This is a genomic window from Streptomyces sp. NPDC020422 (genome assembly GCF_044386705.1).
GTDB lineage: Bacteria > Actinomycetota > Actinomycetes > Streptomycetales > Streptomycetaceae > Streptomyces.
In genome coordinates this window covers 1-57671 of the sequence record NZ_JBIRVJ010000003.1, presented here as the reverse complement: position 1 = coordinate 57671, position 57671 = coordinate 1, and the positions used below count along the sequence as shown (strand labels likewise).

The window sequence follows — 57671 nt, the reverse complement described above, 5'->3', positions numbered from 1 at the left end:
CTCGGCGAAGTGGCACGCGGACTCGTGCGCGGCCGGGGTGTCCTGCCCCTGGAAGCGCTCGGGGATCGCGAGCACCGGGATCTCGGTGCTGCACTTGTCCTGCGCCTTCCAGCAACGGGTGCGGAAGCGGCAGCCCGACGGCGGGTTGGCCGGCGAGGGCACGTCACCGGTGAGGATGATCCGCTCGCGGTGCGCGCGGGCCTCCGGGTCCGGCACCGGCACCGCGGAGAGCAGCGCCTGGGTGTACGGGTGGGTCGGGTGCTCGTAGATCTGCTCGTCCGTACCGATCTCGGCCAGCTTGCCGAGGTACATCACGCCGACGCGGTCGGAGATGTGCCGGACGATCGACAGGTCGTGCGCGATGAAGATGTAGGAGAGGTTGAACTCGTCCTGCAGCTTCTCCATCAGGTTGATGACCTGCGCCTGGACGGAGACGTCCAGGGCCGAGACCGGCTCGTCGCAGATGATGATCTCCGGGTTGAGCGCGAGGCCGCGGGCGATGCCGATGCGCTGGCGCTGACCGCCGGAGAACTGGTGCGGGTACCGGTTGATGTACTCCGGGTTCAGACCGACGACGTCGAGCAGCTCCTGCACCTTGCGGCGCCGGTCGCCCTTCGGGGCCACCTCGGGGTGGATGTCGAAGGGCTCGCCGATGATGTCGCCGACCGTCATGCGCGGGTTCAGCGAGGTGTACGGGTCCTGGAACACCATCTGGATGTTGCGGCGCACGGCCTTGAGGGCGCGGCCCGACAGCCGGGTGATGTCCTGGCCCTTGTAGAAGACCTCGCCGGCGGTGGCCCGCTCCAGGTTCATCAGGAGCTTGGCGACCGTGGACTTGCCACAGCCGGACTCGCCCACGATGCCCAGCGTCTCGCCCTGGTAGAGGTCGAAGGAGACCCCGTCCACGGCCTTGACCGCGCCGACCTGCTTCTTGAACAGGATGCCCTGGGTCAGCGGGAAGTGCTTCTGCAGGTTGCGCACCTGGAGGATGGGCTCACCGCGCTCGACGGGAGCCTCGAGGGCGGCGGCCACGGCCTCCTCGTTCTTGCTGAGCTCAGCCATGGATCGTCTCCTTCCAGAAGTGGCAGGCGCTCTTGCGGCCCGGCAGATCGGCGCCGTCCTGCTCGGTGACCGGCGCCAGGGCCGGGATCTCCGTACGGCAGATGTCGTCGGCCTTGGGACAGCGCGGGTTGAAGGCGCAGCCGGTCGGCACGGCGAGCAGGTTGGGCGGCAGGCCCTTGATCGCGTAGAGCTCCTGGCCCTTCTGGTCCAGGCGCGGGATCGAGTCCAGCAGACCGCGGGTGTACGGGTGCGCCGGGCGCTTGTACAGCTCGTGCACGGGCGCCTGCTCGACGATCCGGCCGGCGTACATGACCGCGATCTTGTCCGCGACGTCGGCGACCACGCCGAGGTCGTGGGTGATCAGGATCAGACCCATGTTGTACTCGCGCTGGAGCTCCGCGAGCAGGTCCATGACCTGGGCCTGGACGGTCACGTCGAGCGCCGTGGTGGGCTCGTCCGCGATGATCAGGTCCGGCTCGAGGGCGAGCGCCATGGCGATCATGATGCGCTGGCGCATACCGCCGGAGAACTGGTGGGGGTAGTCGGAGACCCGCGCCTTGGCGGCGGGGATCTTGACCTTGTCCATCAGCTCGACGGCCTTGGCCTTGGCGTCCTTCTTGGACAGGCCCTGGTGCACGCGGAACATCTCGCCGAGCTGGTAGCCGACGGAGAGGACCGGGTTGAGGGAGGACAGCGCGTCCTGGAAGATCATCGCGATCTTCCGGCCGCGGATCTGCCGGCGCTCCTCGTTGGACATCTTCAGCATGTCCTGGCCGCGGAAGAAGATCTCGCCCTGCGGGATCTTGCCGGGCGGCATGTCGAGGATGCCCATGATGGCCTGGGCGGTGACGGACTTGCCGGAGCCGGACTCGCCGAGCACGGCCAGCGTCTCACCGGCGTTCACCGAGTAGTTGACGCCGTTGACCGCCTTGGCCACACCGTCACGGGTGTGGAACTCGACGTGCAGGTCACGGACTTCGAGCAGCGGACCGGTGTGGCCGTCGCCGTCGCGCGGCGCGGGGACCGTCGCGGTGTTGTCGATGATGGTCATCTGTACGCCCTCCTCAGCGCAGCTTCGGGTCGAGGGCGTTGCGGACGGCTTCGCCGAGCATGATGAACGCCAGCACGGTGATGCTCAGCATGATCGAGGGCCACAGCAGGATGTGCGGGGACACTCGGATCTGGTCGACGGCGGTGGAGATGTCGACGCCCCAGGAGACGGTCGGGGACGCGAGGCCCAGACCCAGGTAGGACAGGGTCGCCTCGGCGGAGATGTAGCCGCCGAGCGAGATGGTGGCGACGACGATCAGCGGGGCCATGGCGTTCGGCAGGATGTGCCGGAACAGGATCCGCGAGGTGCCGGCGCCGAGGGCGGTGGCGGCGTGGACGTAGTCGGCCTGCTTGACCGTGATCACGGCACCGCGCATGACGCGGGCCATCTGGGTCCAGCCGAGGAAGGCCAGCGCTCCGACGACGACCCAGACGGTGCGCTCGGTGAAGGACTGGAGCACGACCATGGCGCCGAGCAGGAACGGGATGCCGAAGAAGATGTCGGTGACCCGGGACAGGAGCGCGTCGATCCAGCCGCCGAAGTAGCCGGCGAGCATGCCGATCAGACCGCCGAAGATGGTCACGACGAGGGTGACGCAGACGCCGACGATGATCGAGGCGCGGGTGCCGTGGATCAGTCGGGCGTACACGGAACGGCCCTGGCCGTCGTAACCGAGCCACTCGGGCGAACCGATGTGGCTGAGCTCCGGCTTGCCCAGGAAGTGCTTCACGAGGTCGCCGCTGGTCGGCGAGGCGCTGGTGAAGAGGCTGGGGAAGGCGGCGATCAGCAGCAGGAAGAAGATCATCACCGCCGAGACGATGAAGTACGGGTTGCGGCGCAGGTCCGACCACGCGTCGCCCCAGAGGCTGCGGGTCTTCTCCGGCTTCGCGGCGGCGGGGACCGGCGCGTCGACCGAGGGGGTGGCGACGGCGTCCTCGACGGCGGCCGCGGTCTTGGTCACGTCAGGCATAACGGATCCTCGGGTCCAGGACCGCGTACAGCAGGTCGATGAGAAGGCTGGTGATGAGGTAGACGATCACCAGGATGGTGACGAGGCCGACCAGGGTGCCGCCCTCGCGCCGGGAGATCGACTCGGCGATCAGGCCACCGACGCCCTTGATGTTGAAGATCTTCTCGGTGACGACCGCACCGCCCATGAGGGCGCCGATGTCGGTGCCGAGGAAGGTGACGACCGGGATCATCGAGTTGCGCATCAGGTGGACACCGATGATGCGGCGCTTCGGCAGGCCCTTGGCGATGGCCGTGCGCATGTAGTCGGCGCGCAGGTTCTCCGCCATGGTGGTCCGGGTCAGTCGCGCCACGTAGGCGAGCGAGAGTCCGCCGAGCACGATCGCCGGGGCGATGAGCTCGTCCCAGTTGACCTCGGTGGAGACGTTCGGCGCGATCCAGCCCAGGTTGAACGCGAACTGCATCTTGATGAGGAAGCCGAGCACGAAGACCGGGATCGAGATGATCAGCAGCGTGAAGATCAGGATGGCGTTGTCGGCCAGGCGACCGGCGCGCAGACCGGCGATGATGCCGAGGCCGATGCCGAAGAGGAGCTCGAACGTGAAGGCCAGGAAGGCCAGCTGGAGCGTGACGGGGAACGCGTCGCCCAGCACCTCGGTGACCGGCCGGCCGTTGCGGATCTGCGTACCGAAGTCGAAGTGCAGGAGCATGTCCCGCATGTAGACGTAGTACTGCTCCGGGAGCGAGCGGTCGAGACCCAGTTCATGGCGCTTCGCGGCCAGGGTCGCAGGATCTGCCCCCTTGTCACCGAACATCGCCAGCACGGGGTCACCGGGCAGGCTGTGCACCATGAGGAAGATCAGCAGGGTTGTCCCGAGGAAAACCGGGATCATCTGGAGCAGTCGTCGTGCGACATAGCGCCCCATCATGCCTCCGTTGAGATGTGACGGCCGCAGCCGACGGGCCCTCCCCCGACAGCGTGCCCGCGTTCGGGCATGCTGATGTCGTGGAAGGGCCCCCCAGCCACTGCGTAAGGCACCGAGGCGGGGCTGACGATCCGTCAGCCCCGCGGACGGCGAGCGGACTACGCTTGGGTGATTACTTCTTGACCTGGACGGTGTTCAGGATCGGGTCGCCGTCCTGGCCGTACTGCACGCCGGAAACCTTCTCCGAGTAGCCCGCGTTGACCTTGTAGTACCAGAGCGGGATCGACGGCATGTAGTTGACCAGGTCCTTCTCGATGGCCTGGTATGCCTTGACCGACTCGTCGAGCGTCTTGGCCGAGTCGGCCTTCGCGATCTTGGCGTCCAGCTCCTTGTTGGAGAAGTCGCCCTGGTTGCCGCCCGCACCCGTACGGAACAGGTCGGAGATGAAGTTGGCGTTCACCGGGTAGTCGAGCACCCAGCCGGAGCGGTACAGGGACTTGACCTGCTTGCCCTTACGAGCGGTCAGGTCGGCCTGGAAGTCCGGCTTGCCGTCGCCGACGCACTGGACGCCGGTGGACTGGGTGATGCTGTTGCAGACAGCCTCCACCCACTCCTTGTGACCGCCATCAGCGTTGTACTGGATGGAGATCTTGTTGCCGGGGACGCCGCCGCCGGCCTTGATGAGCTCCTTGGCCTTGGCCGGGTCGAACTTCGTGACCTCGACCGCGTTCGGCTGGTAGCCGAGCACGCCCTTGGCGACCCAGCCGGTCGCCGGCTCACGGGTGCCGTTCAGCACCGTCTTGGTGATGGTGGCGCGGTCGATACCCATGGACAGGCCCTGGATGACGCGCGGGTCGATCTGCTTGGGCTTCTTCCACTGGTCGGCGTAGAAGGCGACGGCGATCGTCTGGATCGCGGAGTACGCCTGGTCGACCGCGCGGTCGCCGAGGTCCTGGCGGTAGACCGGCAGGTCCTTCGGGGCGAGCTGACGCAGGACGTCGACGTTGCCCGACTTCAGGTCCTCGTAGGCGGCCTCGAGGGTGGTGTAGTTCTTGAAGATCACACCACCGTTCTGCGCCTTGTTCGGGCCCTTGTAGCCGTCGAAGCGAGTGATCTCGATCGACTTCTTGTGGTCCCAGCTCTTGAACTTGTAGGGACCGTTGCCGACCGGCTTCTCGCCGCCGGCCTTCGGGTCCTTGTAGAAGGACTCCGGCAGCGGGGCGAACGCGATGTACGCCAGCTTGTGGGCGAAGTACGGAACGGAGCTGTTGAGCTCGATCGTGAACGTGTTGTCGTCGACGATCTTCAGACCCTCGAGCTTGTCCGCGGTCGGCTTGGCGCCCTCGGCCTCGGGGTGGACCTTGTCGAAGCCCTTGATGTCCGCGAACCAGGACGCGAGGCCCTGGGCGTTCTTGACGTTGGCGTTCCAGTTCCACGCGTCCACGAAGGACTTCGAGGTGACCGGGGTGCCGTCGTGGAAGGTCCAGCCCGGCTTGAGCTTGACCGTCCAGGTCTTCGAGTCCGTCGTGGTGACCGACTCGGCGTTGATGTACTCCAGCGAACCGTCCGCCTTGTAGTCGACCAGGGTCGAGAACAGGCCGGACATCACCAGGGAGCCGTTGGACTCCATCGTGTCGCCGGTGAGCAGGGGCTTCTCGGGCTCGCCCAGCTCGATGGAGTAGATACCGTTCGGGTCAACAGCGCCCTTGGCGTCGCTGCCGCCGTCGCTCTTGCCCCCGCCGCAGGCGGTCGCTGCCAGGGCGACGACGATCGCGCCCGCTACCCACTTGGCGCTCTTGGCACCGCGCATGGGTTCCTCCTCATGAGTCCACTTGTCACTACAAGAGGGGCACTCCGAGTTCTGCCGACACCCCTGACGGCGTTGCACTCAAGTGCCCCGAGTGTGCTCGTGAGTCGGCACTCCCCACAGTGCGTGACCCATTGACCCGAGCTCAATGGAGCCAACTATTAAGTACGTCCGGGCTGTAAACCACACTTAAGTGGTCTCGTTTTGACAACATCGCCAAGCCACGGAAGACCGAAATCCGGACAAAGCGAGCACAGACAGACACCGACGAAACGGACCGTTAACACACGTTCCGGAGAGCGACGACCGATATCCGGACAGCGGGGTTCCGTAATGAACTTGACTAAACGTTGAAGAAGGGCCCGGTCCCCCCGCCGTGTCGGCGGGGGGACCGGGCCCTTCAGTGCGCTCGGTCGCGCGGTGCTACGGAGCCGCGTCAGGCGTTCTTGGCGCGCGAGGCGGAGCGGCTGCGCTCCTTCTGGTCCAGGACGACCTTGCGGATGCGCACGGCCTCCGGGGTCACCTCGACGCACTCGTCGTCGCGGCAGAACTCCAGGGACTGCTCCAGGGAGAGCTTGCGCGGCGGCACGATCGCCTCGAAGGAGTCGGCGGAGGAGGAGCGCATGTTGGTGAGCTTCTTCTCCTTGGTGATGTTCACGTCCATGTCGTCGGAGCGGGAGTTCTCGCCGACGATCATGCCCTCGTACACCTCGGTGCCGGGGTCGGTGAACAGCACGCCGCGCTCCTGCAGGTTCGTCATCGCGAAGGCGGTGACGGCACCGGCGCGGTCGGCGACCAGGGAGCCGTTGTTACGGGTCTGCAGCGGGCCGAACCAGGGCTCGTGGCCCTCGTGGATGGAGTGGGCGATGCCCGTGCCGCGGGTCTGGGTCAGGAACTCCGTACGGAAGCCGATGAGGCCACGGGACGGGACGACGAACTCCATGCGGACCCAGCCGGAGCCGTGGTTCGACATGTTGTCCATGCGGCCCTTGCGGACGCCCATGAGCTGGGTGACGGCGCCCATGTGCTCCTCGGGCACGTCGATCGTCATGCGCTCGACCGGCTCGTGGACCTTGCCGTCGACCTCGCGGGTGACGACCTGCGGCTTGCCGATGGTGAGCTCGAAGCCCTCGCGGCGCATCTGCTCGACCAGGATGGCCAGCGCCAGCTCGCCGCGGCCCTGGACCTCCCAGGCGTCCGGGCGCTCGGTGTCGAGGACGCGGAGCGAGACGTTGCCGATCAGCTCGCGGTCCAGCCGGTCCTTGACCTGGCGGGCGGTGACCTTGCGGTCCTTGACCGCGGTCTTGGCGTCCGCGCCCTTGCCGGTGCCGCCACGGCCGACCAGCGGGGAGGTGTTGGTGCCGATGACCATGGAGATGGCCGGCTCGTCCACCGTGATGAGCGGCAGCGCGATCGGGTTCTCCGGGTCGGCCAGGGTCTCGCCGATCATGATCTCGGGGATACCGGCGACGGCGCAGATGTCACCGGGGCCCGCCACCTCGGCCGGCTTGCGGGTGAGCGCCTCGGTCATCATCAGCTCGGTGATGCGGACGTTCTGGATCGAGCCGTCGCGCTTGATCCACGCGACCGTCTGGCCCTTGCGCAGCTCGCCCTGCTCGACGCGGAGCAGCGCGATGCGGCCGAGGAAGTTGTCGGCGTCGAGGTTGGTGACGTGCGCCTGGAGCGGCGCCTCCTCGTCGTACGACGGGGCCGGGACGTGCTCCAGGATGGTGGAGAAGAACGGCTCCAGGTTGTCGGAGTCCTGCGGGACCGTGCCGTCGGCCGGCTTGGTCAGCGAGGCGATGCCGTCGCGGCCGCAGGCGTAGACGATCGGGAACTCGATCTGGTCCTCGTCGGCGTCCAGGTCGAGGAAGAGGTCGTAGGTCTCGTTGACGACCTCGTCGATCCGGGAGTCCGGGCGGTCCGTCTTGTTGATGCAGAGGATGACGGGCTTGCGCTGCTGGAGGGCCTTGCGCAGCACGAAGCGGGTCTGCGGGAGCGGACCCTCGGAGGCGTCCACGAGGAGGACGACCGCGTCCACCATCGACAGACCGCGCTCGACCTCGCCACCGAAGTCGGCGTGACCGGGGGTGTCGATGATGTTGATCGTGATCGGGGCCCCGCCGTCCTTGGGGTGATACTTCACCGCCGTGTTCTTGGCGAGGATCGTGATGCCCTTCTCACGCTCCAGGTCGTTCGAGTCCATCATGCGGTCGTCGAGCTGCTGGTGGGCGGCGAAGGCACCGGCCTGCTTGAGCATGGCGTCGACGATGGTCGTCTTGCCATGGTCGACGTGGGCGACGATGGCGACGTTACGGATGTCGTGGCGCGTGGGCATGGGTGCTTGCGCTTCTCTCGGATCGTGGGATGCGGCGTCAGTTCCTCTTACGCCCGCCGGGCGGACGCGCCACGGCTATGTCCTATGGTACGGGGCTGCCGTGCAAGGGGCTTCCCCACCCGGGATCCGAGGGGTTCTACTGGGGGGTTCGCTGCTGTGGGAGGCGTGACAGTGGTGCTGAGGAGGTCGTGCGGCCGGGTCAAGCGGCCGACGCGATCCTGCCCGCCGGGATCACCGGCGGGCAAGGAAATTGAGCTGCTTCTGAGCTTGCGGTTTTGAGTTTCGGCGGCTTTAGGGTATTGCGCTCACTTGCGGGTGTTGCGCTCCGCGCCCTGGGCCGACGCCGGCTTCTTGAAGCCGATGTCCTGGTAGCGGGGGGAGGCGAGCCCCCAGGCCCCGGCGTTCACCACGTCGTTCTTGGCGGCGACCAGCTGGGGGCGCTGGTAGAGGGGGATGGAGCCCGCCGCGGCCCAGATCCGGGCGTCGGCCTGGCGGACCAGGTCGCGGGCCTCGTCCTCGTCGAGGGTGGCCACCGCCTGGTCGAAGAGCTGGTCGATGCGGTCCGTGCCGACCCGGGCGTAGTTCTGCTCGACCATCAGCGAGCCGTCGGACGCGGGCTCCGGCTTGGCGAAGATGGGCCGGGCGTCGGTCGCCGGGAAGGCGCTGGCGGGCCAGGAGTAGAGGGCCAGGTCGTAGTCGCCGGAGGCGATGTGGTCCTTGAAGAAGCTCTCGTCGGAGACCTTCGTCACCTCGGTGCGGATGCCGACGGCGTCGAGCATCCGGACGATCCGGTCCCCGACCGCCCGCAGCGACTCCGAGCCGGGGCCAGAGGGCAGGACGAAGCGGAGGCTGAGCGGCTTGCCGTCCTTGCCCAGCGCCTGCGAGGCCGCGTCCACGACGGCCGGGGCGGCGCTGCCGCGCGGGGCGTAGGCCCCGGCCACCCCCTTGGCCCCCGACTTCCCCTGCGCCTGCGCGGCGGCCTGGGCGCCGGCGCCGGTGCCGGTGCCGGTGTCCAGTGCCTCGGCCTGGCGGAGCACGGCCGCGCCCTGGAAGGCGGCGGCGGGCGCCGGGGCGAGGATGTTCGTGCCGTTCTCGGGTCCGCCGGCGCCGATCTGCGGGGCGGCCGGGCGGTCGCCGGGCTTGTCGTCGCCGACGATGTACAGGCCGTCGTCGGAGGCGGCGTCGCCCTCCTTCTTCTTCGCGGTCTGCTCGGCGGCCTTATCGCCGGTCTTCTCGGCGGCCTTCTCCTGGGCCTGCTCCCCCGCCTTCTTGGCGGCGGTGCTGCCCGCCTTCGCCCCGGCCGGTTTGCGCTGGGCGCCGCCCGGCACCCAGCCCGCGTCGGCGAGGAGCGCCCGAGCCTCCTTGGTGTCCTGGTCGCCGAGGGCGTCGCTGCTGTCGGCGTAGGCGGCCTGTCCGGCGAGCGCCAGGTGGCTGCCCGGGGGCCTGGCCGGCAGGCCGAGCGGCTTCAGCACCGTCTCGGCGAGCTCCTGGCGGTTGATCGCGCGGGCCACCGCCCGGCGGACCCGCTCGTCGGACAGCGCGCCGGACTCGCCGTTGAGGGAGAGCTGGGTGTACGCGGGCTCCAGGGACTTCCGTACGACGAAGCGGGCCAGGGCGTTCTGCTCGGTCGCGTAGCGGGCGATGGCCTGCTGGTTCTTCTCCCGGGCGGCCTGGACCTCGGCGGCCTTCTCCTCGTCGGAGCCGTGCGCGAGGGCCCAGGAGCGCAGGGCGGCGGCGGGGGTGATCCCGGCGCCGGGCCCGTGGGTGAGGGCCTGCCCGCCGTTCCGGCCGGCCCGGGCGTCCCGTACCGCCAGCGCGATCCGCTCGGCGACGGACCGGTCGATCTCGGCCAGGTCCAGCTTGCCGGCGGCGAGCGCGGCGGCCCGGTCGGCGCGGGGGACGGCCTTGAGGACGATGCTGTCGAGCTTCGGCGTCTGCCCCCACCAGCGGGGGTTGCGGGTGAGCGCGATGTCGCCGCTCTTGCGGTCGATCCCCTTCAGCAGGAACGGTCCTGCGGTGGCCTTCAGGGAGGTGCGCGCCCCGTCGTTGAAGGTGCCGGGGGAGCCCATGACCTGCTTGGGGTAGAGGGGGCTGAAGAGCGAGCGCCAGTCGGCGTACGGCTTGCCGAAGGTGACCCGCACCTCCAGGTCGTTCTTGCCGCGCTCGATCTTCTCGATCCGCTCGTAGCCGGCGTTGCGCGCGGTCCAGTACGCGGTGTCCCGGCCGCTCAGCGCCCGCCACTGGGCGACGAAGTCCGGGGCGCCGATCTCGCGCCCGTCGCTCCAGACCGCCTGCTGGTTGAGCTTGTAGAGGACGACCTGCTTGGGCTCGGTCTCGACGACCTCGGCGGATTCCAGGTAGTCCGGGTTGAGCTTCGGCCTGCCGTGGTCGTCCAGGGTGTAGAGGGAGGGGAGCACGGCGCCGGCGATGCGGCCGGTGGTGCCGTCGGCGTCCGCCTGGAAGGCGTTGAGCGTGGTGGGCAGCGCGTCGACGGCCCAGCGCAGCGTCCCTCCGTCGGCGACCTGGTCGCGGGCGGCCGGCGCGTTGTCCTGGGCGGCGGCGGGGGCCTCGTCGGCGTCGCCGGAGCTGCACCCGGCGAGTACGGCGAGGGCGAGCACGGCACTGCTGAGGGTGGTCACGGAGCGGAGCGTGCGGGAGCGGGGGCTCCTGGAGCATGTCCTCCCGCGAGGGGCGCCGACCTGGGACATGACTTGTACCCCTTCGTCCAGTTTTATGCCATTTGGAGATGATCACACCTATTGCTCATACACTGAAAAGGACGGAGCGGATCCGGCCACGGCGACACGGCGGCACGGACGGCAAACCCCACTCGTGCGGCCCAACCACCGGCAGACCGGGGCGCTCCGGACGGGTGGAAACAGGTACGCACGGCTTCACAAGCGGGATGTGACGCGCGACACTCGCGTGGGACCCGCGCTCGCGGAAGTGAGGGCAGCCATGTCCGTTCAGGACGACCTGGCGGCGGTCAAGCGTCGCCTGCAGGACCTGGAGCACACGGTCGAAGAGCTGGAACGCCGCGTCGGAGCGAAGGGCAACGCGCCCACCCCGACCGGCGGCCGGGCGGACAGCATGGTGACGATCCCCGACACGCCGTACGACTCCCAGAAGTGGACCGACATCGACGACGAGGGACTGGGAGCCCGCGACCGCCACGCGCCGTAACGCCGAGGAGGCCCCGTTGGCCACAGGCACCGAACCCCCGCCGAGCCCCGCGGCGGCGACGGGGGTGCGCTCCCCGGGGCGCGCCTCCCTCGCCGCCCGCCATCTGCGTACCGACCGCTGGTGGCTGGCGCCCGCCGCCACCGCGGCCGGACTGCTCGCCTTCGTCGCCTACTCGACCTGGCGGGCCTTCGCGAACGCGGACTACTACGCCGCCCCCTACGTCTCCCCGTTCTACTCGCCCTGCCTCGCGGACAACTGCGCCCCCATGCGCGGCGGCCCCAACTGGGCGCTCTTCGGCAGCTGGTGGAGCCTGTCCCCCGCGCTGCTCATCCTGGTCTTCCCGCTCGGCTTCCGGCTGACCTGCTACTACTACCGCAAGGCGTACTACCGGAGCTTCTGGGCCTCTCCCCCGGCCTGCGCGGTCGCCGAACCGCACCGCGCGTACACCGGCGAGTCCCGCCTCCCGCTGATCCTGCAGAACGTCCACCGCTACTTCTTCTACCTGGCCCTGCCGGTCGCCGGGATCCTCACCTACGACACCGTGCTCGCCTTCCGGGACTCCTCCTACGCATGGGGCCACGCGGGGCTCGGCACGCTGGTCTTCCTCGTCAACATCGTCCTCATCTGGTCGTACACGCTCTCCTGCCACTCCTGCCGCCACGTCGTCGGCGGGCGGCTGCGGCACTTCTCGAAGCATCCGGTCCGCTACCGGCTGTGGACCTGGGTGGGCCGGCTGAACCGGCGTCACATGCTGCTCGCCTGGGCCTCGCTGATCAGCGTCGCCGTCTGCGACCTGTACGTGTACCTGCTCGCCACCGGCGCCTTCGACGACCCGAGGTTCTTCTGAGATGACTGCTGTGGAACGACAGTCGTGGGACGTGATCGTGGTCGGCGCGGGCGGCGCCGGGCTGCGGGCGGCGATCGAGGCGCGGCGCCGGGGCGCCCGTACCGCCGTGATCTGCAAGTCCCTCTTCGGCAAGGCCCACACGGTGATGGCGGAGGGCGGCATCGCCGCCTCCATGGCCAACGCCAACCCGCACGACACCTGGCAGGTCCACTTCCGCGACACCATGCGCGGCGGGAAGTTCCTCAACCAGTGGCGGATGGCCGAGCTGCACGCCCAGGAGGCCCCGGAGCGGGTGTGGGAGCTGGAGACCTGGGGCGCGCTCTTCGACCGCACCCCCGACGGGCGCATCTCCCAGCGCAACTTCGGCGGCCACGAGTACCCCCGGCTCGCGCACGTCGGCGACCGGACCGGGCTCGAACTCATCCGCACCCTCCAGCAGAAGATCGTCTCCCTCCAGCAGGAGGACTTCAGGGAGACCGGCGACCACGAGAGCCGGCTCAGGGTCTTCCAGGAGTGCACGGTCACCCGTGTCCTGAAGACCGCGTCCGGGGAGCGCGTGGGCGGTGTCTTCTGCTACGAGCGGGAGACCGGACGCTTCTTCGTCCTCCAGGCGCCGTCGGTGGTCCTGGCGACCGGCGGGATCGGCAAGTCCTTCAAGGTGACGTCCAACTCCTGGGAGTACACCGGGGACGGGCACGCGCTCGCCCTGCTCGCGGGGGCGCCACTGGTCAACATGGAGTTCGTGCAGTTCCACCCGACCGGGATGGTCTGGCCGCCCTCGGTGAAGGGCATCCTCGTCACCGAGTCGGTGCGCGGCGACGGCGGTGTGCTGCGCAACTCCGAGGGCCGGCGCTTCATGTTCGACTACGTCCCCGACGTCTTCAAGGAGAAGTACGCGCAGTCGGAGGAGGAGGGCGACCGCTGGTACGAGGACCCCGACCACAACCGCCGCCCGCCCGAGCTGCTGCCGCGCGACGAGGTGGCGCGGGCGATCAACGCCGAGGTCAAGGCCGGGCGCGGCTCCCCGCACGGCGGGGTCTTCCTCGACGTGTCGACCCGGATGCCGGCGGAGGTGATCCGGCGCCGGCTGCCGTCGATGTACCACCAGTTCAAGGAGCTGGCGGACGTGGACATCACGGCCGAGGCGATGGAGGTCGGCCCGACCTGCCACTACGTGATGGGCGGGGTGGCCGTCGACTCGGAGACGGCGGCGACGCTCGGCGTCCCGGGACTCTTCGCGGCCGGCGAGGTCGCGGGCGGGATGCACGGCTCCAACCGGCTCGGCGGCAACTCCCTGTCGGACCTGCTGGTGTTCGGGCGCCGGGCCGGGCTGCACGCGGCGGAGTACGCGGTGGGGCGGGGTGAGGGGTCCGGGTACGGGTCCCGGGGCGGGGCGGGCGACGGCGACGGCGACCGGCTCGACGAGGAAGCCGTGGCCGCCGCCCGCGCCGAGGCCCTCGCCCCCTTCGACGGCGGCGTCGGCGGCACCGCCCCCGAGAACCCGTACACGCTCCACCAGGAGCTCCAGCAGACGATGAACGACCTCGTCGGGATCATCCGGCGCGCGGGCGAGATGGCCGAGGCCCTGGAGCGGATCGCGGAGCTCCGCGCACGGGCGGAACGGGTCGTCGTGGAGGGGCACCGGCAGTTCAACCCCGGCTGGCACCTCGCGCTCGACCTGCGCAACATGCTGCTCGTCAGCGAGTGCGTGGCCCGGGCGGCCCTGGAGCGCACCGAGAGCAGGGGCGGGCACACCCGCGAGGACTACCCGGCGATGGACCGCGCCTGGCGGCCGGTGAACCTGCTGTGCCGGGCGGAGGAACAGCGGATCGCCCTGGAACGGGTCGGCACCGAACCGATCAGGGCCGATCTGCTCGCGCTCTTCGAGCAGGAGGAGCTGGCCAAGTACCTGTCCGCGGAGGAGCTGGACGCATGAGTACGTACGATGCCCGCTTCCGGATCTGGCGGGGCGACGCCGACGGCGGCGCCCTGACCGACTACACGGTGGAGGTGCACGACGGCGAGGTGGTCCTCGACGTCGTGCACCGGCTCCAGGCCACCCAGGCGCCCGACCTGGCGGTGCGCTGGAACTGCAAGGCCGGCAAGTGCGGATCCTGTTCGGCGGAGGTCAACGGCCGGCCGCGGCTGCTGTGCATGACCCGCATGTCGGTCTTCGGGCGCGAGGAGACCGTCACCGTGACCCCGATGCGGGCCTTCCCCGTGGTGCGGGACCTGGTGACGGACGTGTCCTTCAACTACGCGAAGGCCCGGGAGATCCCGGCCTTCGTGCCGCCGGCCGGCCTCGCGCCGGGCGAGTACCGGATGCGGCAGGAGGACGTCGACCGCTCGCAGGAGTTCCGCAAGTGCATCGAGTGCTTCCTGTGCCAGAACACCTGCCATGTGGTCCGCGACCACGAGGAGAACAAGGCCGTCTTCGCCGGGCCGCGCTTCCTGATGCGGATCGCCGAGCTCGACATGCACCCGCTCGACGCGGCGCGGGAGGCGGGCCTCGACCGCCGGCGCACCGCCCAGGACGAGCACGGACTGGGCTACTGCAACATCACCAAGTGCTGCACGGAGGTGTGCCCGGAGGACATCGGGATCACGGACAACGCGCTGATCCCGATGAAGGAGCGGGTCGTGGACCGCTCGTACGACCCCCTGGTGTGGCTGGGGAACAGGATCCGGCGGCGGGACTCCCGGGACGCCCCCTAGGCACCGGCTTCACCGGGGCGCCGCCCAGCCCGCGCGGTAGGCCGCCCAGTCCTCCTCCCGGGCCGCGAAGTCGACGTACAGCGCGAGGCCGAAGCGCGCGCGTCCCGGGTCGGTGCGGCCCAGGCCCAGGCGGGCGCCGCGGACCGCGGCCGTGACCGTCTCGGCGGACTCGTGGTGGCCCAGGTCGTCCTCGTGGAAGAAGGGCAGCCCCATCAGCAGGTCCGTCCCCTCGGGGGTGACCTCCAGGGCGAGGCTGGTCTGCTGGGCGACGTAACCGCCGTACGTCCCCTCCCACGGCATCCAGGTGTCGTACGACATGACGGCGATCTGGTCGACGCGCCGGGCGACCTGGCCGAAGAACTCCTGCGACCACCACTTCTCGCTGCCGCTGAGCGCGCCGAGGAGCACGTGGGCGGCCGGCAGCGGGTCGATCTGGTGCGCCGCGACCGAGAGCGTCGCCCCTCGGGAGCGGGTCAGCGCGCCGAGGTCGTCGAGGAGGGAGAGGTAGTTCCCGTCGTCGGAGTGCAGGGGCTCCAGGTCGAAGTGGACGCCGTCGAAGCCGGCGTCCAGGACCTGCCGGGCCGAGGCGACCACGGCGGCGCGGGACCCGGGCCGCTCCAGGCGCAGCCCCTCGGGTCCCTCCGTGGCCAGGACGTCGCCCAGCCAGGCGTGCACCCGTATGCCGGGCATCGCCCGGTGGACCGCCGCGACGAGCCAGGCCGCCCCGGGGTGGCGGTCGGCGGGCAGGGTGCCGTCGTGCTCCAGGGGCCCGGCGTGCACGTACAGGTCGCGGATGCCCGTGCCTCTGATCCGGCCGGCGAAGGCGGCGAGATCGGCGTCCTTCTTCCGGCCGTCGACCCAGGCGTGGCCGAGCCAGACGGCGTCCTTGCCCCGGCTCCGCGTGCCCTCGGCCGGATCGCCCGCGTAGTTCAGGCGCAGGGCGGCGGCGCCGGCGAGCGGCGGGAGCACGAGCAGGACCACGAGCGCGAGCACGATCCGTCGGCCGCGCCGCCACACGCCCTTCCAGCCTCCGTTCACCTGAGCCCCCCGGGAGTCGTCCGACCGCATGAGCCACCGTAGCGGTGGCCACCGACAGTGACGCCGGAAGATCCACAGCGGTTTCCACCCGCCCGGTCGCGGACCGGCAGACCCGGACATAGCCTCCCTTCTGTGACGCGAACAGCCACCCGAGCCCTGCTCGCGGTGCTGGTGGCGGCGTGGTGGCTGGTCGTGCCCGCCGTCCCCGGCGCCCGCGCCGACGACCCGGTCACGCTGTCCCGCGAGGGGCAGATCACCGACCGGGTCGGAGCGCTGGGCGACCGGCGGCCCGAGGTGGTCTCGGCCCTCGACGCGCTCTACGACGCCCGCCGGGTGCAGCTGTTCGTCGTGTACGTACGCGACTTCTCCGGCCGTCCCGCCCAGGGCTGGGCCGACGCGACCGCCGAACGCAACGGCCTCGGCCGCGACGACGTGCTGCTCGCCGTCGCCACCCACGACCGGCAGTACGGCTACTCCGCCGACCCCGACTCGCGCTTCACCCAGGCCCAGCTCGACGACGTGGCACGGACCGCGATCGAACCGGCGCTGCGGCAGAACGACTGGGCGGGTGCGGCGATCGGCGCCGCCGACGGCTACGCCGCCGTGCTCGCGGGTCAGCCCGTCCCCACCCCGGCGATCACCCCGGGCGCCGCCGATCCCGGCACCGGGTCCGACGCCTCCCCCTCGGCGACCGACCTCGTCCTTCCCGTCGTGCTGCTCGGCGGCGCCGGTGCCGTGGCGGCGTACGCGTACACCAGGCGCCGCCGCGGAACCGCCGCCCGCACCGCTCCCCGCGGTGCCCCGGACGGCGGGCGGCGCTGGGGCGCCTCCACGGCGCCCGCGCAGCCGTCCCTGGCGGAGCTCGACGGCAAGGCCCGGCAGGCGCTGGTCGCCACCGACGACGCCGTCCGCACGAGCAAGGAGGAGCTGGGCTTCGCGAGCGCCCAGTTCGGCGACGAGGCGGCCGAGCCGTTCACCGAGGCGGTCCGGTACGCGGAGGCCGAGCTCACGGCCGCGTTCCGGCTGCGCCAGCGGCTCGACGACGCGGTGCCCGAGGACGACGCGACCCGCCGCTCGATGCTGGAGGAGATCCTCGGGCGCTGCGCGGACGTCAACGCCCGGCTGGACGCCGAGTCCGCCGGCTTCGACCGGCTGCGCGCCCTGGAGCACAACGCCCCGCAGGCGCTGGCCACCGTCGAGGCGGCGTTCCGGGAGCAGGCCGGGCGGATGACCTCGGCGGAGGGCGCGCTCGTCGCCATGCGCGAGCGGTACACCGAGTCCGCGGCGGCCCCGGTCTCCGGCGACCTGGAACAGGCCAAGGACCGGCTCGTGTTCGCCACCTCCACCGTCAACCGGGCCCGGCAGCTGATCGACGACGGGGACAACGGCGGCGCGGCCGTGCAGATCAGGGCCGCCGAGGGCGCCGTGGACCAGGCGGCCCGGCTGATCGAGGCCGTGGACCGGCGGGCGAAGGAGCTGGCGGAGGCGGTGGGCGGCCTGCCGGGCGCGCTCGCCGAGACCGAGGCCGACCTGGCGGACGCCCGCGGGCTGCTCGAAGGCACGGCGGAGCACGTGTCGACGGCGGATCTGCGGGGCCGGATCGGCCGGGCCGAGGCGGTGCTCGCCGCGGTGCGCGGGGCGGTGGACTCCGGGCGGTACGACCCGATCGACGCGCTGCGCCGGGTCGAGGAGGCGGACGCCGCCCTGGACGAGGCGCTGGAGGGGGCGCGGGAGCGCGAGTCGGGCACCCGGCGCGCGCGGGCGCTCCTGGACCAGGCCCTGCTGACGGCCCGTTCCGCGGTCGGCGCGGCCGGCGACTACATCACGACGCACCGCGGCGCGGTCGGCTCCGAGGCCCGCACCCGCCTCGCCGAGGCCCAGCGGCGGCTCGACCGGGCGACGGGTCTGGCCGAGGGCGACCCGCAGTCGGCGCTGTCCGAGGCGCAGCAGGCGGACGTGCTGGCCCGCCGGGCCCAGGAGCTGGCCGAGCAGGACGTACGGACGTACGGGAACCCGAACGGGCTCGGCGGGACGACCGGGACGGTGGGCGCCGGCGGGGGCGGGCTCGGCGGGGCGGTGCTCGGCGGCATCATCCTCGGCGGCCTGTTCGGCGGCGGCCAGGGTGGCGGCGGGCGCGGGGGCGGCTTCGGGGGCGGTGGCTTCGGCGGTGGGCCCGGCAGCTTCGGCGGCGGGGGCACACGCGGCCGGCTGGGCGGCGGCGGGCGCTTCTGACCGTGCGCTCCCCTCGTGACAACCCGCAAGGAGACCGAGCATGAGCAAGCAGACCATCCTGGGCCGGGTCGCCCAGCTGGCGAAGGCCAACATCAACGCGCTCCTCGACCAGGCGGAGGATCCGCAGAAGATGCTGGACCAGCTGATCCGCGACTACTCCGCCAACATCACGGAGGCGGAGGAGGCGGTCGCGACGACCATCGGGAACCTGCGCCTGCTGGAGCAGGACCACCGGGAGGACGTGGACGCGGCGAAGGAGTGGGGCGAGAAGGCGCTGGCGGCGAGCCGCAAGGCGGACGAGCTGCGGGCCGGCGGGCAGTCGGCGGAGGCGGACCGCTTCGACAACCTGGCGAAGGTCGCGCTGGGCCGCCAGCTCCAGTCGGAGAAGGAGGCGCGGACGGCGGAGCCCACGATCGCCGCGCAGACCGAGGTGGTGGAGAAGCTCAAGGGCGGCCTCGACCAGATGAAGGCCAAGCTGGTCGAGCTCCAGGCCAAGCGGGACGAGCTGGTCGCGCGGGCGAAGTCGGCCCGGGCGCAGAACACGATGATGGACGCGGTGAAGAACATCGACGTCCTGGACCCGACGAGCGAGCTCAGCCGCTTCGAGGAGAAGGTCCGCCGCGAGGAGGCGAAGGCGCTGGGCAAGCAGGAGCTCGCCGCCTCCTCGCTGGACGCCCAGTTCGAGCAGCTGGACGCGCTGGGCGACCAGGCCGAGATCGAGGCCCGGCTGGCCGCGCTGAAGGGCTGACGATCCGAAGGGCTGACGATCCGAAGCTCTGACAGCCTGAAGGACTGAAGGACTGACCGCCTGACGGCCTGACGGACTGAAGTTCTGATGGCCTGAAAGGCTGAAGGGCTGAAGTTCTGACGGCCTATACGGCCTGTACGGCCTGTACGGCTGAAGGACTGGAGGGCTGAGCTCCCCGGGCCCCCTCTCTCCCCCCCGGGAGCGGTGGGCCCGCTGCTCAGAACATGCTGAGCAGCTGGTCCACCGTCGGCTCGGCGAGGCCGTCGCCGTCCGGCAGCGGCAGTTCGAACCAGACCGTCTTGCCGCGCGGGGTGCGGCGCGAGCCCCAGGCTGCGCTGAGCAGCCCGACCAGTTGCAGTCCGCGGCCGCCCTCGTCGGTGTCCTTGGCCCGGCGGCGGCGGGGCTGGACCAGGCCCGCGTCCCACACCTCGCAGACCAGGGTGCGATCGCGCAGCAGCCGCAGCCGGATCTCCCCCTCGCCGTAGCGCAGGGCGTTGGTGACGAGCTCGCTGACGAGCAGTTCGACGGTGTCGACCAGGGGCTCCAGCTCCCAGGCGGTCAGCTGGGCCCGGGCCAGCTCGCGGGCCCGCCCGACGGAGCGGGGCTCCCTGGGCAGCCGCCAGTCCCCCACCGACTCGGCGGGCAGTCCCTGGATACGGGCCATGAGCAGGGCGATGTCGTCCTCGCCGTGCCGGGTGTCGAGGGTGCTGAGGACGTGGTCGCAGACGTCCTCCAGGGGCCGGCCGGGGTTGGCGAGGGCGCTGCGGAACGCGCTCAGGCCCTCGTCGAGCGGATGGTCGCGGGACTCGACGAGCCCGTCGGTGTAGAGGGCGAGCAGCGCGCCCTCGGGCAGCTCGACCTCGACCTCCTCGAAGGGCTCCCCGCCGACGCCCAGCGGCATCCCCGGCGGTACGTCGAGGAGCAGGGCCTCCTCGCCGGGTTCCACGAGCACGGGCGGCAGGTGGCCCGCGTTGGCGAAGGTGCAGCGCCGGGTGACGGGGTCGTAGACGGCGTAGACGCAGGTGGCGAGGTACACCTCGGAGAGTTCCGGGCCGCGGGCCTTGTGGGCGCGGCCGGACTGCTGGGCGCCGACGGGGGCGCCGAGACCGCGGGCGATCTCGTCGAGGTGGGACAGCACCTCGGCGGGTTCGAGGTCGAGCTGGGCGAGGGTGCGCACGGCGGTGCGCAGTTCGCCCATGGCGACGGCGGCGCGCAGTCCGCGGCCCATGACGTCGCCGACGACCAGGGCGGTGCGGTGGCCGGGGAGCTGGATCACGTCGAACCAGTCGCCGCCGACCTCGGTGGCGGCGGTACCGGGCAGATAGCGGCAGGCGATGTCGAGGCCGGCCGCCTCCGGGTCGCCGGGCGGCAGGAGGCTGCGCTGCAGGATGAGGGCCCGCTCGTGTTCGCGCCGGTAGAGGCGGGCGTTGTCGATGCAGACGGCGGCGCGGGCGGCCAGCTCGACGGCGAGGGCGCGGTCGCGTTCGCCGAAGGGTTCGCTGCCCTTGGCGCGGGAGAACTGCACGAGTCCGACGACCGTGTCGTGGGCGACCATCGGGACCACGAGGGTGGACTGGACGAGGCTGCCCTCCGCGCCTGGCACGGTGCGGATCCGGCCGGTGCGCAGGGCGCCGGCGCACGGCGAGTTGAACGGGTAGCGGTGGACGGAGCCGACCTCGATGGGGCCGGTGTCGCAACAGACCTCGCCGTCCGCGCCGGTGGCCCGCTCCGGCTCGTCGTCCTGGGCGGAGCGGGGCCTGCCGACCCGGACCCGGCTGTCGGAGACGGCACTGGCGACGGCGACCCGGCGCAGCTCGGCACTGCCCGCCCCGTAGCCGACGTCATGGGAGCTGCCCAGGCGGCCGGGCGGGGCCTCGTCGCCGGTGAGCAGTCCCTGGTAGAGGTCGACGGCGGCGAGGTCGCAGAAGCCGGGGACGGCGACGCCGAGGAGCTCGCGGGCGGTGGCCTCCAGGTCGAGGGAGTTGCCTATGCGGGCGCCGGCCTCGTTGAGCAGGGCCAGGTTGCGGCGGGCGTTGGCGGCCTCGCGGGCCGCGTTGTGCCGGCGGGTGACGTCGATGCCGAGTCCGGCGACGCCGACCGGGCGGCCGGAGCCGCTGTGCACGCGGTAGAGGTTGACCGACCAGTGGCGGCGGTCGGTGGAGCCGGGGGCGGCGCCGACGATCTGCAGGTCGGCGACGGACTCCCCGGTCTCCAGCACCTTGCGCAGTGCGGCGGCCATCCGGTCGGCCTCGGCCCGGGGCAGGTAGTCGTGCACGGTCCGGCCGCGGTGGTCGTCGGCGGAGCCCCCGAAGACCGTGGCGAAGCGCCGGTTGGCGCGCTTCACGGTGAGGTCGGTGCCGAAGAGGAGGAAGCCGAAGGGGGATTGGCCGAAAATGGCCTGTGAGGCGGCGATGTCGGTCTCGATCCGGCGTAGGGCGCGCACATCCACGACGATGCAGAGGGCGGCCCGCTCCCCGCGCTCGGTCTCGCTCGGCATCACGTACAGCTCGGCGATGCCGTTCGGCCGCTCCTCGCCGGGGATGCGGAACGGGACCAGGCCCGTCCACTCCTTGCCGTCGAGGATCTCGCGGACCCTGCGGTGTCCGCGCGCCCGCAGGTCGGTGGGCATGAAGGCCTCGACCGGATCCTTGCCCCTGGCCTCCTCGGCGGTCACGCCGAAGAGCTCCGCGGCTCGTCTGCTCCACTGGTCGACGAGCCCGTCGGGGCCTATCGAGAAGGAGGCGACCCGGATGTAGTCATAGATCGACCCGGGCGGGCTGCTCTGCCACACGACACCGCTCGCCGTCTCAGGTATCTCGCTCACGCGACCGTCCCCTCCAGCTCACCGCACCGGACCGGCCATGACGGCAGTATTCAGCACCATCGGCCCCGTCGGCACGACGTTCACGATCACAGGGTGGTCTCGTTCGTTTCCGGCCGAGGCCCGCTGATCGTCGTCCCACCCTCTTTACTCACCAGGGAGAGCCAGCTCGAACCACACGGTTTTCCCCGTCCTGCCCGCGCGGGTGCCCCAGCGGCGTGCGGAACAGGCCACGAGCTGGAGGCCGCGGCCGCCCTCGTCGTCGGGTCCCGCGGGCCGTTCGGTGGGGCCGTCCGGAAGCGGATCGGAGACCTCCACGAGGAGGGCGGGGCCCCGCGGGCGCCCGCCCCCTTCGGCGGGGAGGCGCACCAGCCGTACGCCGATGGGCCCGGACGCATAGCGCAGGGAGTTGGTCACCAGCTCGCTGACCAGCAGGACGGTCACATCGCCGATCACCGCGTCGAGCCGCCAGGCCCTCAGGGTGTCCCGCACCGCGTGGCGGGCCGTGCGCACAGCGTTGGCCTCCGCCGGAAAGTGCCACTCGGCGCAGTCGCCTTCGGTGTCGATCACGAGGCCCACGTCCTATTTCGGGGGGTTATTCAGGACATACCCGATATTCGGAGTGGGTTATCCCGCCGATTGGCGGGGGCAGCGCACGGTGGTACGAACGGCGTAGGAGTCAGCCGCGCGCGCCGTCCGGCGGGCTCGCGGGCAGCAGTCGGGCGGCCTCGGCGACGGCCGGGCGGTCCTGGTCGAGCCAGTCGACGGAGTCCAGCTCGTGGCGGGCGAGCCAGCGCAGCCGGTCGTGGTCCTCCAGCGGCCGCGGCTCGCCGGAGAGCAGCCGGGCGGTCCACACCCGCAGGACGTATCCGGGCTTGAGCGGCCATTCGCCGGGGATGCGCTCGCCGGGCTCGGTCTCGACGCCGAGCTCCTCGCGCAACTCCCTGACCAGGGCTTCCTCGGGGGTTTCCCCCGGCTCCAGCTTGCCGCCGGGCAGCTCCCAGCGGCCGGCGAGCTCGGCGGGGGCGCTGCGGCGCGCGGCGAGCAGCCGCCCCTGGTCGTACAGCGCCCCGGCGACGACCACGACGACGGGGGCACGCTCGGGCGGGGCGGGGCGGGAGGGGTGATCGGTCATGGGGCGGAGCGTAACCCGGGCGGCCTCGACGACCGCCCGGGCAGGGGTCAGAGGGCGGGCGAACCGATCCGCTCGACCCAGTAGAGCTGCTTGTGTCCGCGGTCGTCGAGGCTGTCGGCGATCTTCTGCGCCTCGGCCTCCGTCGCGTACCGACCGACGCGATAGCGGTTGCCGTTGTCGTCCTGCCGTATGACCAGCCAGGGAAGGACGGGGCCGCTGTCGCTCATCGGGCTTCTCCCTCCACCGGTCCGGCCGTGTCCAACGATCTCCAGGAAACCGCAATCCGCATATGCCCGAGCTTACGCCTGACCTTTACACAGCGGATACGGGTTTTCACGAAGAGATATGTATCTGGCCGGTAACCGGCGGAGGGAGGCCGGTGTCACGCTCCGGGCGCCGCCCTGGGGACGGTCGGCACCGGCATCAGCACGGACCCGGCCGCCCCGGGATCCTTGCGGCAGAGGTCCCCGCACTCGGCGTCCAGCGAGCAGCACAGCGAGCAGACGGGTCCGCCGTGGGCGGGGCAGTCGGCGATGTCCGGCAGCTCGTACGCGGTCGCGCAGACCCCGCACTCGTGGGTGGCGCGCTCGTCGGCGACCGCCACGCCCGGTCCGTTCACCGGGTTCGGCCTGGCCAGGTAGTACTTCCCCCGGGTCGCCCAGGCGATGAGCGGGCAGAGCACGAGGGCGAGTCCGGCGGCGATGAAGGTGGAGAAGGCCTCCGCGTAGCTGCCGAAGAGTCCGAAGAAGGCGAGGATCGAGACGGCCGAGGCGATCGCCATGGCGCCGAAGCCGGCCGGGTTCACGGCGTACAGATAGGCCCGCTTGAACTCGATGTACGGCGGGCTCCAGCCGGCCCGCTTGTTGATGACGAGGTCGGCGGCGACGGCGGCGATCCAGGCGATGCCGACGTTGGAGTAGAACCCGAGCAGCTTGCCCAGGGCCGCGAACATGTTCATCTCCATCAGCGTCAGCGCGATGGCGAGGTTGAGGAAGATGTACCAGACCCGGCCCGGGTGGCGGTGGGTGATCCGGGAGAAGAAGTTCGACCAGGACAGCGAGCCGCTGTAGGCGTTGGTGACGTTGATCTTGATCTGGGAGACGATCACGAAGAGGGCCGCGGCCGGCAGCGCGAAGGAGCCGAGCCAGGGCCTCAGCGCCTCGATCTGCGGGGCGATCGGCTCCAGGGCGTGGGTCTTGCCGACGGCCTCCAGGGCGACGAAGGCGAGGAAGGCGCCGCCGAGCTGCTTGGCCGCGCCGATGACCACCCAGCCGGGTCCCGCGGCGAGCACGGCGAGGTTCCAGCGCCGCCGGTTCTCCTCGGTCTTGGCGGGCATGAAGCGCAGGTAGTCGGCCTGTTCGCCGATCTGGGCGATGAGGGAGAGGGCGACCCCGGTGCCGAGCCCGAAGCCGATCCAGGAGAAGCCGGAGCCGGCCCCCTCGGTGCCGCCGAAGGAGGCGAAGGCGCCCCAGGCCTCCGGCGCCTCGAAGGCGAGGACGAGGAAGGGCAGCACGAGGCCGACGATCCACAGGGGCTGGGTCCATGCCTGCACCTTGGCCAGCGCGCCCATGCCGCGGAAGACGATCGGGATCACGATCAGCGTGGTGACCAGGTAGCCGATCTCGACGGGCAGCCCGATGGCCTGGTGCATGGCCTGCGCCATGATCGAGCCTTCGAGCGCGAAGAAGATGAAGGTGAAGGAGGCGTAGATCAGCGAGGTGAGGGTCGAGCCGAAGTAGCCGAAGCCGGCGCCGCGGGTGATGAGGTCCATGTCCAGGCCGTAGCGGGCGCAGGCGCGGGCGATCGGGATGCCGGTGAGGAAGATGACGGCGGCGGCGGTGAGGATCGAGGCGAGACCGCTGGTGAAGCCGTAGGTGAAGACGATCGAGGCGCCGATGGCGAAGTCGGCGAGATAGGCGATGCCGCCGAGCGCGGTGCCGGCGACGGTCGCGGGCGACCAGCGCCGGAAGGAGTGGGGCGCATAGCGCAGCGAGTAGTCCTCGCGGCTCTCGTCGGCGGCCAGCGCGGCATAGCGGCGGCGGGGCGGCGGGGCGGGCGCCGAGGTCCCCGGCGGGGTGACCGTGTCCGTCATGAGGGTGCTGACTCCTGTCGTCCGACCGGATTGCGGGTACGGAGCAGGAAGGTAGGAGCCGGGCGTGACGAACCGTCGGGGCGCGCGGTTGCCCCGGCGTTACGGGAGTGGCCACTCCGTCAACTCGGTGTGAACACTCCCGGACACCGCGTACCGCTCAGCGCACCGGGAGGTGGTAGGCGATCCGATAGCGGTCGGCGGGGACGACGACGTCCGCGGTCTCGACCGCCAGACCCGAGGCGTAGTACGTGCGCTCGACGACCATCACCACGTGGCCGGGGACGCCGCCGAGGGTCAGCAGCTCCTCCGCGAGGCCCGGCCGGGCGCCGACCTCCTCCACCACGTTGTCCACGACCACGTCGATCGCGGCCATCCGCTCGACCACACCGCAGCCGCCCAGCGGCCCCTCCTCGGGGAGCATGACCGGCGTCCGGCCGGTGACCGAGAGCGGCTCCCAGGAGGTGGAGATCATCATCGGCTCGCCCGCGTCCCGGTAGACGTAGCGCGTGCGCATCACCCGCTCCCCCGGCTCGATGCCGAGCCGGGCGGCGACCTCGGCGCTCGCCGGCTCCTGCTCGCTGTTCGACTCCCAGGTGCCGCGGGCCCCCTCGGCCGCCTGCTCCTGACGGAACGGGGTGGCGCCCGAGGCGGGGCGGTAGCCGGAGCGGGCGATGCGGCGGGGCACCGGCCGCTCGCGCACATAGGTCCCGGAACCCGAACGGCCCTCGACCAGGCCCTCGGCCATCAGGACCTTGCGCGCCTCCAGTGCGACGGTGTCCGACACCCCGTACTCCTCGCGGATGCGCGCCTGCGAGGGGAGCCGGGTGTGCGGAGGAAGCGAGCCGTTGGCGATCTTCTCCCGGAGATCGCTCGCCACACGCAGATAGGCGGGCTGCTCACCGAACGTCACTGGACACTCCCCTCAGGTTGACTTACAGCTACAGAGTGACAACCGAGGGTGCGCGACCGCAAGCATGGGCCAGAGTTTCACTCGAAGTGATGACTTGCCTTTACGCGGGCCCTTGTCGCAGGTATAGCCACCGAACTCCCGTCGGAATCCTTGACGTTGATGGTCCAGACCAATACGTTCCGGCTCATGCGTCGCAGAACCCTTTCGCGGATGTCCGTCGCCGCCCTCTCCCTCGGCCTCCTCGCCGCCCTCGCGCCCGCCGCGGGCGCGGTCCCCACCCACGACAAGCCCGCCGGCCCCGCGTACAAGCGCGTGGGGTACTTCACCCAATGGGGCGTCTACGGACGCGACTTCCAGGTCAAGGATCTGGAAACGAGCGGGACGGCCGCCCGGCTGAGCCACGTCAACTACGCCTTCGGCAACGTCAGCGCCGAAGGGAAGTGCTTCACCGGCAACGTGCCCGGCGAGGCCGACGCCTGGGCCGACTACGTGCGCCCGCTCGACGCGGCCGACTCGGTCGACGGCGTCGCCGACACCCCGGACCAGCCGCTGGCCGGCAACTTCAACCAGCTGCGCGAGCTCAAGGCCGCGCACCCGGGCCTCAAGGTCATGATCTCGCTGGGCGGTTGGGGCTGGTCGACCCACTTCTCGGACGCCGCCCGCACCCCCGCCTCCCGCAAGGCCCTCGTCGCCTCCTGCATCGACCTCTACATCAAGGGCAACCTGCCCTCCGACGGCGCCCGTGGCGGCGCGGGAGCCGCCGCGGGCCTCTTCGACGGCATCGACATCGACTGGGAGTGGCCCGGCTCCGCGGGCGACACCGACACCGTCTTCCGGCCGGAGGACAAGCAGAACTTCACCGCCCTGGTACGGGAGTTCCGCACCCAGCTCGACGCCTACGCGCGCACCCTGAAGAAGCACCGGCACTACGAGCTGTCGGCGTTCGTGCCGACCGCCCCCGCCAAGATCGACGCGGGCTTCGAGGTCCCGAAGATCATGCGCGACCTCGACTTCGTCAACCTGCAGGGCTACGACTTCCACGGCAGCTGGGAGTCGACCACCGCCCAGCAGTCCGCGCTCTTCGCCCCGCGCGGCGACTTCAGCGTCGACCAGACCGTGAACGACTGGCTGCGGCGCGGCGCGCCCGCGCGCAAGCTGGTGGTCGGGATGCCGTTCTACGGCCAGGGCTGGACCGGCGTCACCGGCGGCGGCGACGGCCTCGGCCGGCCCGCGACCGGCCCCGCGACCGGCACCTGGGGCGCCGGCTCCGAGGACTACGAGGCCCTGAAGCGGCTCGCCGGATCGGGCGGCTACACGGTGCACCGGGACCTGCGGGGCGGCCACGCCTGGCTGTTCGACGGCACGACCCTGTGGACGTACGACGACCCGCGGGTCCTGCGTACCAAGTCGGCCTACGTACGGGCCAGGGGGCTCGGCGGTGCGATGTTCTGGTCGCTCGACGGGGACACCCCTGACGGCGAGCTGATCACCGCGGTGGACGGCGTGCTGGGACGCTGATCCGCCGCCCACGCGGACGGACGGGGCCCGGTCCCGCAGAGGACCGGGCCCCGTCGTCGGCGGCCGGAGTTCAGACCTCCTCGCCGCCGTCGGCCCGGGTGTCCGCGAGGTCCAGCGCCTGGCGGGACGGGGACTCGATCTCCGGGTCGAGCGCGTCGTAGGCCGCCTGGTACTCGGCCCAGAACGCCTCGTCGTCCGCGGCCGTGGCCAGCCTGTGCCACTTCTTCGCGGCGGCGTCGAGCTTCTTCACCAGCTCGGCCACGGGCTGGACGGCGGGGGCCGGCCAGCGGCGCGTGCGCAGCCCCTGGCTCTCCTCCGTGACGGCCGTGAAGACCTGCTGGGCCCACTCCTTGTTGGCGTCGAGGTCGACGTCGGCGTCGTCCTCGGGCTCCTCCAGCACGGCGTCGTCGATCGCGTTGACGGCCAGCAGGAAGGCGTGCTGGTCGGCGTTCAGGGTGAAGCCGTCGCGGCGCAGGGAGCCGGAGAAGCGCTCCTTGTCGGTGCCGTAGACGCAGGTCACCGTGCGGTCGCCGCCGCGCCAGGAGAGGCTGCTCGGCGGGTAGTAGTAGGTCGCCACCGTGTCCGGGACGGCCCAGCGGTCCAGGGTGTACCCGTCGTTGATCTCCTGGCAGCGCTCCTCGGCGAGGCCCACGAAGACCTTCTCGCCGGGCCACTTGGCGTAGCCGGTGACCTTGAAGCTGCCGGTGACCTCGCCCTCGTGCGGCTTCTTGCAGTCGATGACCCTGACGTCCTTGGTGGACGACTCGATCTTGCCCGGCACGTCGAAGCACTCGCCCTTGCGCAGCTCGAAGGCGGACTTGGAGGAGGAGGCCTCGTCCATGCCCTCCTCGAAGCCCTTCCAGAACTCGGCGAAGCCGCCGGTCGCGAAGCCGAGGACGACCAGGAGGCAGCTCACCGCGGACAGGGCTATGCCGGCGATGGCGAAGCCCTTGCCCTTCTGCTGCCGCTTCCTGATCCGGGGCAGGGCGACCAGGCCGAGGATCAGGCCGAGGGGCGGCAGACAGCAGACGACGCCGGAGACGAAGGAGGCGATGGCCAGCCCGCTGGTGCCGGGCGGCGGCTGCTGGGGCACCCCGTACGGGCCGCTGCCGCCGACTCCCGGAGGCCCGTAGGGGCCGCCGTACGGACCGTAGGGCCCCGGCGAGGAGTACGGTCCGGGGCCGCCGTACGGTCCGGGGCCGCCGTGCGGGCCGGGTGCGGCGGGCGGCGGCGTCGGGGGCTGGGACGGGTCCACGAGTGCGGGGCTCCTGATCGGGGCGGCGGTACGGGCAATCGAACGGGCGCGCGCATCGTACCGGGGCCCGGGGACGGCGTGAGGGGCGGTCGCCGGACCGGCGACCGCCCCTCACCCTCGTTCAGGGGTGCTCAGGTGCTCAGGTGTTTCCGGGGATTCCGGGGATTCCGGGGTTTCCGGGGTTTCAGAACTGCAGCGCCCAGGAGTCGATCTTCCCGGTGTCGTAGTTCGCGTTGTCCGTGACCCGGAGCTTCCAGGTGCCGTTCGCGACCTCCGAGGAGGCGTTGACGGTGTAGGTGGTGTTGATGTTGTCCGCGCTGCCGCCGGTGCCGAAGGCCTTCAGCGTGTACGCCGAGCCGTCGGGGGCTATCAGCTGGACCTGGAGGTCACCGATGTAGGTGTGCACGATGTTCACCGGCACCTGCAGGGCGGACGGCGCGTTGCCCGAGACGCCGCTGACGGTCACCGGGGACTCGACGGTCGCGTTGTCGTTGATCGCGTAGTCCGTGGTGTTCTCGAACTTCGGGCCGGTGGGCGGCGGGGTGGTGCCGCCGCCGACGTACAGCAGCCGGTTCGGGGAGCCGGTGCCGGGGCTGGTGACGACGTTCGGGGTGGCGGCGTTCACCAGCGCGGTGGCGACCGCGGCGGGGGTGGCCGTCGGGTTGGCGCCCAGGTAGAGCGCGGCGGCGCCGACCACGTGCGGGGTCGCCATCGAGGTGCCCGAGATGGTGTTGGTCGCCGAGTCGCTGGTGTTCCAGGACGAGGTGATGGACGAGCCGGGGGCGAACAGGTCCAGGCCGCTGCCGTAGTTGGAGTAGCTGGCCTTGGCGTCGCTCGACGTGGTGGCGCCGACCGTGATGGCCTCGGCGACCCGCGCGGGCGAGTGGTTGGCGGCGTTGTCGGTCTCGTTGCCGGCGGCGACGCCGTAGGTGACGCCGGAGGCGATGGACCGGCGCACGGCGTCGTCGAGGACGGAGTCGACCCCGCCGCCGAGGCTCATGTTGGCGACGGCCGGCTTCACGGCGTTCTGCGTCACCCAGTCGATGCCCGCGACGACCTGCTCGGTGGTGCCGGAGCCGGAGTTGTCGAGGACGCGGACGCCGACGATCTTGGCCTTCTTGGCGACGCCGTAGGAGGAGCCGGCGACGGTGCCGGCGACGTGCGTGCCGTGGCCGTGCCCGTCCTGCGCGGTGTTGTCGTTGTCGATGGCGTCGTAGCCGTAGGAGGCGCGGCCGCCGAAGTCGCTGTGGGTGATGCGGACGCCGGTGTCGATGATGTACGCCGTGACGCCCTGGCCCGCGCTGTCCGGGTAGGTGTAGCTCTGGTTGAGCGGCAGCGCCTTCTGGTCGATGCGGTCGAGACCCCAGGACGGCGGGGAGGGCTGGGTGCCGTCGATGTGGAAGACGCGGTTCTGGCTGACCTTCTCGACGGCCGGGTCGGCGGCGAGCTTCCTGGCCTGCGCCTCGGAGAGCTCGATGGAGTAGCCGTTGAGGGCCGCGGTGTACGTCCGCTTGATCTTCGCGCCGAACTTCGTCGCGATCGCCCGCCCCTGCGCGGTCTCCGCCTGGGCGGCGGACTCGCGGAGGGTGACGATGTAGCTGTTCGCGACGGTCCCTTCGGCCCCGGCGTTCAGGATGACGCCTTCGGCGGCGGTTCCGGCGGCGGTGGCCGGTACGGCGGAGAGGGAGCCGAGCGCGAGGGCTGCGACGGCTATGGCGCTCGCGGCGGCCAGCCTGCGCCGGGAATCACGCATCACGGACATGTGAGGGGTCCTCCTCATTGGTGGTGCGTCGCTGTGGGGGTAGGCAGGGACATGACAAACAGCCCTGGAGATCCAGGCCCTTCGTCATGTCCGGGTGCCGAGCGAAAGATTGGCGGATCCATAGGAATCACACAAGAGTTCCGAGCGCCCCGACACACGCCCGCCACACCGCTGCCATGCTGACGCGCATGACCGCCTATGTGTGCCCGCGCTGCCGCGTCCACGCCCCCGCGTCCGCTCTCACCTGGTGTTGTCCACGCTGCCGCGGCCCCTGGGACCTGGAGTTCACCGCGGCACCCGTGTCACTCGCGTCCCTCGCGTCACGTGTGAATTCCTTGTGGCGTTACGAGGAGGCCCTGCCGCTCGCCACCGCGGCCGCCCCGGCGCCCCAGGCGTCCCGGGTGACCCTCGGGGAGGGCCGCACCCCACTGGTCCCGCTGACCGGGACCGGACGCGGCACCGTTTCGGCCAAACTCGACTTCCTCATGCCGACCCTGTCCTTCAAGGACCGCGGCGCCGTGATGCTCGCCGAACTCGCCCGCCGCCTCGGGCCCGAGACCGTGATCGCCGACAGCAGCGGCAACGCGGGCACGGCGGTCGCCGCGTACTGCGCGCGGGCCGGGCTCGACTGCGCCGTGTACGTGCCCGAGGGGACCTCCCCCAAGAAGCTGGAGCAGATCCGCGCCCACGGCGCCCGTACGGTCGTCGTCCCCGGCGACCGCGAGGCGACGGCCCGCGCCGCCCGCGCCGCCGCCGACGAACCCGGCGTCTTCTACGCCTCGCACGTCTTCAACCCGCACTTCCTGCACGGCACGAAGACCTATGTGTACGAGCTCTGGGAGGAGGCCGGCGGCCGGCTCCCCGACACCCTCGTGCTGCCCGTCGGCAACGGGACGCTGCTGCTCGGCGCGGCCCTCGCCGTCGAGGAGCTGTACGGCCACGGGCTCGTCGAGCGGCGCCCCGCCCTCGTCGCCGTCCAGGCCGGGGCGGTCGCCCCGCTGGCCGCCGCCTTCCACGCCGGGGCCGCGGAGCCGGCCGCTCCCGCCGCCGTCCGGCCCACCCTCGCGGAGGGCATCGCCATCGCCGCCCCGCCGCGGGCCGCGCAGATCCTGAGCGCGGTCCGCGCCTCCGGCGGCACCTTCCTCACCGTGACGGAGGAGCAGATCCGGGCCGCGCAGCTCGACCTCGCCCGGCGCGGTCTGTACGTCGAGCCGACCGGGGTCGCCTGCTGGGCCGCCGTCCGCGCCGCCCCCGAACGCCCCGGCACGACGGTCCTGCCGCTGTGCGGGGCGGGGGCGAAGACCGGACTCGCCGCCTGAGCGGCGGCGGCTCAGTCGGTCCAGAAGGTGTCGTGCTTCAGGAAGAAATCGGCGCGCTCCTCCTCGGTCATCCCTGCGACCGTCGACACCTTCTCGAAGTACTCCTCGCGCGGCGCACCGGGCGCGAACAGCAGGAGCATGGAGGCCACGTCGTCCGAGTCGTTGCGGAAGGCGTGCAGCCCGCCGGTCGGCACGTAGACGGAGTCGCCCTTGCGCGCGTCGACCCAGCGGGCCCCGTCGAAGATCCGCACCGTCCCGTCGAGGACGAAGAAGGTCTCGGAGATGGTGCGGTGGAAGTGGGTCGACGGGCCGCCGGCCCTGGCGGTCATGTCGATCCGGTAGAGGCCGAACTCGCCGCCGGTGGAGGCGGTGGTGGCGAGGTAGTGCGTCCGCGTCCCGTTCGGGGAGACCAGCTCCGGGGCGGTGTCGGCGGACCGGTAGGCGGCGCTGATCTCGCCCTGCTCACCGCGGTAGCGGACTTCGGGGTACGACATGGGGGCCTCCGTGAAGTGATCGTTCTCGACCCCCTGTTCGTATCAGAGCCGAACCCCGGACCCCTCAGAACTCGTCGGCGCCGTTGCGGAGCTCGTACGTCCAGTAGCCGGTCTTCGCGGCGGCCTCGTCGACGGCCAGGCCGCCCGCCGGGGCCTTGACGACGACGCTTCCCTCGGCGGGGTCGGAGCCCGCGAAGAGGTTCACGTTGAAGCTGGTGACGACCTTGTTGTCCTCGTGGGCGCCGCCGAGCGCGATCCGCACGTTGGCGTACGCGGGGGCGCCGGGGCGCAGCACGACCGGGGCGGCCGGCTTGCTCTTGGCGACGGCCGGCACGTCCTTGGCGGTCTGGATCGCGCCGAACGCGATCAGCGGGTAGCCGTCGAGGCGGCAGGTGCTGCCCGAGGTGTTGGTGGCCGTGAGGGTGATGTGCTCGGTGGGCGTCTCGTCGGCCTTCGCCGCCGTGATCCGCACGTCGCCGTAGGCGCAGGAGCGGGCGCCGGCCGCGGACGTGCCGGTGGAGGCGCTCTGCGCGGAACCCTTCGAGGCCCCGGTGCCCGAGCCGCTGCCGGAGCCCGTCGTGCCGCCGGTGGTCGAGCCCTTGGTGGCGGTGCCGCCGGTCGAACCGCCGGTCGTGGAGCCGCCGGCCGAACCGCCGGTCGTGGCGGCGGCGCCGGCCGCCGCCTGGTGCTGCCCCTGGGCGGGCGCGGCGCCCTCGTCGCGGGTGCCGGCGTCGCCGCCGCCGCAGGCGCTGAGGCCCAGCGAGAGGACGGCGGCGGCGGTGACGGCGAGGACGGTGTTCTTACGCTGGGTACGCATGGTGGTTCCCCCGTTGAGCTTGACGGTCGGTCGGTCCGCCGGCCCCGCTTCCGGTGCCGGCACGACCTACCCTCCCGTCCTGCCCTGGCGTCCTGCTTGCGTACCGCTAACGCCCCGCTGCCGCTTCCCCGGCGAGCCCCCGGGCCGCGGCCACGACGTCCGCGAGCAGGGCGTCGATGTCGTCCTCGGTCGTCGTCGGGTTGAGGAAGACCAGCTTCAGGTGGACCCGCGGGGTGCCGTCCGGTCCCGCGATCTTCGTCCGGGCCAGCAGCGCGCGGCCGTCCGTCATCAGTCGGCGGCGCACCGCGGCGTTCCAGGCGCTCTCGTCGTCCACGTAGGCGCCCTCGCCGGGGACGCAGCGGAAGATGACGGTGCTGAGCAGCGGGTCCGCCACGAGCTCCAGGCCGTCGGTGGCCGCGATCCGGCCCGCCGCGTACCGCGCCTGCTCGTGGCAGGCGTCCACCCAGGCACCCATGCCCTCGCGGCCGACGGTGAGCAGGGTGGCGGCCATCTTCAGGGCGTCGGAGCGGCGGGTGGTCTGCAGGGAGGTGCCCAGCAGGGCGGTGAAGCCGAGGGCCTCGTCGTCGGACGGGTTGAGGTAGACGGCCTGCTCGTCGAGGCACTCCATGTGGCGCTTGTCGCGGACCACGATCACGCTCGACGAGGCCGGCACCCAGCCGAACTTGTGCAGGTCGAAGGCGACCGAGTCGGCCCGGTCGAGGCCGTCGAGGAGCGGGGCGAGCTTCGGCGAGAACAGCGCGCCGATGCCGTACGCGGCGTCGACGTGCAGCCAGATCCCGAACTCGGCCGCGAGGGAGCTCAGTTCGGGCAGCGGGTCGAAGGAGCCGTGGTCGGTGGTGCCGGCCGTGGCGACGATGGCGACGGGGACCTCGTCGGCCTCGAAGCCCTCGACGATCCGGCGGGCCTCGTCGGCGAGCATCCGGCCCCGGTCGTCCACCGGCACCTTCACCACGGCGGACCGGCCGAGCCCGAGGAAGCCGGCGGCCCGCGCGACCGAGAAGTGGGCGGCGGCCGAGCACAGGATCCGGGGCCGGACCGGGCGTCCCGCGAGACCCGTCGCCGACACCTCGCCGGTGTCCTTCAGGGCACGGTCCCGGCTGAAGAGCAGGCCCATCAGGTTCGAGATGGAGCCGCCCGGCGTCAGGGTGCCGCCCGCCCCGGGGCCGAAGCCGACCCAGGAGGCCATCTCCGCGATCAGCCGCCGCTCCAGTTCCAGCGCGAACGGGCCGCTCTCCCAGGCGTGCAGCGACTGGTTGAGCGAGGCGGCGAGCAGCTCCGCGGCGGCGGACGCGGCCGTCGGGGCGCACTGCATCCGGGCCACGGCCGAGGGGTGCGTCAGGTCGACGGACCAGCGCGCGTACGCCTCGAAGAGCTCCGTCACCCGCTCGGCGCTGGGCTGCTCGGCGAGGAAGCGCCCGCCGTCGAGCACCTCCCCCACCGCGGCCACCGCCGCCTCCGGTCCGCCGGGCGCGACCGGGCCGCCGCGCTTGAGCGAGGCGTCACCGAGGGCGCCGAGCGCCGCGTCCAGGAGGCTCCTGAGCTGCTCCAGGCCCTCGGGACGGCCCGCGAGCGCTGCGTTGCTGCCGGTGGAGATCATGACTTGTCGGTTCCTTCGGTGAGGGTGGAGGGAGCGGGCGGGGCCTGTCGGGAGGCCGAGGACCTGCGGGAGCCGCGGATGACGCCGATCGAGGCCGCGACAACCGCGACGAGACCCGCCACCTGGGCCGGGGAGAGGGTCTCGCGGAGCACGAGGAGGGCGACCAGCGCGCCGATCGCCGGCTCCAGGCTGAGCAGCACCCCGAAGACGGTGGCCGAGACCCGGCGCAGCGTCTCCATCTCGCAGGTGTAGGGGACGAGCGAGGACAGCATGGCGACGCCGAAGCCGAAGGCCAGCACCTCGGGCCGGGCGAGCGCCCCGGCGCCCTCGGCGAGTCCCGCCGGCAGCGAGCACAGCGTGCCGAAGGCCATGGCGAGGGCGAGTCCGCCGCCGCCCGGCAGCACCTTGCCGACCCTGGCCGACAGCGGCACGTACGAGCCCCAGAAGACCGCGCAGGCCAGCGCGATCAGCAGACCGGTCAGGCCGGCCGCGCCGCCCTGCCAGCCGAGCAGCGCGATGCCGAGGGCCGCGAGCACGATCCACAGCCGGTCCGCCGCACGGCGCGAGGACAGTCCCGCGACGGCGAGCGGGCCCGCCATGCCGACGGTCAGCGCGACGCCGACCGGCATCCGGGCCATGGCCAGGTAGAAGCAGATGTTCATGCCCGCGATGGCCACGCCGAGCGCGGCCACCGCGCCCGCCGTGCGCCGGTCCAGGCGCGCGGAGGGCCGCCACCACAGCAACAGCACGAGGGCCGAGAAACCGAGCCGCATCAGGGTCACGGAGGCCGGGCCCACCGTGCCGAACAGCTGCTTGGCGAAGGCCGCGCCCAGCTGGGTGCTGACCATCCCGACGAGCATGAGCACGGGCGCGGGGACCACACCGATGCCGAAGCCCCTGCGGCCGGTGGCCGGGGCCGGGGCCGTCTCCGCGCGTACGCCCACGCCCGTCGGCGCGCTCGTTCCGATGTCGACACTCATGGCGTCAGCAGCACCTTGCCGGTGGTGCCGCGGCCCTCGAGCAGCTCGTGCGCCCGAGCCGCCTCGGCCAGCGGCAGCCGGGCCCGCACCTCGGGGCGGACGACGCCCTGGGCGACGTAACGGAAGAGCTCGGCCGCCGCCGCGCGCAGCGAGCCGGCGTCCGGCACGTGGTCGGCGAGGGTGGGGCGGGTGAGGTAGAGCGAGCCGTTGGTCCGCAGCAGCTCCACGTCGATGGGCGGTACGGGGCCGCTGGACAGGCCGCAGACGACGAGGGTGCCGCGGCGGCGCAGCGCCTTGACGCTGGTCTCGAAGGTGGCCGCGCCGACCGAGTCGTAGACCGCGTGCGCGCCCTCGCCGCCGGTGAGTCCGCGCACGGCCTCGTCGAAGTCCTCGTAGGGGACGGCGTGGTGGGCGCCCGCGGCGAGCGCGGTCTCCCGCTTCTCCTTGGTCGAGGCGACGGCGACGACGGTCGCGCCCCGGTGCGCGGCCAGCTGCACGAGCAGCTGCCCCAGGCCGCCGGCGGCGGCGAGGACGACGACGGTCTCGCCGGACGCCACGGGATGGGTGGTGTGGCTGAGGTAGTGCGCGGCCAGGCCCTGGAGCAGCACGGCCGCCGCGTCGTCCAGGGTCACGGCCTCCGGGACGGAGACCAGCTTGGCCGCCGGGACGGCCGTGTACTCGGCGTAGGCGCCGAGCTGGGTCGCGTACGCCACCCGGTCGCCCGGGGTGATCTCGTCGACGCCCTCGCCGACGGCGGTGACGATGCCGGCCGCCTCCTGTCCGGGGACGAGCGGGTACGCGGCCGGGTAGGTGCCGTTGCGGTAGTAGACGTCGATGAAGTTGAGGCCGATGGCGGCGTTGCGGACGACGACCTGGCCGGGGAGGGCGGTCGGTTCGGGCAGCTCGGCGAGGGTGAGGGCGGAGGGGGCACCGGCCTCGGTGACATGGACGGCTCGCATCGGATCAGTTCCTCGGTTCGGTGGGCACAGGGGTGGGGGCGGGAGGGGCGGTGGGAGAGGACAGGGCGGGGGCCGCGGCGGGCCGCTCCTCCTCCTGGAACACATGGCGGAAGTGGTTGATGTCGCCGGTCAGTCCGCGCATCAGCGCGTCGAGGGCGGGATCGGGGCCGTCGACCGCGTGCAGGAGCTCGGTGTTGCGGGCCACGTGGGCCGCCGAGAAGGGCAGCGCGCCCGTCGACAGGTAGCGGATGGCGCCGGAGCGGTCGCGCCGCGGGATCAGGTCGGAGCGGGCGTACCGGCTGGCGCTGAAGGGGATGTCGAGCCGGCCCTCGGCGAAGGCCTCGACGATCGCCCCGATCAGGTCGGGCTGCGCGAGCAGCGGCTCGACGAGGTCGGCGACCTCCGCGAGGATCCACTCCAGCTCCCGGCCCACCTGCGCCTCGTCGACCCGGATGAAGTCGAGCAGGGGCGAGTTGGCGCGGTCGGCGAGCCGCAGGCCCTCGACGTTCGCGGTGGTGTCCGGGATCCCGTACGCCTCCTGGTGGGTCTTGGTGATCAGCTTGGAGGCGCCGCCGAGCCGGGCGACCAGCGCGCCGTAGAAGATCAGGTCCTCGGCGTTGCCCCGGTCGCGGGGGAAGACGCCCATGAACTCGTGGAGCACCGCGTGGACGGTCACGTCCGGCGGCAGATAGCGCGCGGCGAGCACGGGGATGGCGCGCAGGGCGGCGACGTCCTGGGCGAGGTGGCCGCCCTGCGGGTAGGCGACCGAGATGCAGCGCACCCCGGCCCGGGCGGCGAGCACCGCCTCGAGGACGCTGACGGCGAGGCTGATCGAGGGCGGCACGAGCACGGCGGTCAGCGTGCCGAACAGCTCCCGGTCGACCACCACGCCGTGCTCGGCGAGCTCGCCGCAGCGGCGGTCCACGTCCTGCCAGGCGCCGAGCGACTCGGCGAGCGGCACGGCCTTGGAGTAGGGCAGGTTGTAGGAGATGCCGCCGCCCTCGAAGGAGGTGATGCCGGAGGCCACCGACACGTCGAAGAGGGTGCGGGCGTCCGGCGAGCCGTGCCGGATCTCCAGGGGCGCCGCGACCAGCTCGTTGAGCTCGCGGCCACGCCGCCAGCCGTGCGCCACCATCGGGTAGCCGTTGAGGTCGGCCGGGCGCAGGTTGAGGGTGCGCAGCGCCTCCTCGAAGCGCAGCAGCCGGGTGTGCGAGTCGATGGTGAGGGTCAGGATGTCGGGCGCGGCCTCGGCCTCCAGGGTGGCGAGGAGCGCCTTCATCTCCTCGTGGCCGCCGACCCCGCAGCGGGGCTGGATCGCGACCCGGCCCTGCGCCTTGCAGCGGTCCAGGACCTCGGCGGCGGTGGGCTTGCCGAGCGCGCGGATGTACGCGGCGGACTCGGCCGGCGTCGGCAGCGGCGCCGAGGCGGTGTCGGGGTGCGGGGCGTCGGCCCGGGCCGGGAGCGAGGTCAGGCTCATGACGCCGCCAGTCCGGAGGTCACGGCGGTGCGCTCGCGCTCGGCGCGCAGGGCGTCGAGCAGGCCGGGCAGTTCGGACGGGTCGGACAGGATGTGGTCCACGCCGGCCGCGTACAGGCGCTCGTGCGAGGAGCCGTCCTTGTGACTGCCGACGGACAGGTTGCCGCCGACGATCACGGGGCAGCCGATCCGGCCCGACTGCTTGGCCCGGTCGAGGCCGCGCAGGTCCTCGTGGACGTGTCCGTTGAGGCTGCCGATGACGACGGCCTCCGCCTCGGGGTGGCGGGCGCACGCCTCGGCGAACTCCTCGACCGGCGTGCAGGTGCCGAGGTTGACGACGTCGTAGCCGAGGCCGCGCAGCGAGTAGGCGATGAGGTGGTTGGCCACGGCGTGGCTGTCACTGGCGGCGACGCCGAGGATGACCGTACGAGCCGCTGGTTCCTGCTGGGATGTGGTCCGCATCGATGGGTTCCTGAGTCGAGTGGTGGGAGGAGGCTGGCGGGGCGGGGCCTGCGGCGGGCGGAGGCCGGCGGCGGTCTCAGTCGTCGAAGGCGGCGAAGAGCTCGCGCTTGCTGACGGCCTTCAGGCGGGCCTTGTCGAACTCCTCGGCGTCGGCGACGGCCAGCGAGTCGAAGACGTAGCTGATCGCGGGGACCAGGCCCCACACCTCGTGGTACGGCGGCCGGTTGGGGTCGCCGGCCGCGGCGGCCTCCTCGGCGTCCTGCTGGCGGGCGAAGATGTAGTTGGACCAGTCGTCGCTGCGCGGGTGGCGGTGGTGGTAGTCGTGGACGACGGTGTCACCGGTGAGCACCAGGTAGCGGGACGGGGCGTGCACGAACAGCATCCGCAGCGTCCAGCGGCTCCAGGCCAGGGCGCGCCGGACGGCCGGCAGCTCCGGCGAGGGGGCGCGGTCGCCGATGAAGATGGCGTTGGTCAGCGAGGTGAAGTACGCCCGGCTGCGCCGGTCCTCCTGGCCCGCGACCGGGAAGGTGTGCTTCACGCAGAGCCGCAGGGTGTTGCTGACCTGGAAGAGCGGGACCAGCGGCACGAACCAGACCACGAGCAGCGCCTGCCAGGTGCCGGTGAGGACGGTGGCGGCGACGGCCGTGCCGTACAGGGCGAGCGCGGTGACCTTCTCGCTGCGGGCCGAGTCCTTGGCGAAGGACAGCACGCGGGAGACGCCGAACGCGAAGTGGAAGCGCGGCGAGACCAGCTTGAGCAGGAGCCGGCGCCACATCTGGCGGCGGGTCATGCCCGGGTGCATGTCGAGGCTGACCAGGAAGGCCTGGACGGTGGGGTCCTGGAGCGTCATGTGACCGGTGGCGTGGTGGTCGGCGACGTGCTCGCGGCTGTAGCGGGCGAAGTTCTGGATGACCAGCAGGCTCGATATGGCGTGGCCGATGGCCTTGTCGGGCTTTCGGCTCCGGTACATGTTCCGGTGCGAGCACTGGTGGTAGATCATCATCCGGAGGTTGCGCATCCCGTGCAGGGTCATCGCCCAGCCGGGCAGCAGCAACAGCAGGCCGAGGCCGCCGAGCGCGTAGCCGGTGATGCTGACGGCGAGCCCGAGGAGCATCGAGACCGTCGCGGTCGCCAGGTGGAAGGTGGGCGTCCAGCCGAGGGAGCGCTGCCGCGGCAGGGCCTTGCCGGTGAAGACCGTGAGCGGGTACTGGAGGAAGCCGGGCAGCACGGCCATGCTCTGCCGGGGCTCGACGGCGGCCGGGCCCTCGACCCTGACGGCGGCCGGAGCGGGGCGGCCGGCGGGGCGCGCGGTGCGGCGGGTGGCGGGGGCTTCCGGGTTGATCACGGACATGAGGACTCCTAGAGGGAGGAGGTGAGGGAGGGGCCGGACTGGAGGCGGACGCCGACGGAGCAGGGGAAGACCCGGGACGGCGTCGCCGCCGGGGCCTCGGGTGCCTTCGGCGCCGACAGGAGCGCCCGGGCGTCGCCGCCGGTGAGGATGACCTCGATGTAGTCGCCGCCCTCGCCGGGCCCGTTGCGGACCTCGATGTGGAGGGAGAGGTTGCCCTCGGCGTCCACCGTGGGCGTGATGGTGCCGTCCACGACTCCGGGGATCGTCGCTGTGCTCATCGGGCTCCTCCTGCGGGTGTCGGGCCTGCGGCGCGGAAGCCCCGCCGGTACCAGAGGAGCGGCTTGGCCTCTCCGTGGGTGCGCAGACCGGTGAGTTCGCCGATGAGCAGCTGGTGGTCGCCCATCGGTATCCGGTCGACGGCCGTGCAGCGGAAGACGGCGGTGGCGTCGGTGAGGTACGGCAGTCCGCTCCCGGGCCATTCGGCGAAGCCGCCCTCGGCGAACCGGTCCACGCCCCGCCGGGCGAACCGGCCGGCGACCTCGGTGTGCTGCTCGCCCAGCACGTTGATCGTGAACTCGGGCGAGGAGCTCAGCGCCTCCCGGCAGCTGGAGTCGTTGCCCAGGCCGACCAGGACGAGCGGCGGATCCATCGACACCGAGGTCACCGCGCTGGCGGTGAAGCCCCAGCGGCGGCCGGTCGCGTCCCGGGTGGCGACGACGGTCAGCGGGGCCGCGAGGTGCGCCATCGCCTCGCGGAACGTCTCACTGTCCACCGGACAGGGCGGGCTCAGTTCCAGCGCCGACACGGGACACCTCCTTCGTGCGGAAGCTGCGGATGGTCAGCGGCATGAAGACCGCTCCGTACACCCCGAGCAGGACGGCCAGGCCGGCGACGAGCCGCTGCGGGCCCACGCTCGCCCCGAAGGTGCTGATCAGCAGTCCGCCCATCGGGTAGGAGAGCAGGCCGACCAGGAAGAAGGGGCCCATCACCTTGCCCAGGTGCTCCCGGGGGATGACCTTCACGCGCTGGGTGCGGTTGAAGATGTTGAAGTACGCGACCCCGGACATGGCGACCACGAAGGCCGCCGCGTACAGCCAGAAGGACGAGGCCGTGCCGAGCAGCAGCAGGCAGCCGGTGAGGACCGTGTAGCCGAGCGAGCCGAGGAAGTTCACGTCGAACTTGCGCAGCAGCACCGGCGTGAGCAGCAGGTTGAGCAGGCCGACGATGCCGACGAACATGTTGAGCATCGCGTACTGCGACTCGGGGGCCTTCAGGACGCCGGTGACCACCGCCGCGTTGGCGGCGAGGACGGTCGAGAAGACCAGGTTGATCGCGAAGTTCAGGCCGGCGAGCAGGATGACCGGGCGGTTGCCCACCAGGAGCCGCCAGCCGAGCCCGAGTTCGCCCAGGACCGCCCGGGCACCCCTGGCCTCGGCCGGCACCGCCGCGGCGGTCCGCGGCAGCACCAGCCAGCAGGAGGCGGCGGTCGCGAAGAGCGCCCCGGCGAGGGCGAGCAGCCAGATCTTCCCGAGGAACAGCACCGCCACCATCGCGAGGCCGGGCCCGAGGGCCATGGCGAGGAGCTCCATGTTCTGCACCAGGGACTGGGTCCTGGCCAGGTCGGAGCCGTGGGCGAGCTGCGGGACGACCTTCTCGATGGACATCCGGATCGGTGCGACCAGCGTGGAGAGCAGGGCGCCGGTCGCCATCAGGGTCGGCACCGTCCACGAGGGCCGCAGCGCGACCAGCAGCACGGCGCAGGCGATGACGACCGCGCGGGCGGTGTTGGCCCGGCTGAACAGCCGGGGGCCGCCGTCCCGGTCCGCGACGAGCCCCGCGAAGGGGTACGCGATGAGGCAGGGCAGCCACTCGACGGCGTAGGCGGTGCCGAGCGAGGAGACCTGGCGGGTCTGCTGGAAGATGAGCAGCGGGACGCTGAACAGCACGACCTGCTCGGCCATGAGGCCGACCAGGACGCCGGTGCCGAACAGGCCCCGGCGCGTCCGTGCGGCGGTCATCGCGCGCCCGCAAGGGAGCCGTCGTGCTCCTTCTCGTACGCCCGGACGACGGGCAGCACGTTGCGGAAGAAGTTCCGCATCTCGTCGCGGGCCGGCCAGCCGGAGAAGATGAACTGTCCGACGCCCGCCGCCTTGTACTCCATCAGATAGGCGGCGACCTCCTCGTAGCTGCCGACCAGGCAGAGCGCGGGGCCGCCCCGGTAGGCGACGGCTCCGGAGTAGAGGACCGGCGACATCCAGCCGTGTCCGGCCTGCTCGGCGAGGCGCATCGAGTTCTTGACCGCCTCGGAGTCGCCGGCCTCGACGAAGGCCTTCACGTACGCGCGGTGGTTCTCGTCGGTCTCGCTCATGATCTCGGCGAGCTCGGTGAGCGCCTCCTCGCGGGTCTCGCGGGCCAGCACCTGCAGGCGCAGGCCGACGTCGGTGCCCGCGGCGACGAGGGGGGCGGCCGCCTTGGCGATCTCCTCGGGGGTGTCCCCGTAGCGGAACCAGCAGTCGCCGTAGCGGATCGCGGTCTGCTGGGCGACGGCCGAGTTGCCGCTGATGTAGATCTCGGGGCGGCCGCCGCCCTTGTGCCCGAGGCCGAGCTGCGCGTCCACGATCCGGTAGTGGTCGCCGGTGAAGGACACCGGCTGCCCGTCGCCCCACAGCCGGTGCAGGACGTCGAGGAACTCGCCCTCCCGGGCGTAGCGCTCGTCGTGGGCGAGGAAGTCGCCGTAGTAGCCCTGCTCGACCGGGGAGGTGCCGGCGACGATGTTGAGCGCGATGCGGCGGTCCGAGATCCACGACACGGTGTTCACGATCTGGGTGAACAGCGTGGGCGAGAGCAGTCCGGGCCGGTACGCCAGGATGAACTTGACCCGCTCGGTCTCCCGCGCCAGCGCCCCGATGATCGGCAGCGGGTCCGGCAGGGTGTAGCTCTGCGCCATCAGCAGGGACTCGACGCCCAGCGCGTCCGCGTCCTGCGCGAACTCGATCGCGCCGTCCAGGTCGAGCAGGTCGGACCGGTACTTCTGCGTCGACTTCTTCTGGCCACTGTCCAGCGATGAGCCCCAGTGGAACCTGAGTTCGGCCATCTTCCTTCTTCTCTCTCGGTCTCTCGGGTGGTGGTCGCGCTCTGTGGGGCTCTAGGCGACCGGGTCGGGGACGCGGGGCGCCGCGGAGGTGCGCAGCGTCAGCGAGGCGAACAGGCGCGTCAGCCAGGCGCGCGTCCGGTCCGGGGAGTCGGTGCCGACGATGCCGGCGAGCGCGGTCTCGTGCGCGCCGTACGTGATGTGGTCGGGCAGCGGGGCGCCGGCCGGCAGCTCGTGCCAGGTGACGGTCTCCGGGGCGGACCGGAAGGGCTCGGCTCCGTCGAAGCCCTCGAAGACGCCCGTGCCGAGGTGGTGTCCGGGGTGGACGAACCAGCCGTACCAGGAGCGGTCGGCGGTCGGCTCGGGCAGCGTTCCGGCGACGGACTCGCCGGTCAGGACGCGCAGTTCGAAGGAGGGCAGGTGGATGCCGGTCGCCAGCTCGAAGGTGTCCACGACGTCCGCGCCGCCGACCCGGTTGCCGACCTCCAGGAAGACCGGGTCGGTCCCGTCGAGGATGGCCTCCAGGTGGAAGCTGCCGTCCTCGATGCGTACGGCGGCGAGCGCGGCGGCGACCCAGTCGCGCAGCGCGTCCGTCACCTCGAACTGGTAGGAGCCCATCGGTGTGCCCTGCGCGTACTGCAGGCAGGTCCCCACGTACTCGCTGGCTCCCAGGGCCAGTACCCTGCCCCGCTCGACCAGGCCGTCGAAGTGCTGGATCGGCCCCTCGACGAACTCCTCGACCTCGTGCTCCGGCAGGCCCCGGCCGTCCTCGTCGATCGAGGCGACGCCGGTGCGCCGCCCGACGAGGGCCGCGTGGGCCTGTGCGGCGCTGTCGAAGACGACGACGTCGACGCTGGAGGCGCCCCGGTGCGGCTTGAGGACGGTCTTCCCCGTCCAGGGCGAGGCCCCGTCGGCGGCGAGGAACTCCTCGACCGGCAGGAAGCGCGGCACCCGCAGCCCGGCCGCCTCGACCGCCCGCTTCATCAGGACCTTGTCGCGGGCCAGCTCGACCTGCTCCACGGTCGCGCCCTCGACCCCGAGGTCCGCGCGCAGCCGGGCCGCGTCGAGCAGCTCGTACTCCGACATGGAGATCACCCGGTCGAAGCCGCGGGGCTCCGCGTCGAGCCACTCCCGCGCCTCGTCGTAGGGCGCGCGCACCCCCGGCCGCTCGACCCGCTCGCAGCGCAGGTCGTCCGGGAGGGTGTCGAGCGCGGCCCGCCGCCCGAAGTAGGTGACCTCGTGCAGGTCGTGGTCGATGCCCCGGTGGTAGGCGATCTTCGGATACGGCACTCGGTGCAGGACCAGGATCCTCATCGGGCTGCCTCCATCATGGTGGTCGGTTCGAGGGGTGCCGCGGCCGCGAGCGCCTCGGCCCGGGGTCCCCGGCCGGTGCTCGCGTCGAGCGCGTCGGGCCAGGCTTCGCGCAGGGTGCGCACGACCTCGCTCATGTCGACGCCGCCGGCGGTCAGGACCACGCAGCCCTGGGCGGCGAAGTCCGCGTTGTCCCGGGCGGTGGCGTGCAGCTCGCGCCGCGCCGTGGAGAGCCAGGCGAACTCCTTGACGGCCAGCTCGTGCGGGAGCAGGCCGTGGGCGGCGGCGGTCGCGGCGACGGCGTCCTCGAAGGGCGTCGCGCCGGGCAGGACGTCCGCCGGGGCGAAGGACCGGTCGGTCCGCACGCCCAGCATCACGGTGGCGGCCGAGCACAGCGGCTCGGGCAGGGCGGAGCCCGCCGTGTGCCCGAAGGCCGCGTCGACCCAGCGGTGGTAGAAGTCGATGCCGTAGACCCAGCGGGCCAGCGACCAGATCTTCATGCCGGCCGGGCGCCGGTTGGGCTCGACGACCGCGGTCCCGCTGGCGTCGTCGCTCAGCCGGATCTCGTTGTGGAAGGGCCCGTCGACCTGCCCGACCAGCCAGTTGACCTGCCGCCCGGCCCGCTCGACGGCGGACCGCTCGGCGTGGTTGAGGCGCGCGGGCAGGATCTGGGCGACCTCGACGGGGTAGCGGCCGGTGGCGCTGACCTTCTCGGTGACGAAGGAGACCTGGCCGAGTCCGTCGAAGGAGTACTCCCGCCGGTAGGGCAGCAGTTCCTCGCAGATGACCCCGCCCTCCAGGTACGGGCCCACCTCGGCGAACGCCGCGTCCAGGGAGTCGCCGGGCCGGACCACGACCACGCCCCGGTTGTTGCCCTCCTTGGTCGGCTTCACCACGAAGCCGTCGGGGTGGCTGCGGGCGAACTCCGCGAGGCCCTCGCGCGAGTCGACCGTGACGAAGTCGGGCACGAGCAGCCGCTGGGCGGCGAGCAGCTTGCGGTGGGCGGCCTCGCTGAGCCGGTACTCGTGCTTGCAGAAGGCCCCGCCGGCGAGCTCCGGGGAGTCGATCCGCAGACCGAGCCGGTCCAGCAGCACGGCGCCGCTCTGGACCGCGTTGTCGGAGAAGACGACGCCCGCCCTGAACTCGGCGCGCCGGGGCCCGAGGAGCCGGACCGCCGTCTCGACGAAGTCGGCGCTCAGCGGGTCGAGGTCGATGACCTCGTCGCAGATCTCGGCGTCGACGGCGCTCGGGTCGGCACGGATCAGGGTGACCTCGGTGCCGTAGCGCTCGCGGGCGTACGCGCTCATGTGGCGCACGTCGTCGACGCGGGAAAGGTTGTAGTCGATGATCAGGAACCGGCCGGTCGATCGGCTCACCGCGGACCCCCTTCGTCCTGGCGCTCGTACTGGATGTCGATGGCGTGCGCGGACGCGCGCGCCAGTTCGGGGAAGAGCCGGTCGGCTTCGTCTCGCGGGTAGCGCCACAGCAGCTGCCCGAGGAAGACCTCGCGGGCGGTGGCGTCGACCGTGTCGCCGGCCTTGAGCAGGAGGTGCGTGACCACGGGCGGGAGCGGCAGCTCCTCGCTCACCCGCACCGAGGCGATACGCCCCTTCTCGGCGAAGAAGACCCGGAAGAAGGTGGCGTTCTGCGTCGGCGTCCGGCCGTCCGCGGTGTAGGAGAGGGCGGCGAGGCGCTCCCGGAACCCGTCGCCCGGCTCCGCGAGGAGCGCGTCGATCCAGAGGTCCAGCAGACTCGCGCCGCCGGTGAGCTCCCTGGTGCTGTGGGAGATCAGGCTGCCGCCGACCCGTGGGTTGATCTCGATGAGGTCCCAGTGGGAGTCCTCGTACCGGGCCTCGATGTGGAAGCAGCCCCAGCGCAGGTCGAGTTCCGTGAGCAGTCGGCGTACCCAGGCGATGCCCGCGGCGCGCTCGGCGGCGGTGACGCTCACCGGCGGGCTGGTGCAGGCGTTCTCCAGGACGGTGCCGGCGGTCTCGGTCACCTCGCACTTCTCGTGCAGGGCGACCACGTGGGCCGCTCCGTCGGTCACGACCACCTCGAAGCTGAACTCCCGCCCGGGCAGGTAGTCCTCGACGAGGAAGGTCAGGCCGTCGTCGCCGAAGGCCGAGGCGTAGACCGTGTCGTCGCGCGACTCGGCCGTGATCCGCTCGATGTCCGCCCAGGTGGTGCCGGGGCCGAGCGGGAAGGCCCCGTAGGAGGCGATGCCGCTCACGGGCTTGACGAAGTAGCGGCCGTCGAGGGCCTGGTGGGCCGCCAGCGAGGCGGGGGTGAGCTCGGCGGCCCGTACGCGGGTGAGGCCCGCCTCGAACAGCCGGTTGCGCAGGGTGAGTTTGTCGCGGAGTGCGAGGATCTGCTTCTCGCCGAGGTCGCTCACGCCGAGCGCCTCGTTGGCGAAGGACATCAGATGGCGGTAGCCCTCCCAGACCGTGACGCAGGCCAGGACGGTCTCGCCCCGGCGGTGCAGGTCCGCGAGGCAGTGCTCCACGTCCCGGTGGGTCAGGACGTGCGCGTCGGTGGCCGTGACGTCGTCGGCGAGGTGCCGCAGTTCGTCCAGCCGGCCGGTGTGCGCCGGTTCGGGGCGCGAGCTGAGGACGAAGGTCCTGAGCCCCCTGGCGCCGAGGGCCGACGCGAGGTCCTCCACGAAGGAGTACCCGACGTGGCTGAGAAGGAGGATCCCCCCGCCCGTGTGCTGTTTGTGCACGATGCTCCTTCCTCCGTTACGGAGGAGCCGGGCGCGGACGCCGCCGGTGGGGCGGCGGCGTCACGCGCGGTGCCGGACCGGACGGGATCAGACGGCCGTCTTCTCTTCCGCGGCGATGGTGTTGTCGGCGAGCTCCTTGAAGTACAGGGCCAGGACGGTCTGGTGCTCCTGGAGGTACTTCTTGAAGGCCGCGATGTCCTGCTCGTCACGGATCAGGTGGCGCACGGCCGCCCAGACCTCGCCCGGGTGGTCGTCGTTGATGTCCGTGTGGGAGTGGCTGATCTGGCCGGCGAGGTTCTTCTCGCCGATGGACTCCTTGAGCGCGACGAGCTTGCGCGGCTCCAGCTTCACGTTCACGTACTCGACGAGGTAGGAGTACGCGACCACGCCGAGCGGACCCTCGTGGTCCAGGAGGTACGAGAAGTAGCCGGCGAGCAGCTTGGTGGAGAGGTACGGCTCGGTGGCGAGGAACTCCTCGCGCGAGACGCCCACCTTGGCGAGGTCCTGGATGAAGAGCTCGTCGTGGAGCATCTCCTCCATCTCGTAGTTCGCCCAGACCTGGGCCGCCTCGGGGCTCTGCTTCGCGATCTCGGTGAGCGCCTTGGACTCGGCGACGCGCAGCAGGCGGATGCGCCAGGCGGTCTCTATGAGGTTGCGCTTGTAGTACTCGGAGTCGACGTTCTTGCTCTCCAGGTGCGCGGCCTCGGGGACGTTGGCGTACCACTCGACGACCTGCTCGTCGATCTGCCGGTCCATCTCCGCCCGCAGCTCGACCGCCGCGGCGGCGCTGAGGAAGGGCTTGCGGTTGCCGTAACCCACGTTGGTCACACGGTTGTTCATGACTCTCCTGTCAAAGGAACGGTGGTGCGCTGGTGAAACGGGCTAGCTCTCCACGACGCGGACGGTCGCGGAATCCAGGAGGCGGCACTGGCAGGCGAGACGGTGGTTGCCGTCCGCCCAGCCCAGGTCCTCCAGGAAGTCGGTTTCCTCGGGGTCGCTCTCCCCGAGGGCGTCGAAGCCGTCGATGACCTCGACGACGCAGGCTCCGCAGGCTCCGGAGCGGCAGCCGAACGGGATCAGCGGCTCGTCGGTCTCGTATTCGATGTCCGTCAGCGGCGAGCCCTGCGGGAGGGCTATCTGCACGCCGTCGGGCATGAGGGTGAGGGTGTTGAGCTTCATCGCTTCCAAGTCCCCTTTGGGCGGGTCGAAGTGGTGGTGGCGCCTCAGGGCGGGCGGCTCGGACCGGGTGGTGGCTCGGGGCGGCGGCTCAGGCGGGCACGGCGACCGGCTCGGCTGCCGGCTCGGCGGCCGCCGCGGCGACCGGCTCGGCTGCCGATTCGGCCGCGGCGAGCGGACCGGCTGCCGCGAGCGGTGCGGTCCGGGTCGCCTCCGCCGCAGCGGGCGCCGCCGCGGGCACGCCGCCGGGAGCCGTGTCGGACGAGTGCTCCGGTGCCAGGCGCTGCCCCGGGCGCAGCGCCACCGCCGCGTGGTTGACCGCGGTGCCGGCCTCGCCGAAGCCGACCGAGATCAGCGGGACCCGGCCCGGGTACGTGCAGCCGTCGCCGACCGCGTACACCTGCGGCAGGTTGGTGCGCATGGACTGGTCGACCCGGATGCGGCGGTGTTCGAGCTCCAGGCCCCAGTCGGCGACCGGGCCGAGCCCGGAGGAGAAGCCGAGCGCGGCCACCAGGGCCTCCGCCGGCAGCTCCAGGCTCCGGTCACCGGCGCGGACCTCGACCCGCTCCAGCCGCTGCGTGCCGTGGCAGGCGACGACCTGGGCGTCGGTGAGGACGCGTACCGGCGAGGCGGCCAGCTGCCGGACGCTGTAGTCGTGGGCGCGGAAGGTGTCCCGGCGGTGCACCAGGGTCACGCTCCGGGCGATCGGCGCCAGGGCCAGCGCCCAGTCCACGGCGCTGTCGCCGCCGCCGACGACCACCACGTCCCGGCCGGCGTGGTCGGCGAGCCGCGGCACGTGGTAGGCGACGCCCCGGCCCTCGTACGGGATCGAGCAGGGCAGCTTGCGCGGGACGAAGCGGCCCAGCCCCGCGGCGATCACGACGGCGCCGGCGTGCACCCGGGTGCCGTCGTCGGCGCCGAGCGTCCAGCCGGCCTCCCGCCGGGTGAGGCTGAGGGCCGTGCGGCCCAGGAGGTGGGTGGTCTCGAAGGGGGCGGCCTGTTCGAGCAGGTTGTCGATCAGGTGCCGGCCCTTGATGCCGGGGTGTCCGGCCACGTCGTACAGCAGCTTCTCCGGGTACATCGCCGAGACCTGGCCCCCGGGCTCGTCCAGCGCGTCGATCACGGCGACCGACAGACCGCGGAACCCGGCGTAGTAGGCGCCGTAGAGCCCGGCGGGTCCGGCACCCACGATCGCGACGTCCACCGTGGTCTCGGCGGGTCCAGTACGGGGCCTCATGCCGCACCCGCCTCGGTGCGCCGCCCGGCCTCGCGCTGCTCGGCCGCACGGGCCTCGCGGAGGCCGAGCACCTGGTAGAGGAAGCCGTTGACCGGGGTGGGGACGCCGTGGCTGCCGCCGAGGCGGACCACCGCGCCGGTCCACGCCTCCAGTTCGGAGGGCAGGCCCGCGGCGATGTCGCGCTGGAGCGAGGAGGTGCCCTCGGCCGGCTGCTGGTCGACGAAGTCGAGGGTGGTGGTGACGATGTCCTCCGGCAGGGTGGTGCCGGCGGCCCGACGTGCGACCTCCCGGATCTCGGTCATCGCCTCCGCGAGCAGCCGACGGGTGCCGGGCCGGGAGCGGAGGGCGCCGATCGGAGCGTCGGTCACCGCGCCGAGACCGCCGAACGGGGCCACGAAGAGGAACTTGGCCCAGAGTTCGGCCCAGATGTCCTTCGGCACCACGGCGGTCACACCGGCCTCGTCGAGCGCGCGGCGGAGGTTCTCCACCCGCGTGGAGGGGCGGTCGTCCCACTCGCCGAAGGTCAGGGAGCCGAGACCGCCGACGTGGCGGATCCGGCCGGGCCCCTCCACATACGTGATGATCTTCGCGCTGCCCGGCAGCACCGCCGCCCGGCCCACGGCCTCGGCGACCTCGGCCGGCGCCTCGACCCCGTTCTGCGTGGTGAGGACCCCCGTACCGTCCTCCACCAGCGGCTTCAGCAGGGGCAGGGCGGCCGGCAGCTGCCAGGTCTTGACGCCGAGCAGGACGTAGTCGACCGGGCCGATCCCGGCGGGGTCGTCGGTCGCGCCCAGCGCCGCGGCCGGCACCGAGAAGCCCGCCCCGCCCGAGGGGCCCTCGACGGTGAGTCCGTCGCGCCGGAGGGCCTCCAGGTGCCGGCCCCGCGCGACGAACCGGACGTCGTGTCCGGCCGCGGCGAGCCGGCCACCGAAGTAGCCGCCGATGCCGCCGGCCCCAACCACCGCTACTTTCACGGACTTCCCCGTTTCTCTGCGATGCGCCAAAGCGAACGCCCGATGGGCCCACGCCCCGGAGGCCGGATCGCCCCCGACTCGTTGAACCATACAGAACGTTCGCTTTGTTTTGCTAGTGGTTTCGGGCCCGGCCTGAAGAACGGCCCGGAGATCGACCCGGAGCGCACCGCGCGCACCAGGGGCAAGCCGTGCCCCTGCCCCCCCCGGCCCCTGGTCAGGCCTCGTCGAACAGCACCCCGGCCAGGGCCAGCCGCCAGATCCGCTCCAGCCGCTCGGCGACCGAGCGGGTCATGCTGGAAGCACCGCCCGAACCCGCTCTGACCTGCGATTCCGCACCGGCGAGCAGATACACGACCATGTCCGCCACGGTCTGTCTGACCTCCTCGACATGGGGCGAGCGGCCCCCGTCGTACGCCTGGCCCAACTGGTCCCGCACCGCGGGCAGCCAGACCTCGACCCAGCGGCCCACGCCCCCGGGCCGCTCCCGGGCGAGCCGGACGGAGGACCGTACGACGAGGTCCTCCTCAAGGAGCCCGACGAGCCCCACGGTCAGGCCGATGACGGCCTCAAGACCGGGCGCACGCCCCTCGCAGAGGCGCTCCACCAGGGCCTTCGTGATCGCGAGCCCCTCCTCCTCGACGGCGTCCGCCAGAGCCGACTTCGCCGGAAAATGGAAGGTCAGGGCCCCCATCGAGACCGCCGCCAACTCGCTGATGTGCGACAGCCTGGCGCCTTCGTAGCCGGCCTCGTCGAACTCCGCCGCCGCTGCCCGGACAAGTGCGCCGCGCGTACGCACGGCTCTCCCCTGGATCGCCATCCACGTGCTTCCCTTCCCTCGCCTCCGTCGCCCCCGCCGTTTCATCTACCCGCAAAAAATAGCAAGCGTTCTGTATGGTTTGGCGATCCAGGGCGGCATTGACGAAAAAGGGTCGGGCGCGGGAAGCACTCGGGGGGCGGCCGGGATCACCCGGCCGCCCCCCGAGGAGACGACACGCGAAGACTCACCACAGGCGCCGCAGGACGCCAGGACGCCCTACCGGGCGAGGACCCGCCCTACAGGGCGGTGGACCCCCCGTCGACGGCCATGGCGGTTCCGGTGACGAAGGAGGAGCGGTCGCTGCACAGCCAGGCCGCCGCCTGGGCGACCTCGACCGGCGCGGACATGCGGTGCTGCATCGCGTGCGACAGGAACGTCTCCTCCAACGCGGGGTGCGCGTCCAGGACTTCGTCCATCATCTCGGTCCTGGTGGCACCCACGACGAGCGCGTTGACGCGGATGCCCTGTTGCGCGTAGTCCAGGGCCGCGGCCTTGGACACCCCGATCACGGCGTGCTTCGCGGCGACGTACGCGGCCGAGGCGCCGGTGGCCTTGAGGCCGGCGACGCTCGACGTGTTGACGATCGAGCCGCCGGCACCCGAGGCGAGCATCACCGGCACCTGGTGGCGCATGCAGTTCCACACCCCGCGCAGGTTGACGTCGATCGTCCGCTCGTAGACCTCGTCGTCGATCTCGTGCAGCGGCGTGCCCGCCGTCGCGTAACCGGCGTTGTTGAAGGCCGCGTCGAGGCCCCCGAAGGCGTCCACCGCGGTCCCCACGGCCCGTGCGACCTCGTCCGAGGACGCCACGTCGGCGACCGCGGCGACGGCCCGGCCGCCGGCCGCGCGGATCTCCTCGACCAGCGCGTCGAGGCGCTCCTTCCGGCGCGCCACGAGCACCACGGCGGCCCCCTCCGCGGCGAACAGGCGGGCGGCCGCCGCCCCGATCCCGCTCGAAGCCCCCGTGACCATGGCCACCTTGCCGTCCAGCAACGTCATCCCGCTCCTCCGCTCCCCTGTACCCCTCGGAATCAGTGTCCGGACGCGGAGGCCGCCGCCTCCGCGTCGAGGACCCGCAACAGCTCTTCGTCGACGGCGCGCAGCGAGTCCACCACGTGCCGGACGCCGGCTTCCCGCATCAACTGCCTCTGGAAGCTGTGCTCGAAGGAGCTCGGGTGCCCGATGAACGGCATCCCGAGCCGCCCGGCCTCCTCCCCCACCCGGGCCACGTCGTCGATGACCAGCACCTGGTGGTGCTCGAGACCGAAGTGGTCACCGGCGATCTCGCGCAGCCCGGGCCGGAAGGAGTTGGTGCAGATGTAACCCGGCTCGTCGAAGAGCCCCGCGTACGCCCCGAGGAAGGCGTCGAAGTGGTCCTTGCCCAGCCCCCCGTAGCAGACGGTGGCGAGCCCCATCGCCCGCAGCCGCTCGACGAGTTCGACGGCTCCGTCGCTCAGCCGCACCGGCTGCTCCTCGACGTGGCGGGCCCGCTCCTCGAAGTACGCGTCGAGCGCCTGCTCTCCGGTCAGCCCCCCGCCGACGGCCTCGGCGAGCAGCCGGCCGGCGATCGCGCGGGGCTGGGAGAAGATGCTGCGCTCGATGTCGGCGGTGTACGTGACGCCGCGGCTGACGAGGAAGTGGTGGATGACCGGGCTGAAGGTGTCCTCCAGCATCACCCCGTCGATGTTGACGGCGCACAGGCGCAGATGGCCGAGCGGCTGAACCATGTGTGTTTTCCCCCCTGTTGACATGACTACCGGACGCTGAAGGTTACGACGATCAAGCCCCCCACCGGGCCGTCTTCACCGCCCCCGGCAGCTGCGCGGCCCCGGGAACTTGCCGGCCCGCAGCTTGGCCGGCAGGAGCGGTGCCGTGGTGACGAGCGCGCTGAACGCGGACACCCCGTTCTGCTCGGCGCGGACCCGCACGAGACCCTGGTCCCGCTCCTCGACATCGGCCTGGATCCAGCACTGGGCGTCGAACTCGACGTACTGCGTGAAGACGACGTCCATGGCCCTGGCGATCACGGGCCGGTCCCCGGCGGCGGCGTGCGTGGCCTGCCGGGCGGCCTCCAGGAGCAGCATGCCCGGGGCGTGGTCGACCGGGTGGTCGAAGAGGAACGGGTGGGAGTGGTCGACGCGCAGCTCGGTGCGGAGCGGGGCGTTGGTGGGCGAGAGCACGACGTCGGCGAAGCGGGAGCGGGCGACCTGGCCGGGGGCCATGGGCGGGGCGAGCGGGACGGAGCGCCGGACGGCCTCGGCGATGTCGGCGTAGGCCCCGCGCAGCCGCGGGTAGACGCTGGGCGACATGTTGGAGAAGGCGGTCTCGACCCAGCCCAGCGGGGCCCCGTCGACGCTCATCTCGACCCGCATCCGCACGGAGACGAGCCGCCCCCCGCGGCGCACGACGTCGGAGCAGCGGATGTCCATCTCGACCTCGGCGGGACCGCCCCGGACGACCAGGGCGGCGGGCTCGATCTCGTACCGGAAGGTGCTCCACGTCTGCCGGTGCCCGAAGGGCACGTCGTAGGCGGCGTGGCTGAGCAACGGCACGGTCTGGCGCACGGATTCGGCGATGAGCAGCGGGTCGTGGTGGCCGTTGACCGGCTCGTAGAAGGCGTGGTCGACGGGCCAGCTGGCGGTCACCCGGAAGCGGTCGGCCTCCACGGGGAACCAGCCGGTCAGCAGCACTTCGGACTGCGCCGTCTTGTGGACGAACTCTCTTGGTATGGAGGTGGCGAGCAAGGCGTGCAGGTCGTCGGCGACGGTGACGGACATCTGGTTCCCCCTGAGAAGCCTGGAATAGAGCTGGTGCGGTGACAGACGCTGTTCCAGCGACGAAAATAAAGAATGCTCGTTTTGTTTTGAGCAAAGAAATGGTAAAGGAAGGCTCATTGCTTACCCAAGCGTTTTCGGCCAACCATGCAATTTCAGGACACGTCACCCGATAACCACCGGGCCGGGGGCAGGAGGTTGGCAGCACCATCGATCCCGCGTAACATAAGAAATGTTCTGTTTGTTCTAGGAGGTACCGTGGCGCAGCAGCCGAAGCAGGAGAGGGCCATCCAGACCCGCAAGGAGATCCTGCGGGCCGCGGCTGTCGTCTTCGACAAGTCCGGCTTCGCGGGTGCGAGCATCAACCGCATCCTGGCGGAGGCCGACCTGACCGCCGGGGCACTGTACTTCCACTTCAAGTCCAAGGAAGACCTCGCCCGCGCGGTGATGAACGCCCAGCCGGACTCCATCATCCCCTGGCTCTCCTCCGAAGGCCTCCAGCGGCTCGTCGACATCACCCTCGTCTGGGCCCACCAGCTCCAGACCGACGTCCTCCTCCGCGCCGGCGTCCGCCTCACCAGCGAACAGGGCTCCTTCGGCTTCCGCGACATCGCCCCGTACCAGGACTGGAGCCGCATCATGGCGGACTGCCTCCGGGTCGCGGAGGAGAAGGGCGAACTCCAGGCCGGCATCGAGCCCACGGAACTGGCCGAGTTCGTCGTCGAGTCCTGTACGGGCATGCAGACCTACTCCGCCGTCGCCAGCGAGGACCGAGCCGACCTCGTCGACCGCGTCACCCGCATGTGGCGCCTCCTGATGCCGGGCATCGCCGTCCCCACGGTCATCGCCCGCACCGAGGTCAACCCCACCCGAGCCAAGACGGCCCTCCACGCCGCCACCAAGTCCGCAGCCACGGCAGCGACGCCGCCGGACGCACAGGCCTGACCCCGCCGCTAGGGGACCCACAGCGGCTTTCCGTGTAGAGTTCCGCCCCATCTGGCAAACACCGGACTTCTGCCTTTGGCAGACACGTCCTCAACAGCCAACGGAGCTTTGTCATGCCCTTCCGTACTTCTGCTGTCGTACAGCAGCGATGGACGTCCTCATGCCGCGCATCACGGCAGGACGCGGCAGTCTCCCAGGCATCGTCGGCCAGTTCCGACCACACGGTCTAACGCTCAGACCGCCCACGATGGGCTGCGTCGAGCCTGGACCGGATACCTCGCCAGGGTTCGGCGCAGCGCCGAAAGGACTGCCTTGTTCTCCGACCCCCTCTTCATCGCTGCGTCCATCACGGCCTTCACCCTCGTCACGTGCTGCGTGGCCATCTGCGTCACCGCATGCAGGATCGTCAACGCGGCTCTGCGCAACAGCCGATCGGTCGACCGCCCCGAAATCATCCGGGAGCTCGCCAGGATCTTCCGCCACCTTCTGACCTCCTGGTGGCGCCGGAAGTAGCGCCCGCCCTCCCCTCCCTGCCCCTGGTCACACGGGGCAGGGAGTCGCGATTCGCGGAGGTAGGGTTGAGCAAACAGGCGAAGAGGGTCACGTACGCAACGCTCTGCCGACGCAGGTGCTCCCGACGGATCATCTCGATCGCCCAATGACCTGCACGCCACTTCTGGGGGCGCTCCTTGCTGTTCCACGCACCGGCATACGAAGTCGCCGCGCAGGCGCACGAGGGTTCGCTGTCCGCTGAGGCACTCAAGCGCATCACCGATTCGTACGGTCACGAGCTCGGTGCGTCTCAGGTGGCCCTCTGGGAACGAAGCATTGCCGCGCTCGTGGGAGTGCTGATGGACGCCGGGCTCGACCAGGTCGAAATGATTATGGAGTACGAGCTGCCGCTCACGTCCAAGCGGGCTGACGTGATTCTGGCCGGGGTTCATCCGGACAGCGGGGACCCCTCGTACATCCTCATCGAGGTCAAGCAGTGGAGCAACGCAGAGCCGGTGGAGGGCGAGCCGACGTTGTGCCGTGTCGCCCCGTACCCACAACCTGTGCTCAATCCCGTCGAGCAAGCCCGCCGCTACAGCGACTACCTGGCATCCACCCTGGAGGCACTCGCCGGGCATCCCGAACGGATCACCGGCGCCGCCTACCTCTACAACGCGACCGATTTCGACAGCGCCGATCTCCACCGCGGCGAGCGCGGAGCGCAGGGATCACTGTTCACCGCGGACAGCCGACGAGAATTCATCTCCTTCCTCAGAGAGCGCTTGGCGCGTCACTCCGGGGAAGCGGCGGCCAACGAACTGCTCACAGGGCGGACGCGGCCCGCCAAGCGCCTCATGGACATCGCCGCCGCGGAAGTCCGCGACCGGGAACAGCTTGTCCTGCTCGACGAACAGCGCGTCGCCTATGACGAGGTGCTGTACGCGGTCCACAGGGCCCAGCGTTCGGACCGGAAGACGGTGGTCATCGTCACCGGCGGCCCCGGCTCAGGAAAGAGCGCCATCGCTTTGGCTCTCCTAGGAGAGTTCCACCGCCGAGGACTCACCGCTCTGCACGCCACGGGTTCTGCTTCGTTCACGAAGAGCGTTCGAAAGCTGGCCGGCGCGGGAAGTCGCGAAACCCAGAAGCTCTTCACCTACTTCAACACCTTCATCAGCGCCGAGCCCAACAGCGTCGACGTACTGATCTGCGACGAAGCCCATCGCCTCCGCCAAACCTCTGCCAACCGCTACACGAGGGCCTCACTGCGGACGGGGAAGGCCCAGGTAGAGGAGCTGATCGATGCCGCACGGGTTTCCGTGTTCCTCCTGGACGAGCTCCAGACCGTACGTCCTGGTGAGGTCGGGACCGTCGACTTGATCCGAGCTGCCGCCGAAGCCAAGGGGATCGACTGCCGGATCATCTCCCTGCAAGGGCACTTCCGCAGCGGGGGAAGTGACGCGTATCTGCGTTGGGTCGCGCAGCTGCTCGACCCCCCGGAAGACGGCCCGACAGCCTGGGAGCCCGACGGGCGCATGGACGTCAGAGTCGCCGACTCCCCGCAGGAACTGGAAGCATTCCTCGACACCCGCCGAGCCCAGGGGTACACCGCGCGCATAACGGCGGGCTACTGCTGGAAGTGGACGACCAAGGTGCACCCCGGAGAGGAACTCCCCGCGGACGTCGTCATCGGCGACTGGGCCCGTCCGTGGACCGTCTTCGGTGAACGCGCCGTCGGTGGCGCCCCGCCGGCCCCGCTTTGGGCGATCGACCCGGCCGGCTTCGGGCAGGTCGGATCCGTGTACACGGCGCAGGGCTTCGAGTACGACTGGAACGGCGTCATCATCGGCCCGGACTTGATCTGGCGAAGCGATCGCTGGGTCACGGACCGTACGGCATCCAAGGACCCCGTCTTCAAGACGTCGACCCCGGACGCGGACGTGGACCGGCTCATCCGCAACACGTACAAGGTGTTGCTCACCCGCGGGCTGGTCGGCACTCTTATCTACTCCACCGACGCGGAGACTCGCGAGAAGCTGCGGGAACTGACCGGGACCGGCTCCCGGACCACCGCAGAGATCAAGTGAACGTCTCGTCACACTGAGGGGTGGGCTCATGAACGAGCCCACCCCTCACATTCTCCCGGAACTTCATTCCCAAAACGCAGAAAAGCCCCGCACCAGAGGTGCGGGGCTTTCCCACAATGATTGTTCGGCGGCGTCCTACTCTCCCACAGGGTCCCCCCTGCAGTACC

Annotated in this window: 50 protein-coding genes (1 of these 50 running past the window's edge); 11 read left to right on the top strand and 39 right to left on the bottom strand. The window is 71.5% G+C overall.

Annotated elements, in window-relative coordinates:
- From ACH414_RS07765 to ACH414_RS07735, 7 genes are all read right to left on the bottom strand, one after another.
- Positions 1-1062: the 5' portion of an ABC transporter ATP-binding protein gene (locus ACH414_RS07765; RefSeq protein ID WP_382547696.1), read on the bottom strand. Its footprint begins 24 nt before the window's first position; the window shows 1062 of its 1086 coding nt (coding positions 1-1062); it begins with the start codon at positions 1060-1062; its stop codon lies off the left edge, out of view.
- Positions 1055-2113, bottom strand: coding sequence for an ABC transporter ATP-binding protein (locus ACH414_RS07760; RefSeq protein ID WP_382547698.1), 1059 nt, complete (start codon positions 2111-2113; stop codon positions 1055-1057). The genes ACH414_RS07765 and ACH414_RS07760 overlap by 8 nt, the downstream gene beginning before the upstream one ends.
- 13 nt (positions 2114-2126) lie before the next feature.
- Positions 2127-3083, bottom strand: coding sequence for an ABC transporter permease (locus ACH414_RS07755; protein ID WP_382547700.1), 957 nt, complete (start codon positions 3081-3083; stop codon positions 2127-2129).
- A complete protein-coding gene (locus ACH414_RS07750; protein WP_382547802.1) occupies positions 3076-4008 on the bottom strand; it encodes an ABC transporter permease in 933 nt (310 codons plus the stop codon). Before ACH414_RS07750 ends, ACH414_RS07755 begins: the two co-directional genes overlap by 8 nt.
- 172 nt (positions 4009-4180) lie before the next feature.
- The gene (locus ACH414_RS07745; RefSeq protein WP_382547702.1) at positions 4181-5818 is read right to left on the bottom strand and encodes an ABC transporter substrate-binding protein; all 1638 of its coding nucleotides are present in this window, start codon (positions 5816-5818) and stop codon (positions 4181-4183) included.
- Positions 5819-6251: 433 nt separating this feature from the next.
- Positions 6252-8153: a translational GTPase TypA gene (gene typA, locus ACH414_RS07740; protein WP_382547704.1), complete on the bottom strand. Its 1902-nt coding sequence runs from the start codon at positions 8151-8153 to the stop codon at positions 6252-6254.
- Positions 8154-8458: 305 nt separating this feature from the next.
- The gene (locus tag ACH414_RS07735; protein ID WP_398941183.1) at positions 8459-10861 is read right to left on the bottom strand and encodes an ABC transporter family substrate-binding protein; all 2403 of its coding nucleotides are present in this window, start codon (positions 10859-10861) and stop codon (positions 8459-8461) included.
- 250 nt (positions 10862-11111) lie between these two features.
- On the opposite strand from ACH414_RS07735, the gene ACH414_RS07730 reads away from it, so the two are divergent.
- From ACH414_RS07730 to ACH414_RS07715, 4 genes are read left to right on the top strand one after another with little or no spacing between them, the layout of a single operon-like run.
- Positions 11112-11336: a hypothetical protein gene (locus ACH414_RS07730; protein WP_382547708.1), complete on the top strand. Its 225-nt coding sequence runs from the start codon at positions 11112-11114 to the stop codon at positions 11334-11336.
- A gap of 16 nt (positions 11337-11352) precedes the next feature.
- Positions 11353-12183 (top strand): hypothetical protein, encoded by an 831-nt coding sequence (locus ACH414_RS07725; RefSeq protein WP_386566002.1) that lies wholly within the window; start codon positions 11353-11355, stop codon positions 12181-12183.
- 1 nt (position 12184) lies between these two features.
- Positions 12185-14119: a fumarate reductase/succinate dehydrogenase flavoprotein subunit gene (locus ACH414_RS07720; protein ID WP_398941181.1), complete on the top strand. Its 1935-nt coding sequence runs from the start codon at positions 12185-12187 to the stop codon at positions 14117-14119.
- Complete coding sequence (locus ACH414_RS07715) at positions 14116-14898, top strand: succinate dehydrogenase/fumarate reductase iron-sulfur subunit (protein WP_382547714.1); 783 nt, start codon at positions 14116-14118, stop codon at positions 14896-14898. Before ACH414_RS07720 ends, ACH414_RS07715 begins: the two co-directional genes overlap by 4 nt.
- Positions 14899-14907: 9 nt before the next feature.
- On the opposite strand, the gene ACH414_RS07710 is transcribed toward ACH414_RS07715, so the two are convergent.
- Positions 14908-15966 carry a hypothetical protein gene (locus tag ACH414_RS07710; RefSeq protein ID WP_382547716.1) on the bottom strand — a complete coding sequence of 353 codons (1059 nt, stop codon included), beginning with the start codon at positions 15964-15966 and terminating at the stop codon, positions 14908-14910.
- A gap of 102 nt (positions 15967-16068) precedes the next feature.
- On the opposite strand from ACH414_RS07710, the gene ACH414_RS07705 reads away from it, so the two are divergent.
- Together ACH414_RS07705 and ACH414_RS07700 are read left to right on the top strand one after the other, a co-directional pair.
- On the top strand, positions 16069-18168 hold the full coding sequence (locus tag ACH414_RS07705) for a TPM domain-containing protein (protein ID WP_398941178.1): 2100 nt from the start codon (positions 16069-16071) through the stop codon (positions 18166-18168).
- 40 nt (positions 18169-18208) lie between these two features.
- A complete protein-coding gene (locus tag ACH414_RS07700; protein ID WP_382547720.1) occupies positions 18209-18916 on the top strand; it encodes a PspA/IM30 family protein in 708 nt (235 codons plus the stop codon).
- 217 nt (positions 18917-19133) lie between these two features.
- Here ACH414_RS07700 and ACH414_RS07695 read toward each other — a convergent pair whose 3' ends face one another.
- The 6 genes from ACH414_RS07695 to ACH414_RS07670 form a co-directional block, all read right to left on the bottom strand.
- A complete protein-coding gene (locus tag ACH414_RS07695; protein WP_382547722.1) occupies positions 19134-21740 on the bottom strand; it encodes a SpoIIE family protein phosphatase in 2607 nt (868 codons plus the stop codon).
- A 144-nt stretch (positions 21741-21884) separates the two neighbouring features.
- Entirely contained in the window at positions 21885-22307 is a 423-nt protein-coding gene (locus tag ACH414_RS07690) for an ATP-binding protein (protein WP_382547724.1), read from the bottom strand.
- Positions 22308-22416: 109 nt separating this feature from the next.
- The gene (locus ACH414_RS07685; protein ID WP_382547726.1) at positions 22417-22872 is read right to left on the bottom strand and encodes a (deoxy)nucleoside triphosphate pyrophosphohydrolase; all 456 of its coding nucleotides are present in this window, start codon (positions 22870-22872) and stop codon (positions 22417-22419) included.
- Positions 22873-22919: 47 nt separating this feature from the next.
- On the bottom strand, positions 22920-23099 hold the full coding sequence (locus ACH414_RS07680; RefSeq protein WP_386566011.1) for an SPOR domain-containing protein: 180 nt from the start codon (positions 23097-23099) through the stop codon (positions 22920-22922).
- 155 nt (positions 23100-23254) lie between these two features.
- Entirely contained in the window at positions 23255-24964 is a 1710-nt protein-coding gene (locus ACH414_RS07675) for a purine-cytosine permease family protein (RefSeq protein WP_382547730.1), read from the bottom strand.
- A gap of 157 nt (positions 24965-25121) precedes the next feature.
- Positions 25122-25874, bottom strand: coding sequence for a GntR family transcriptional regulator (locus ACH414_RS07670; RefSeq protein WP_382547732.1), 753 nt, complete (start codon positions 25872-25874; stop codon positions 25122-25124).
- Positions 25875-26060: 186 nt separating this feature from the next.
- Here ACH414_RS07670 and ACH414_RS07665 point away from each other — a divergent pair, with 186 nt between their 5' ends.
- Positions 26061-27392: a glycoside hydrolase family 18 protein gene (locus ACH414_RS07665; RefSeq protein WP_391769533.1), complete on the top strand. Its 1332-nt coding sequence runs from the start codon at positions 26061-26063 to the stop codon at positions 27390-27392.
- Between the two features lie 70 nt (positions 27393-27462).
- Here ACH414_RS07665 and ACH414_RS07660 read toward each other — a convergent pair whose 3' ends face one another.
- Together ACH414_RS07660 and ACH414_RS07655 are read right to left on the bottom strand one after the other, a co-directional pair.
- On the bottom strand, positions 27463-28647 hold the full coding sequence (locus ACH414_RS07660; protein ID WP_398941173.1) for a DUF4190 domain-containing protein: 1185 nt from the start codon (positions 28645-28647) through the stop codon (positions 27463-27465).
- Between the two features lie 184 nt (positions 28648-28831).
- Positions 28832-30409 (bottom strand): S8 family serine peptidase, encoded by a 1578-nt coding sequence (locus ACH414_RS07655; RefSeq protein ID WP_382547737.1) that lies wholly within the window; start codon positions 30407-30409, stop codon positions 28832-28834.
- Between the two features lie 176 nt (positions 30410-30585).
- Between ACH414_RS07655 and ACH414_RS07650 the strand changes: the two genes are divergently transcribed.
- Complete coding sequence (locus ACH414_RS07650; RefSeq protein WP_382547739.1) at positions 30586-31728, top strand: pyridoxal-phosphate dependent enzyme; 1143 nt, start codon at positions 30586-30588, stop codon at positions 31726-31728.
- 11 nt (positions 31729-31739) lie between these two features.
- Here the strand turns inward: ACH414_RS07650 and ACH414_RS07645 are convergent, their stop codons facing one another.
- The 23 genes from ACH414_RS07645 to ACH414_RS07535 all read right to left on the bottom strand — a co-directional run bounded on the left by ACH414_RS07645 (position 31740) and on the right by ACH414_RS07535 (position 53986).
- A complete protein-coding gene (locus ACH414_RS07645; RefSeq protein WP_398941170.1) occupies positions 31740-32222 on the bottom strand; it encodes a cupin domain-containing protein in 483 nt (160 codons plus the stop codon).
- A 64-nt stretch (positions 32223-32286) separates the two neighbouring features.
- Positions 32287-33039: a DUF4232 domain-containing protein gene (locus ACH414_RS07640; protein WP_382547743.1), complete on the bottom strand. Its 753-nt coding sequence runs from the start codon at positions 33037-33039 to the stop codon at positions 32287-32289.
- 106 nt (positions 33040-33145) lie between these two features.
- On the bottom strand, positions 33146-34657 hold the full coding sequence (locus ACH414_RS07635; RefSeq protein ID WP_398941168.1) for a pyridoxal phosphate-dependent decarboxylase family protein: 1512 nt from the start codon (positions 34655-34657) through the stop codon (positions 33146-33148).
- Positions 34654-35637 carry an EamA family transporter gene (locus tag ACH414_RS07630; RefSeq protein ID WP_398941166.1) on the bottom strand — a complete coding sequence of 328 codons (984 nt, stop codon included), beginning with the start codon at positions 35635-35637 and terminating at the stop codon, positions 34654-34656. The genes ACH414_RS07635 and ACH414_RS07630 overlap by 4 nt, the downstream gene beginning before the upstream one ends.
- Positions 35634-36596, bottom strand: coding sequence for a quinone oxidoreductase family protein (locus tag ACH414_RS07625; protein WP_382547748.1), 963 nt, complete (start codon positions 36594-36596; stop codon positions 35634-35636). Before ACH414_RS07625 ends, ACH414_RS07630 begins: the two co-directional genes overlap by 4 nt.
- A 4-nt stretch (positions 36597-36600) precedes the next feature.
- Positions 36601-38073, bottom strand: a complete 1473-nt coding sequence (locus ACH414_RS07620) for a methylaspartate mutase (RefSeq protein WP_382547750.1) — start codon at positions 38071-38073, stop codon at positions 36601-36603.
- Positions 38070-38534: a cobalamin-dependent protein gene (locus ACH414_RS07615; protein ID WP_382547752.1), complete on the bottom strand. Its 465-nt coding sequence runs from the start codon at positions 38532-38534 to the stop codon at positions 38070-38072. The genes ACH414_RS07620 and ACH414_RS07615 overlap by 4 nt, the downstream gene beginning before the upstream one ends.
- A 76-nt stretch (positions 38535-38610) precedes the next feature.
- Positions 38611-39885 carry a fatty acid desaturase gene (locus ACH414_RS07610; protein ID WP_382547754.1) on the bottom strand — a complete coding sequence of 425 codons (1275 nt, stop codon included), beginning with the start codon at positions 39883-39885 and terminating at the stop codon, positions 38611-38613.
- Positions 39886-39893: 8 nt separating this feature from the next.
- Entirely contained in the window at positions 39894-40163 is a 270-nt protein-coding gene (locus ACH414_RS07605) for a hypothetical protein (RefSeq protein ID WP_382547756.1), read from the bottom strand.
- Positions 40160-40690: a flavin reductase family protein gene (locus ACH414_RS07600; protein WP_382547758.1), complete on the bottom strand. Its 531-nt coding sequence runs from the start codon at positions 40688-40690 to the stop codon at positions 40160-40162. Before ACH414_RS07600 ends, ACH414_RS07605 begins: the two co-directional genes overlap by 4 nt.
- The gene (locus tag ACH414_RS07595; RefSeq protein WP_386566022.1) at positions 40647-41903 is read right to left on the bottom strand and encodes an MFS transporter; all 1257 of its coding nucleotides are present in this window, start codon (positions 41901-41903) and stop codon (positions 40647-40649) included. The genes ACH414_RS07600 and ACH414_RS07595 overlap by 44 nt, the downstream gene beginning before the upstream one ends.
- Complete coding sequence (locus ACH414_RS07590) at positions 41900-42979, bottom strand: LLM class flavin-dependent oxidoreductase (protein ID WP_382547762.1); 1080 nt, start codon at positions 42977-42979, stop codon at positions 41900-41902. The genes ACH414_RS07595 and ACH414_RS07590 overlap by 4 nt, the downstream gene beginning before the upstream one ends.
- Before the next feature lie 51 nt (positions 42980-43030).
- Positions 43031-44290, bottom strand: a complete 1260-nt coding sequence (locus tag ACH414_RS07585; RefSeq protein WP_398941161.1) for an acetyl-CoA carboxylase biotin carboxylase subunit family protein — start codon at positions 44288-44290, stop codon at positions 43031-43033.
- Positions 44287-45663: an acetyl-CoA carboxylase biotin carboxylase subunit family protein gene (locus ACH414_RS07580; RefSeq protein ID WP_382547766.1), complete on the bottom strand. Its 1377-nt coding sequence runs from the start codon at positions 45661-45663 to the stop codon at positions 44287-44289. Before ACH414_RS07580 ends, ACH414_RS07585 begins: the two co-directional genes overlap by 4 nt.
- A complete protein-coding gene (locus ACH414_RS07575; protein ID WP_382547768.1) occupies positions 45660-47006 on the bottom strand; it encodes an acetyl-CoA carboxylase biotin carboxylase subunit family protein in 1347 nt (448 codons plus the stop codon). The genes ACH414_RS07580 and ACH414_RS07575 overlap by 4 nt, the downstream gene beginning before the upstream one ends.
- A gap of 87 nt (positions 47007-47093) precedes the next feature.
- Positions 47094-47846 (bottom strand): hypothetical protein, encoded by a 753-nt coding sequence (locus tag ACH414_RS07570; RefSeq protein WP_382547770.1) that lies wholly within the window; start codon positions 47844-47846, stop codon positions 47094-47096.
- 42 nt (positions 47847-47888) lie between these two features.
- Positions 47889-48185 carry a 2Fe-2S iron-sulfur cluster-binding protein gene (locus ACH414_RS07565; RefSeq protein ID WP_382547772.1) on the bottom strand — a complete coding sequence of 99 codons (297 nt, stop codon included), beginning with the start codon at positions 48183-48185 and terminating at the stop codon, positions 47889-47891.
- A gap of 88 nt (positions 48186-48273) precedes the next feature.
- Entirely contained in the window at positions 48274-49419 is a 1146-nt protein-coding gene (locus ACH414_RS07560) for an NAD(P)/FAD-dependent oxidoreductase (protein ID WP_398941158.1), read from the bottom strand.
- Positions 49416-50393, bottom strand: coding sequence for a 2-dehydropantoate 2-reductase (locus ACH414_RS07555; protein ID WP_398941156.1), 978 nt, complete (start codon positions 50391-50393; stop codon positions 49416-49418). Before ACH414_RS07555 ends, ACH414_RS07560 begins: the two co-directional genes overlap by 4 nt.
- Before the next feature lie 214 nt (positions 50394-50607).
- Positions 50608-51189, bottom strand: coding sequence for a TetR family transcriptional regulator (locus tag ACH414_RS07550; RefSeq protein WP_382547778.1), 582 nt, complete (start codon positions 51187-51189; stop codon positions 50608-50610).
- A 257-nt stretch (positions 51190-51446) separates the two neighbouring features.
- Complete coding sequence (locus ACH414_RS07545; RefSeq protein WP_398941154.1) at positions 51447-52208, bottom strand: SDR family NAD(P)-dependent oxidoreductase; 762 nt, start codon at positions 52206-52208, stop codon at positions 51447-51449.
- A 32-nt stretch (positions 52209-52240) separates the two neighbouring features.
- Entirely contained in the window at positions 52241-52936 is a 696-nt protein-coding gene (locus ACH414_RS07540; RefSeq protein ID WP_398941152.1) for an HAD family phosphatase, read from the bottom strand.
- 75 nt (positions 52937-53011) lie between these two features.
- On the bottom strand, positions 53012-53986 hold the full coding sequence (locus ACH414_RS07535) for a ScbA/BarX family gamma-butyrolactone biosynthesis protein (protein ID WP_382547784.1): 975 nt from the start codon (positions 53984-53986) through the stop codon (positions 53012-53014).
- A 255-nt stretch (positions 53987-54241) separates the two neighbouring features.
- Between ACH414_RS07535 and ACH414_RS07530 the strand changes: the two genes are divergently transcribed.
- The 3 genes from ACH414_RS07530 (at position 54242) to ACH414_RS07520 (ending at position 57504) form a co-directional block, all read left to right on the top strand.
- Positions 54242-54928, top strand: coding sequence for a ScbR family autoregulator-binding transcription factor (locus ACH414_RS07530; RefSeq protein WP_391769539.1), 687 nt, complete (start codon positions 54242-54244; stop codon positions 54926-54928).
- Positions 54929-55240: 312 nt separating this feature from the next.
- Positions 55241-55441 carry a hypothetical protein gene (locus ACH414_RS07525; RefSeq protein WP_391769540.1) on the top strand — a complete coding sequence of 67 codons (201 nt, stop codon included), beginning with the start codon at positions 55241-55243 and terminating at the stop codon, positions 55439-55441.
- A 176-nt stretch (positions 55442-55617) separates the two neighbouring features.
- Positions 55618-57504, top strand: coding sequence for a DNA/RNA helicase domain-containing protein (locus ACH414_RS07520; protein ID WP_398941149.1), 1887 nt, complete (start codon positions 55618-55620; stop codon positions 57502-57504).
- Positions 57505-57671: the final 167 nt, after the last annotated feature.

Coding starts and splice junctions, on each gene's coding strand:
- ACH414_RS07760 (WP_382547698.1), bottom strand. CDS start 2,113: ATGACCATCATCGACAACACCGCGACGGTCCCCGCGCCGCGCGACGGC.
- ACH414_RS07755 (WP_382547700.1), bottom strand. CDS start 3,083: ATGCCTGACGTGACCAAGACCGCGGCCGCCGTCGAGGACGCCGTCGCC.
- ACH414_RS07750 (WP_382547802.1), bottom strand. CDS start 4,008: ATGGGGCGCTATGTCGCACGACGACTGCTCCAGATGATCCCGGTTTTC.
- ACH414_RS07745 (WP_382547702.1), bottom strand. CDS start 5,818: ATGCGCGGTGCCAAGAGCGCCAAGTGGGTAGCGGGCGCGATCGTCGTC.
- typA (WP_382547704.1), bottom strand. CDS start 8,153: ATGCCCACGCGCCACGACATCCGTAACGTCGCCATCGTCGCCCACGTC.
- ACH414_RS07735 (WP_398941183.1), bottom strand. CDS start 10,861: ATGTCCCAGGTCGGCGCCCCTCGCGGGAGGACATGCTCCAGGAGCCCC.
- ACH414_RS07730 (WP_382547708.1), top strand. CDS start 11,112: ATGTCCGTTCAGGACGACCTGGCGGCGGTCAAGCGTCGCCTGCAGGAC.
- ACH414_RS07720 (WP_398941181.1), top strand. CDS start 12,185: ATGACTGCTGTGGAACGACAGTCGTGGGACGTGATCGTGGTCGGCGCG.
- ACH414_RS07715 (WP_382547714.1), top strand. CDS start 14,116: ATGAGTACGTACGATGCCCGCTTCCGGATCTGGCGGGGCGACGCCGAC.
- ACH414_RS07710 (WP_382547716.1), bottom strand. CDS start 15,966: ATGCGGTCGGACGACTCCCGGGGGGCTCAGGTGAACGGAGGCTGGAAG.
- ACH414_RS07700 (WP_382547720.1), top strand. CDS start 18,209: ATGAGCAAGCAGACCATCCTGGGCCGGGTCGCCCAGCTGGCGAAGGCC.
- ACH414_RS07685 (WP_382547726.1), bottom strand. CDS start 22,872: ATGACCGATCACCCCTCCCGCCCCGCCCCGCCCGAGCGTGCCCCCGTC.
- ACH414_RS07680 (WP_386566011.1), bottom strand. CDS start 23,099: ATGAGCGACAGCGGCCCCGTCCTTCCCTGGCTGGTCATACGGCAGGAC.
- ACH414_RS07675 (WP_382547730.1), bottom strand. CDS start 24,964: ATGACGGACACGGTCACCCCGCCGGGGACCTCGGCGCCCGCCCCGCCG.
- ACH414_RS07665 (WP_391769533.1), top strand. CDS start 26,061: ATGCGTCGCAGAACCCTTTCGCGGATGTCCGTCGCCGCCCTCTCCCTC.
- ACH414_RS07655 (WP_382547737.1), bottom strand. CDS start 30,409: ATGTCCGTGATGCGTGATTCCCGGCGCAGGCTGGCCGCCGCGAGCGCC.
- ACH414_RS07650 (WP_382547739.1), top strand. CDS start 30,586: ATGCTGACGCGCATGACCGCCTATGTGTGCCCGCGCTGCCGCGTCCAC.
- ACH414_RS07645 (WP_398941170.1), bottom strand. CDS start 32,222: ATGTCGTACCCCGAAGTCCGCTACCGCGGTGAGCAGGGCGAGATCAGC.
- ACH414_RS07640 (WP_382547743.1), bottom strand. CDS start 33,039: ATGCGTACCCAGCGTAAGAACACCGTCCTCGCCGTCACCGCCGCCGCC.
- ACH414_RS07635 (WP_398941168.1), bottom strand. CDS start 34,657: ATGATCTCCACCGGCAGCAACGCAGCGCTCGCGGGCCGTCCCGAGGGC.
- ACH414_RS07630 (WP_398941166.1), bottom strand. CDS start 35,637: ATGAGTGTCGACATCGGAACGAGCGCGCCGACGGGCGTGGGCGTACGC.
- ACH414_RS07625 (WP_382547748.1), bottom strand. CDS start 36,596: ATGCGAGCCGTCCATGTCACCGAGGCCGGTGCCCCCTCCGCCCTCACC.
- ACH414_RS07620 (WP_382547750.1), bottom strand. CDS start 38,073: ATGAGCCTGACCTCGCTCCCGGCCCGGGCCGACGCCCCGCACCCCGAC.
- ACH414_RS07615 (WP_382547752.1), bottom strand. CDS start 38,534: ATGCGGACCACATCCCAGCAGGAACCAGCGGCTCGTACGGTCATCCTC.
- ACH414_RS07610 (WP_382547754.1), bottom strand. CDS start 39,885: ATGTCCGTGATCAACCCGGAAGCCCCCGCCACCCGCCGCACCGCGCGC.
- ACH414_RS07605 (WP_382547756.1), bottom strand. CDS start 40,163: ATGAGCACAGCGACGATCCCCGGAGTCGTGGACGGCACCATCACGCCC.
- ACH414_RS07595 (WP_386566022.1), bottom strand. CDS start 41,903: ATGACCGCCGCACGGACGCGCCGGGGCCTGTTCGGCACCGGCGTCCTG.
- ACH414_RS07590 (WP_382547762.1), bottom strand. CDS start 42,979: ATGGCCGAACTCAGGTTCCACTGGGGCTCATCGCTGGACAGTGGCCAG.
- ACH414_RS07585 (WP_398941161.1), bottom strand. CDS start 44,290: ATGAGGATCCTGGTCCTGCACCGAGTGCCGTATCCGAAGATCGCCTAC.
- ACH414_RS07570 (WP_382547770.1), bottom strand. CDS start 47,846: ATGAACAACCGTGTGACCAACGTGGGTTACGGCAACCGCAAGCCCTTC.
- ACH414_RS07565 (WP_382547772.1), bottom strand. CDS start 48,185: ATGAAGCTCAACACCCTCACCCTCATGCCCGACGGCGTGCAGATAGCC.
- ACH414_RS07560 (WP_398941158.1), bottom strand. CDS start 49,419: ATGAGGCCCCGTACTGGACCCGCCGAGACCACGGTGGACGTCGCGATC.
- ACH414_RS07545 (WP_398941154.1), bottom strand. CDS start 52,208: ATGACGTTGCTGGACGGCAAGGTGGCCATGGTCACGGGGGCTTCGAGC.
- ACH414_RS07540 (WP_398941152.1), bottom strand. CDS start 52,936: ATGGTTCAGCCGCTCGGCCATCTGCGCCTGTGCGCCGTCAACATCGAC.
- ACH414_RS07535 (WP_382547784.1), bottom strand. CDS start 53,986: ATGTCCGTCACCGTCGCCGACGACCTGCACGCCTTGCTCGCCACCTCC.